This window comes from Microbacterium testaceum (assembly GCF_003075375.1).
Taxonomy (GTDB): Bacteria; Actinomycetota; Actinomycetes; order Actinomycetales; family Microbacteriaceae; genus Microbacterium; species Microbacterium testaceum_E.
The window spans coordinates 1-56,177 of sequence record NZ_QDFT01000013.1; the positions used below are offsets into that span (position 1 = coordinate 1).

The 56,177-nt window shown below is 71.9% G+C and carries 54 protein-coding genes and 3 pseudogenes; 24 read left to right on the forward strand and 33 right to left on the reverse strand.

Annotation, left to right across the window (positions count from 1 at the left end; translation table 11 throughout):
- The 6 genes and pseudogenes from DC432_RS16370 to DC432_RS07055 all read left to right on the forward strand — a co-directional run.
- Positions 1–860, forward strand: a pseudogene (locus DC432_RS16370) (hypothetical protein); the annotation flags it as partial.
- Between the two features lie 42 nt (positions 861–902).
- Positions 903–1,223: a WXG100 family type VII secretion target gene (locus tag DC432_RS07035; RefSeq protein WP_108320755.1), complete on the forward strand. Its 321-nt coding sequence runs from the start codon at positions 903–905 to the stop codon at positions 1,221–1,223.
- Positions 1,220–1,507, forward strand: a complete 288-nt coding sequence (locus DC432_RS07040) for a WXG100 family type VII secretion target (protein ID WP_165801213.1) — start codon at positions 1,220–1,222, stop codon at positions 1,505–1,507. The genes DC432_RS07035 and DC432_RS07040 overlap by 4 nt, the downstream gene beginning before the upstream one ends.
- Positions 1,508–1,599: 92 nt before the next feature.
- A complete protein-coding gene (eccD, locus tag DC432_RS07045; RefSeq protein WP_116537261.1) occupies positions 1,600–2,934 on the forward strand; it encodes a type VII secretion integral membrane protein EccD in 1,335 nt (444 codons plus the stop codon).
- Between the two features lies 1 nt (position 2,935).
- Positions 2,936–4,264 carry a type VII secretion protein EccB gene (gene eccB, locus DC432_RS07050; protein ID WP_116537262.1) on the forward strand — a complete coding sequence of 443 codons (1,329 nt, stop codon included), beginning with the start codon at positions 2,936–2,938 and terminating at the stop codon, positions 4,262–4,264.
- Positions 4,261–5,577: a S8 family serine peptidase gene (locus DC432_RS07055; RefSeq protein WP_165801214.1), complete on the forward strand. Its 1,317-nt coding sequence runs from the start codon at positions 4,261–4,263 to the stop codon at positions 5,575–5,577. Before eccB ends, DC432_RS07055 begins: the two co-directional genes overlap by 4 nt.
- A 635-nt stretch (positions 5,578–6,212) precedes the next feature.
- Here DC432_RS07055 and DC432_RS07060 read toward each other — a convergent pair.
- Positions 6,213–7,841 (reverse strand): FHA domain-containing protein, encoded by a 1,629-nt coding sequence (locus tag DC432_RS07060; RefSeq protein ID WP_116537264.1) that lies wholly within the window; start codon positions 7,839–7,841, stop codon positions 6,213–6,215.
- Positions 7,842–8,117: 276 nt separating this feature from the next.
- Here DC432_RS07060 and DC432_RS07070 point away from each other — a divergent pair.
- Positions 8,118–8,381, forward strand: a pseudogene (locus DC432_RS07070) (CGNR zinc finger domain-containing protein); the annotation flags it as partial.
- Positions 8,382–8,513: 132 nt separating this feature from the next.
- Here the strand turns inward: DC432_RS07070 and DC432_RS07075 are convergent.
- On the reverse strand, positions 8,514–9,011 hold the full coding sequence (locus tag DC432_RS07075) for a GNAT family N-acetyltransferase (protein WP_116537265.1): 498 nt from the start codon (positions 9,009–9,011) through the stop codon (positions 8,514–8,516).
- Between the two features lie 49 nt (positions 9,012–9,060).
- Between DC432_RS07075 and DC432_RS07080 the strand changes: the two genes are divergently transcribed.
- Positions 9,061–9,726 carry an HAD family hydrolase gene (locus tag DC432_RS07080; RefSeq protein ID WP_243393063.1) on the forward strand — a complete coding sequence of 222 codons (666 nt, stop codon included), beginning with the start codon at positions 9,061–9,063 and terminating at the stop codon, positions 9,724–9,726.
- A gap of 12 nt (positions 9,727–9,738) precedes the next feature.
- Here DC432_RS07080 and DC432_RS07085 read toward each other — a convergent pair whose 3' ends face one another.
- Positions 9,739–10,260: an RNA polymerase sigma factor gene (locus DC432_RS07085; RefSeq protein WP_133177900.1), complete on the reverse strand. Its 522-nt coding sequence runs from the start codon at positions 10,258–10,260 to the stop codon at positions 9,739–9,741.
- A gap of 8 nt (positions 10,261–10,268) precedes the next feature.
- Positions 10,269–10,859, reverse strand: coding sequence for a hypothetical protein (locus tag DC432_RS07090; RefSeq protein WP_133177901.1), 591 nt, complete (start codon positions 10,857–10,859; stop codon positions 10,269–10,271).
- Between the two features lie 150 nt (positions 10,860–11,009).
- Here DC432_RS07090 and DC432_RS07095 point away from each other — a divergent pair, with 150 nt between their 5' ends.
- From DC432_RS07095 to DC432_RS07105, 3 genes are all read left to right on the forward strand, one after another.
- Positions 11,010–11,366, forward strand: coding sequence for a hypothetical protein (locus DC432_RS07095; RefSeq protein ID WP_116537268.1), 357 nt, complete (start codon positions 11,010–11,012; stop codon positions 11,364–11,366).
- 106 nt (positions 11,367–11,472) lie between these two features.
- The gene (locus DC432_RS07100; protein ID WP_116537269.1) at positions 11,473–11,784 is read left to right on the forward strand and encodes a GNAT family N-acetyltransferase; all 312 of its coding nucleotides are present in this window, start codon (positions 11,473–11,475) and stop codon (positions 11,782–11,784) included.
- On the forward strand, positions 11,781–12,800 hold the full coding sequence (locus DC432_RS07105) for a pirin family protein (protein WP_116537270.1): 1,020 nt from the start codon (positions 11,781–11,783) through the stop codon (positions 12,798–12,800). Before DC432_RS07100 ends, DC432_RS07105 begins: the two co-directional genes overlap by 4 nt.
- Before the next feature lie 53 nt (positions 12,801–12,853).
- Here the strand turns inward: DC432_RS07105 and DC432_RS07110 are convergent, their stop codons facing one another.
- The 5 genes from DC432_RS07110 to DC432_RS07130 form a co-directional block, all read right to left on the reverse strand.
- Positions 12,854–16,426, reverse strand: coding sequence for a S8 family serine peptidase (locus tag DC432_RS07110; RefSeq protein WP_165801215.1), 3,573 nt, complete (start codon positions 16,424–16,426; stop codon positions 12,854–12,856).
- A 139-nt stretch (positions 16,427–16,565) separates the two neighbouring features.
- Positions 16,566–17,120, reverse strand: a complete 555-nt coding sequence (locus DC432_RS07115) for a hypothetical protein (RefSeq protein ID WP_116537272.1) — start codon at positions 17,118–17,120, stop codon at positions 16,566–16,568.
- Positions 17,117–17,464: a hypothetical protein gene (locus tag DC432_RS07120; protein ID WP_116537273.1), complete on the reverse strand. Its 348-nt coding sequence runs from the start codon at positions 17,462–17,464 to the stop codon at positions 17,117–17,119. Before DC432_RS07120 ends, DC432_RS07115 begins: the two co-directional genes overlap by 4 nt.
- Positions 17,461–19,254, reverse strand: a complete 1,794-nt coding sequence (locus DC432_RS07125; protein ID WP_116537274.1) for a TIGR03767 family metallophosphoesterase — start codon at positions 19,252–19,254, stop codon at positions 17,461–17,463. The genes DC432_RS07120 and DC432_RS07125 overlap by 4 nt, the downstream gene beginning before the upstream one ends.
- A 71-nt stretch (positions 19,255–19,325) precedes the next feature.
- Positions 19,326–20,525, reverse strand: a complete 1,200-nt coding sequence (locus tag DC432_RS07130) for a M15 family metallopeptidase (protein ID WP_165801216.1) — start codon at positions 20,523–20,525, stop codon at positions 19,326–19,328.
- Positions 20,526–20,665: 140 nt separating this feature from the next.
- Here DC432_RS07130 and DC432_RS07135 point away from each other — a divergent pair, with 140 nt between their 5' ends.
- Positions 20,666–21,781 (forward strand): Rv2578c family radical SAM protein, encoded by a 1,116-nt coding sequence (locus DC432_RS07135; RefSeq protein WP_116537276.1) that lies wholly within the window; start codon positions 20,666–20,668, stop codon positions 21,779–21,781.
- A 394-nt stretch (positions 21,782–22,175) separates the two neighbouring features.
- Here the strand turns inward: DC432_RS07135 and DC432_RS07140 are convergent, their stop codons facing one another.
- Complete coding sequence (locus tag DC432_RS07140; protein WP_116537277.1) at positions 22,176–24,302, reverse strand: DEAD/DEAH box helicase; 2,127 nt, start codon at positions 24,300–24,302, stop codon at positions 22,176–22,178.
- 534 nt (positions 24,303–24,836) lie between these two features.
- Between DC432_RS07140 and DC432_RS07145 the strand changes: the two genes are divergently transcribed.
- The 3 genes and pseudogenes from DC432_RS07145 to DC432_RS16765 all read left to right on the forward strand — a co-directional run.
- Positions 24,837–25,463: an antibiotic biosynthesis monooxygenase gene (locus DC432_RS07145; RefSeq protein ID WP_116537278.1), complete on the forward strand. Its 627-nt coding sequence runs from the start codon at positions 24,837–24,839 to the stop codon at positions 25,461–25,463.
- Positions 25,460–26,365 (forward strand): aldose 1-epimerase family protein, encoded by a 906-nt coding sequence (locus tag DC432_RS07150; protein WP_116537279.1) that lies wholly within the window; start codon positions 25,460–25,462, stop codon positions 26,363–26,365. Before DC432_RS07145 ends, DC432_RS07150 begins: the two co-directional genes overlap by 4 nt.
- 242 nt (positions 26,366–26,607) lie before the next feature.
- Positions 26,608–27,234, forward strand: a pseudogene (locus DC432_RS16765) (DUF998 domain-containing protein); the annotation flags it as partial.
- 589 nt (positions 27,235–27,823) lie between these two features.
- Here DC432_RS16765 and DC432_RS07155 read toward each other — a convergent pair.
- The 6 genes from DC432_RS07155 to DC432_RS07180 form a co-directional block, all read right to left on the reverse strand.
- Positions 27,824–30,985, reverse strand: coding sequence for an efflux RND transporter permease subunit (locus tag DC432_RS07155; protein ID WP_116537280.1), 3,162 nt, complete (start codon positions 30,983–30,985; stop codon positions 27,824–27,826).
- Between the two features lie 82 nt (positions 30,986–31,067).
- Positions 31,068–31,433 (reverse strand): fluoride efflux transporter CrcB, encoded by a 366-nt coding sequence (gene crcB, locus DC432_RS07160; RefSeq protein ID WP_116537281.1) that lies wholly within the window; start codon positions 31,431–31,433, stop codon positions 31,068–31,070.
- A gap of 31 nt (positions 31,434–31,464) precedes the next feature.
- Positions 31,465–31,689 (reverse strand): hypothetical protein, encoded by a 225-nt coding sequence (locus tag DC432_RS07165; protein WP_108319970.1) that lies wholly within the window; start codon positions 31,687–31,689, stop codon positions 31,465–31,467.
- Between the two features lie 61 nt (positions 31,690–31,750).
- Positions 31,751–32,635: an alpha/beta hydrolase fold domain-containing protein gene (locus DC432_RS07170; RefSeq protein WP_116537282.1), complete on the reverse strand. Its 885-nt coding sequence runs from the start codon at positions 32,633–32,635 to the stop codon at positions 31,751–31,753.
- Positions 32,636–32,655: 20 nt separating this feature from the next.
- Positions 32,656–33,090, reverse strand: coding sequence for a hypothetical protein (locus tag DC432_RS07175; RefSeq protein ID WP_116537283.1), 435 nt, complete (start codon positions 33,088–33,090; stop codon positions 32,656–32,658).
- Entirely contained in the window at positions 33,087–34,508 is a 1,422-nt protein-coding gene (locus DC432_RS07180; RefSeq protein ID WP_116537284.1) for a flavin monoamine oxidase family protein, read from the reverse strand. Before DC432_RS07180 ends, DC432_RS07175 begins: the two co-directional genes overlap by 4 nt.
- Positions 34,509–34,564: 56 nt before the next feature.
- Between DC432_RS07180 and DC432_RS07185 the strand changes: the two genes are divergently transcribed.
- The 3 genes from DC432_RS07185 to DC432_RS07195 all read left to right on the forward strand — a co-directional run bounded on the left by DC432_RS07185 (position 34,565) and on the right by DC432_RS07195 (position 37,687).
- A complete protein-coding gene (locus tag DC432_RS07185) occupies positions 34,565–35,200 on the forward strand; it encodes a TetR/AcrR family transcriptional regulator (RefSeq protein ID WP_116537285.1) in 636 nt (211 codons plus the stop codon).
- A 142-nt stretch (positions 35,201–35,342) separates the two neighbouring features.
- On the forward strand, positions 35,343–36,413 hold the full coding sequence (locus tag DC432_RS07190; RefSeq protein WP_116537286.1) for an alpha/beta hydrolase: 1,071 nt from the start codon (positions 35,343–35,345) through the stop codon (positions 36,411–36,413).
- Positions 36,410–37,687: an MFS transporter gene (locus DC432_RS07195; protein WP_207770774.1), complete on the forward strand. Its 1,278-nt coding sequence runs from the start codon at positions 36,410–36,412 to the stop codon at positions 37,685–37,687. The genes DC432_RS07190 and DC432_RS07195 overlap by 4 nt, the downstream gene beginning before the upstream one ends.
- Before the next feature lie 19 nt (positions 37,688–37,706).
- Here the strand turns inward: DC432_RS07195 and DC432_RS07200 are convergent, their stop codons facing one another.
- The 6 genes from DC432_RS07200 to DC432_RS07225 all read right to left on the reverse strand — a co-directional run bounded on the left by DC432_RS07200 (position 37,707) and on the right by DC432_RS07225 (position 42,471).
- Positions 37,707–39,164, reverse strand: coding sequence for an aldehyde dehydrogenase family protein (locus DC432_RS07200; RefSeq protein ID WP_116537287.1), 1,458 nt, complete (start codon positions 39,162–39,164; stop codon positions 37,707–37,709).
- A 10-nt stretch (positions 39,165–39,174) separates the two neighbouring features.
- Positions 39,175–39,828, reverse strand: a complete 654-nt coding sequence (locus DC432_RS07205) for a class II aldolase/adducin family protein (RefSeq protein WP_207770776.1) — start codon at positions 39,826–39,828, stop codon at positions 39,175–39,177.
- Complete coding sequence (locus DC432_RS07210) at positions 39,825–40,754, reverse strand: carbohydrate kinase family protein (protein WP_116537288.1); 930 nt, start codon at positions 40,752–40,754, stop codon at positions 39,825–39,827. The genes DC432_RS07205 and DC432_RS07210 overlap by 4 nt, the downstream gene beginning before the upstream one ends.
- An 83-nt stretch (positions 40,755–40,837) precedes the next feature.
- Positions 40,838–41,203 carry a fluoride efflux transporter FluC gene (locus DC432_RS07215; RefSeq protein WP_116537325.1) on the reverse strand — a complete coding sequence of 122 codons (366 nt, stop codon included), beginning with the start codon at positions 41,201–41,203 and terminating at the stop codon, positions 40,838–40,840.
- Between the two features lie 27 nt (positions 41,204–41,230).
- Complete coding sequence (locus tag DC432_RS07220) at positions 41,231–42,196, reverse strand: DNA topoisomerase IB (RefSeq protein ID WP_116537289.1); 966 nt, start codon at positions 42,194–42,196, stop codon at positions 41,231–41,233.
- 5 nt (positions 42,197–42,201) lie between these two features.
- Complete coding sequence (locus DC432_RS07225; RefSeq protein WP_116537290.1) at positions 42,202–42,471, reverse strand: DUF7218 family protein; 270 nt, start codon at positions 42,469–42,471, stop codon at positions 42,202–42,204.
- A 238-nt stretch (positions 42,472–42,709) separates the two neighbouring features.
- On the opposite strand from DC432_RS07225, the gene DC432_RS07230 reads away from it, so the two are divergent.
- Both DC432_RS07230 and DC432_RS07235 read left to right on the forward strand, forming a co-directional pair.
- On the forward strand, positions 42,710–43,555 hold the full coding sequence (locus tag DC432_RS07230) for a DUF4097 family beta strand repeat-containing protein (RefSeq protein WP_116537291.1): 846 nt from the start codon (positions 42,710–42,712) through the stop codon (positions 43,553–43,555).
- Positions 43,555–44,160, forward strand: a complete 606-nt coding sequence (locus DC432_RS07235; protein ID WP_108318305.1) for a PadR family transcriptional regulator — start codon at positions 43,555–43,557, stop codon at positions 44,158–44,160. The genes DC432_RS07230 and DC432_RS07235 overlap by 1 nt, the downstream gene beginning before the upstream one ends.
- Before the next feature lie 4 nt (positions 44,161–44,164).
- Here the strand turns inward: DC432_RS07235 and DC432_RS07240 are convergent, their stop codons facing one another.
- Positions 44,165–44,677: a universal stress protein gene (locus DC432_RS07240; protein ID WP_116537292.1), complete on the reverse strand. Its 513-nt coding sequence runs from the start codon at positions 44,675–44,677 to the stop codon at positions 44,165–44,167.
- A 159-nt stretch (positions 44,678–44,836) separates the two neighbouring features.
- Between DC432_RS07240 and DC432_RS07245 the strand changes: the two genes are divergently transcribed.
- A complete protein-coding gene (locus tag DC432_RS07245; RefSeq protein WP_116537293.1) occupies positions 44,837–45,019 on the forward strand; it encodes a DUF3073 family protein in 183 nt (60 codons plus the stop codon).
- A 177-nt stretch (positions 45,020–45,196) separates the two neighbouring features.
- Here the strand turns inward: DC432_RS07245 and DC432_RS07250 are convergent, their stop codons facing one another.
- Genes DC432_RS07250 through purM form a run of 3 tightly spaced genes read right to left on the reverse strand, consistent with a single transcriptional unit; the run spans position 45,197 to position 49,035 of the window.
- Positions 45,197–46,414 (reverse strand): MFS transporter, encoded by a 1,218-nt coding sequence (locus DC432_RS07250; protein WP_116537294.1) that lies wholly within the window; start codon positions 46,412–46,414, stop codon positions 45,197–45,199.
- Positions 46,411–47,886 (reverse strand): amidophosphoribosyltransferase, encoded by a 1,476-nt coding sequence (purF, locus tag DC432_RS07255; protein WP_116537295.1) that lies wholly within the window; start codon positions 47,884–47,886, stop codon positions 46,411–46,413. The genes DC432_RS07250 and purF overlap by 4 nt, the downstream gene beginning before the upstream one ends.
- 6 nt (positions 47,887–47,892) lie before the next feature.
- Positions 47,893–49,035: a phosphoribosylformylglycinamidine cyclo-ligase gene (gene purM, locus DC432_RS07260; RefSeq protein WP_116537296.1), complete on the reverse strand. Its 1,143-nt coding sequence runs from the start codon at positions 49,033–49,035 to the stop codon at positions 47,893–47,895.
- Positions 49,036–49,127: 92 nt separating this feature from the next.
- On the opposite strand from purM, the gene DC432_RS07265 reads away from it, so the two are divergent.
- On the forward strand, positions 49,128–49,739 hold the full coding sequence (locus tag DC432_RS07265; RefSeq protein WP_108318303.1) for a zinc-binding alcohol dehydrogenase: 612 nt from the start codon (positions 49,128–49,130) through the stop codon (positions 49,737–49,739).
- A gap of 3 nt (positions 49,740–49,742) precedes the next feature.
- Here DC432_RS07265 and DC432_RS07270 read toward each other — a convergent pair whose 3' ends face one another.
- Together DC432_RS07270 and DC432_RS07275 are read right to left on the reverse strand one after the other, a co-directional pair.
- Positions 49,743–50,078, reverse strand: coding sequence for a potassium transporter Trk (locus DC432_RS07270; RefSeq protein WP_108318304.1), 336 nt, complete (start codon positions 50,076–50,078; stop codon positions 49,743–49,745).
- A gap of 159 nt (positions 50,079–50,237) precedes the next feature.
- Positions 50,238–50,594, reverse strand: coding sequence for a sterol carrier family protein (locus DC432_RS07275; RefSeq protein ID WP_108317890.1), 357 nt, complete (start codon positions 50,592–50,594; stop codon positions 50,238–50,240).
- 204 nt (positions 50,595–50,798) lie between these two features.
- Here DC432_RS07275 and purD point away from each other — a divergent pair, with 204 nt between their 5' ends.
- Positions 50,799–52,070 (forward strand): phosphoribosylamine--glycine ligase, encoded by a 1,272-nt coding sequence (gene purD, locus DC432_RS07280; RefSeq protein WP_116537297.1) that lies wholly within the window; start codon positions 50,799–50,801, stop codon positions 52,068–52,070.
- 28 nt (positions 52,071–52,098) lie between these two features.
- Here the strand turns inward: purD and DC432_RS07285 are convergent, their stop codons facing one another.
- Positions 52,099–52,458 carry a VOC family protein gene (locus tag DC432_RS07285; protein WP_116537298.1) on the reverse strand — a complete coding sequence of 120 codons (360 nt, stop codon included), beginning with the start codon at positions 52,456–52,458 and terminating at the stop codon, positions 52,099–52,101.
- A gap of 30 nt (positions 52,459–52,488) precedes the next feature.
- Between DC432_RS07285 and DC432_RS07290 the strand changes: the two genes are divergently transcribed.
- Positions 52,489–53,085, forward strand: a complete 597-nt coding sequence (locus DC432_RS07290; RefSeq protein ID WP_116537299.1) for a class I SAM-dependent methyltransferase — start codon at positions 52,489–52,491, stop codon at positions 53,083–53,085.
- A gap of 88 nt (positions 53,086–53,173) precedes the next feature.
- Here the strand turns inward: DC432_RS07290 and DC432_RS07295 are convergent, their stop codons facing one another.
- From DC432_RS07295 to DC432_RS07310, 4 genes are all read right to left on the reverse strand, one after another.
- Positions 53,174–53,557 carry a type II toxin-antitoxin system VapC family toxin gene (locus DC432_RS07295; protein WP_116537300.1) on the reverse strand — a complete coding sequence of 128 codons (384 nt, stop codon included), beginning with the start codon at positions 53,555–53,557 and terminating at the stop codon, positions 53,174–53,176.
- Complete coding sequence (locus DC432_RS07300) at positions 53,554–53,820, reverse strand: hypothetical protein (protein ID WP_116537301.1); 267 nt, start codon at positions 53,818–53,820, stop codon at positions 53,554–53,556. The genes DC432_RS07295 and DC432_RS07300 overlap by 4 nt, the downstream gene beginning before the upstream one ends.
- A gap of 94 nt (positions 53,821–53,914) precedes the next feature.
- Positions 53,915–55,477, reverse strand: coding sequence for a DHA2 family efflux MFS transporter permease subunit (locus tag DC432_RS07305; RefSeq protein WP_116537302.1), 1,563 nt, complete (start codon positions 55,475–55,477; stop codon positions 53,915–53,917).
- Positions 55,474–56,094 carry a PadR family transcriptional regulator gene (locus DC432_RS07310; protein ID WP_116537303.1) on the reverse strand — a complete coding sequence of 207 codons (621 nt, stop codon included), beginning with the start codon at positions 56,092–56,094 and terminating at the stop codon, positions 55,474–55,476. The genes DC432_RS07305 and DC432_RS07310 overlap by 4 nt, the downstream gene beginning before the upstream one ends.
- Positions 56,095–56,177 lie beyond the last annotated feature (83 nt).

A 56,177-nucleotide genomic window follows, 5' to 3' on the forward strand; every position in this document is an offset into this window, starting at 1 on the left:
ATGGGACGCCGTGGGGCGACGGAGCGACGAGCGGTGGGACGCGTTCCGGTGCACCGACATTCGCGCAGGCCCCCACCGGTGGGTCGTCCGGGACTCAGCCGGGCGGCGGCGGATTCTCGGGCGGCAACGAGGGTCCGGGCGAGTACGGCCCCTTCCCCCTCGACGTGCCGCACGCCGACCTGGGCCCCAGACCTCCCATCGACCTCGGATCGATCCCGCCGAGCCCGACACCGGACGGCCCGCTCAACGGGTCCCCCACGCTGCCCGGTGTCATCCCGGCAACGCCGGGATCGGGCGTTGCAGCCGGCGGACCCGGAGCCGGACTCGGCTCAGGGCTGAGCGCCGGGCTGATCGCCGGTGGCGGCGGCGCGGCGGCGCTCAGCCGTCTCGCTCGCGGCGCCGGAGCCCCCGGCGGCAGCCTCTTCGGCGGCGGCACGTCGGCAGCGACCGCGTCGAGCCGCGGCGGAGGACTGCTCGGGAAGACCTCGCCGGGAGCCTCCGGCCTCGGCACGCGCGGCGTCGGCGGGCTCGCCGGCGGCGCGGCCGGCGGCGGGACCCCCGGATCCTCCACGGCGCGCGGCGCGGGTATGCGCGGGGGAACCACGGGAGCAACGGGTGGGAGCAGCCCGGCCGGCGGCGGAGTGCGCGGAGCCTCCGGCGGCGCCGGAACGGGCGGTTCGCGGGCTGCCGGCGGTGCCGGAACGCGTGGCATCGGCGGAATGGGCGGCACCGGTTCGCGCTCCGAACGGCGCGACGACATCACCCGCGGTCTCGGCGGCCCCATCGCCCCGCGCATGGAGGACGACGAGCAGGTCGGGCCCCGTTCCGAGAACGCGCAGGCCGGCGAGCGCGACGAGTGACGTCGACCGCGGCCACCCCCATCATCGACAGAAGAGGACACCATGTCTGATCGCATCCTGGTCGGCGAGGGCGCGCTCGCCCGCGGCGCCGAGGCCGTCACGGGCGCCCACGCCGACATCGCCGACAGCACCCGGCGCGTGCTCGACGAGCTCGACGAGCTCCGCGGCACCTGGTCGGGCGACGCCGCGACCGCTTACGGCGTGCTCGTGAACGAATGGACCGCCGGAGCGAACCGCCTGAACGACGTGCTGATCACCCTCAGCTCATCGCTGCGCGCCACCGCCCGCGACCAGGAGGCCGTCGAAGAATCCCACGGCGCGACCATCCAGGGCCTGGGCGCGATGCTCGGAGGCCAGCCGTGAGCGATCTGCGCGTCACTCCCGAGTCGCTCCACGCCACGGCCGCACGCCTGCGCGCAGAGAGCGCCCGCATCGACGCCGCTCTCGGCGGGCTGGATGCCGAGGTCACGCGCCTACGCGGCCAGTGGGAGGGGTCCGCCCAGGGCGCCTATGACTCCGCCCAGCGCCAGTGGTCGGCCACCCTCGAGCAGATGCGCGACGCCCTGCACCGCATCGCGAACGCCACGGACTCGATGGCCGATGACTACGTCAGCGCCGACCGCGCCTCGGCGGCCCGGTTCCGCTGACCGTCACCCACCGCCGCGGGCCCGCCCCGCGGCGACGATAGGATTTCGGGGTCCGACCGCAGGGGCTTCGGTCCGGGAAGAGGGGGCCGCGGATGGCTGACGTCATGAACGCGACGCGCGCGTTGCTGCGCCTGTCGGTGCAGAGCGAGGGGCGTCGCCTCGACATCGCCATTCCCGCGCAGGTTCCCGTCATCGAGTTCCTCCCCGGCTTCGCGCGGTCGCTCGGCGTCCTCGACGCGTCCATGACCTCCGCCGGATACGCGCTGCACCGCGCCGACGGCACGACCGTCGACCCCTCACGCGGCGCATCCGCCCAGGGCATCGTCGACGGCGAAGTGCTCACGCTCGTGCGCGGCGGACTGGTCGCCCAGCCCCGGGTGTACGACGACATCGTCGAAGCGGTCATCGACGCGACCGCGCAGCAGAACCGCCCCTGGACGACACGCGACAACGCCCGCACCGCCCTGGCCGTCAGCCTCGCGCTGCTCGGCGTCTGCGCGGTGCTCCTGCTCGCCGCCGGTCGCGCCCTGCCCTTCGGCGCGCTCGTCGCCGGGGGCGGCGCCGTCGTGCTGCTCATCGTCTCGGCCGTCGTCGCCCGCCTCGGTCAGCGCGAAGCCGGCCAGGGCCTGGGGATCGCGGCATCCGTCTTCGCCGGTGTCGCGGGTTACCTCGCCGCACCGGTGGCCCTGCCGATGTGGGGGTGGCCCATGGCCGCCGCGGGAGGCACCGCATTCGTCGTCGCGGGCATCGCGCTCGCGCTCTCCCGCGACCGCGCGGAACTGCAGCTCGCTCCGCTCGTCGCCGGTGGGGCGGTCGGCGTCGCGGGTACTCTCGCCGCCTTCTTCGACCCCGCCGCGGTCTGGACGCTGATGGTCGGCGTCGTCGCCACGCTCGGCGGAGCCCTGCCCTGGCTCGCGATCAGCACCACGCGGCTTCGCGTGGTGTCGCCGCAGAGCGACGCCGAGATGTTCGCCGACCCCGAGCCCATCGACGCCGACGACATCGCCGCCCGCGTCGCGCAGGGCAAGCGCATCCTCATCGCTCTGCGTCTGGCCCTCGCCGCCTCGGTACTGCTCGCCACCCCGCTGGTCGCCGCGCACAATGCGACCGGCGCGGTCCTGTGCGCCCTCGCCTTCGCCGGCATGATGTTCCCGTCCCGCCAGACCTTCGCCCGATCGGGTGTGCTGACCGTCATGGCCACCGGCATCCTGGGACTCGTGGTCGCGGGCGTCGCCGTCTCGCTCGCGCAGCCGGGGCTGCGCGTGGGCATCCTGATCGTGCTCGCGGTCGCCACCGTGAGCGTCGTGACCGTCACCCTGCTCGCCCCGAAGACCCGCCTGCGCCTGACCCGACTCGCCGACACGGCCGAGCTGCTCGTGCTGGCGTCGCTGCTCCCGCTGGCCGTGATCTCGTCCGGGCTGGCCTGACGTGGCCACCAAGGGGGATCTGATCGAGGCGCAGAACTTCTCGCGCCGACGCCTGCTCACCGCCTTCGTCAGCGGCGCCCCCGGCGGCAAAGAGCTGCAGCCCGCGTCTCCCCTGCGCGCCGTGATCGCCGCGATTTCGCTGTCGGTGCTCGTCGTCCTGGTCGGAGTGTTCTACGGGCTGATCCGTCCCGGGCTTCCGACCGGGTGGGAGAACGGCAAGCTCGTCCTCGTGTCCGACACGGGCGCCCGATTCGTCACCGTGGACGGCGTGCTGCACCCGGTGATCAACACCGCCAGCGCCCGCCTGCTGCTGCCGGCCAACGACTACGCCGTCATCTCGACCGATCAGGCCACCCTCGAGGGCACGCCCGTCGGCGAGACGCTCGGGATCACCGGCGCCCCCGACGAGCTGCCGCCCGCATCGGGGCTGCTCAACACCGGCTGGAGCGCGTGCGTCAGCGACGACAGCGGCATCGACGTGCGCATCTCGGCCGCGGCGGGCCCCGCACCCGCGACCGATCGGGCCGTCGTCGTGTCGGTCGACGGCATCCTGCACGTCGTGCAGGGCGACCGCAGTTTCGCGGTCTCGAGCGAAGACGCGGATGCCGTGCTGCGCGCCGCGGGCATCTCGTCGCTCTCGCCCCTCACCGTCCCCGCGGCGTGGCTCGACCTCTTCACCTCCGGTACCGCGCTCACCCCCATCACCCTGCAGAACTACGGGCAGGATGTCGCCGGCACGTCGCTGCGCGTCGGACAGGTCGTTCGCCAGGCCGGCGCCGCAGACGACGAGCGCTTCCTCGTGCAGACCGGCGGTGTGCTCGAAGCCCTCTCGCCGCTCGCGTGGCAGCTGTACCAGCTCGGCAGCGGCAGCGCCCTGGGCGGACAGGTGACCGAGGTCACCGCCGACGAGATCCGCAGTCTGCCCACCGCTGCCCAAGGACTCGGCGACGACTGGCCGCGCGTCGGTTTCGAGACCGTCGCGGCGGGCCAGCGCCCCTGCGCGGTGCTGCAACCGGGCGAGGGCCAGGCCGTCACCGCGCTGGCCACCCAGCCCAGCGCGACCGCCGTCGCCGCGGGCGTGCGCGTCGACCCCAGCCACGGTGCGCTCGTGCGCGCGGGCGGGCGCGGCGATCAGAGCGCCAGCGTGCTGACCCTGGTGGATGCCACCGGCACCGCGTTCCCCCTCCCCGGCGCGACCGACGAGACCGTCGCCCGCCTGGGGTACGGCACCGGTGACGTCGGGGCGATCGCGGACGGCTGGACCGCGCTGCTGGCCACCGGCCCCTCCCTGAGCGAGAGCGCCGCCCAGCGCACGCCGGAGGCGAAGTGACCGCTTTCTCGCGGGCCGCGGCGGTGCTCGTCGCGGTCGGCGTCGGGCTGGCGGCGACGCCGCTCCCCGCCGAGGCGGTGGGGCCGGCATCCGGGATCCGCTCCGCGACGAACGAGCAGTGCACGGCCGACACGAAAGTGACCCAGACCCCGCCCGCGCTCGAGACGCTGCAGAGCGACGCGGCGTGGGCCCTCACCCGCGGGGCGGGGGTGACCGTCGCCGTCGTCGACTCCGGGATCGCGGCGAACCCGCACCTGGACGCGGTCGTGGTGCCCGGAGTCAACCTGGTGCCCGACGGCACCGACGGCTCGGGACGCACCGACCAATACGGCCACGGCACCGTCATCGCCGGGCAGATCGCCGCCCAGACGATCGCCGGCTCCGGCGTTCAGGGACTCGCCCCGGCGGCGAAGATCCTGCCGATCCGCGTCTACGCGGGCGTGTCCGACCAGGTGCGCGAGGCCGGGTTCGGACCGAGTACCGCGCGGATGGCCGAGGGGATCCGCGCCGCCGCCGACCGCGGGGCGCAGATCATCAACGTCTCGATGAGCACAACAGAGAAGAACGGCGCCCTCGCCGACGCCGTCGCCTACGCCGCCGAGCGCGGCAGTCTCGTCGTCGCCAGCGCGGGCAACCGCGACTCCGACGCCGCCGTCGAGATCGACGAGAACGACGGGCCGCGTTACCCGGCCGGGTTCTCGGGCGCGATCGGTGTCGCCGCGACCGGCACCGAGGGCACAGTGACCCAGGCCAGCATCCACGGCACGCACGTGCGCCTGGCCGCGCCGGGTCAGCAGATCGCCTCGACCTGGCCGCTGGGCGGGGACTGCGTCGTCGCGGCGAACGAACCCGCCACCAGCTACGCGGCGGCCTACGTCTCCGCAGCGGCGGCTCTGGTGGCATCCGCTCATCCTGACGAGACTCCCGCGCAGTGGGCGTACCGGCTCGAGGCGACCGCCGTGCGCGCGCAGCCGGACGCGCGCTCGAACACCTCGGGCTGGGGCGTCGTGCAGCCCTACGATGCGATCGTGCTCGTCCCCGGGTCGGGACTGCGGGGCCCGCAGAGCCCCTTCGCGACCGGCACGCCCACCGCGACGCCGACGGCCACGCCCGGAGCCGTCGCCGTCGTGATCGGACCGGGACCGGATGCCGAAACCATCCTCACCGCGACCGGCATCGGTCTCGCGGGTCTCGTGGCGCTGGGTGGGATCGGCGTCCTCGCCGTGTACGTCAGCCGCCGGCGCGAAGAGACGTCGCCGCGACGCCAGCCGCCGCCGGGGCGCGGGCTGTACGGACGCGAAGCGGGCGAGTAGCGCGGGCGGGCGCTCGCGCGGGTCCTGTCGCACAGGCACGTAAGCGCACGGGGGGCGGTCGCGCGGGGGTAGGCGCAGGCGTAGGTGCGGGCGCGGGCGCGGGCGCGGCGAGACTGCACGTGGCTGACAACTCGGTGACATCCTGCAACCGAGTTGTCAGCGAGACGCTGTTTCGCGGCTCGCGGCGCCGACGGGCGAGCGGCACGCCGCAACCGGTGTGGCGGCGGGTGAGTGCGGGCGTGAGAGCGGGCGCAGCGCGACTGCGGCGCGGCTGCGGCGCGCAGGCGTCCCGAGACTGCACGTGGCTGACAACTCGGCGACATCCTGCAACCGACTTGTCAGCGAGATGCCGTCTCGCGGGCCGGCGGCGCGGGCCGGCGGCGCGGGCCAGCGCCGCCCGGGCCGAAAGGAGGGCGCGGGCGGGCAGCGTGGGCGCGGGCCATGGGCGAAGCGAGACTGCACGTCGCTGACAACTCGGCGACATCCTGCAACCGAGTTGTCAGGGAGACACCGTCTCGCGGGCTGGGGCGCGGGCGGACGACCGTGCGCCGCGGCGCAGGAGAGCGAGCGCGCACCGCGGCGGCGCACGGCGACGCGCACAGCGCCGCGGGTCGCGACGCGCGCAGCGCCGCGGCTCAGGACGAGGCGGCGGGCCGCAGCTCGAGGTGCGCGTCGCCGAGGCGGAACCGGCCCGGGGCGACCGCCGTCGATCCCGCGGCGATGCGTTCGGTCCGACCGTCGTCGTGGACGAGCGTGACGCCGTTGGTGGAGTCGAGGTCGGTCACCGTCCAGCCCGTGACGGTCCACTCCAGCCGCGCATGCTGCTTGGAGACCGTCCGCGTGTGGTCGGCGATCGGGACCGCCTGCACCGACTCATCGGAGGCGACGGGCTTTCGCCCGAGCAGGACCGCACGGCTCGTCAGGGGCACGCGGGTGCCGTCGGGAAGATCGAGCGTCCACTCCCCGCGGCGCCGGGAACGGGGGCGAACGGTCTGCGTCTGCTCCTCGACCGGCGCCGCGGACTCGCCCGCTCCTGCGCCGGCGGTGGTGTCTGTGGAGTCGGTGGTCTCGTCGACCCGATCGGTGGTGGGGGTGGGCGTCGCCGCCGCGGCGTCAATAGGACGCTGCGTCATCGCGGGGGTGCCGTGCGTGTCGGCGGATGCCGCCGGCTCGACGGGCGCTGACCGCTCGGCGGATGCCGCCGGCCCGACGGGCGCCGCCGGCTCGACGGGCGCGGACGGCTCGGCGGATGCTGTCGGCCCGACGGGCGCGGACGGCTCGACGGATGCTGTCGGCCCGACGGGCGCGGAGGGCTCGACGGGCGCTGCCGGTTCGACGGATGTCGCCGGCTCGACGGATGCCGTCGGCTGGGCGGGCGCCGTCTGGGGTGTCCGGCGCAGTGAGGTGGCCTCGAGGTCGGCGGAGAGTTCCGTCGCCGCGGTCCGCGGCGAGCGCCGTGTGGGGACGTCCGCGCCCTCCGGAACAGGAGGCGACGCGGCTGCCGACGCCGGAGCGGTCTGCGGCGTCCGGCGCAGCGAAGTGTTCTCGAGGTCGGCGGGGAGCTCGGCGGCGGCCGGCGATGGCGCACGGCGCACCGACGTGCTGTCGACATCGGCAGGAAGGCCCGCCGACGGCGCCCGTCCCACCGACGGCACTGCGGCGGCCGTCGCGTCCTCGGAGGGCGCATCCTCGGAGGGCGCGTCCTCAGCCGCGGGGCGGGCGGGCACGATCTCGACCGGCCCGGGAAGGACGACGGGTGCGGGCGCGACGACGGGCTCGGCGGACGCCGCACGCACCCCGGCGGCAGCCGCGACCGTGCCGGGCACAGCCGTGATCGGACCCGCGGGCGCGGGGGGCGCGGACACCTCGGAACGCCGCTGCGGTCCGGGCGCGGGGAGCTCGGCATCCGTCCCCCTCTCGGGAGCGCCCAGGACCTGCGCCCACACCGGGGGGAACAGCAGCGCGAGGGCGGTGGTGCCGGCGCCGCGCCCCACGGCCGTCCCCAGACGATGAGCGGCACGCGCCTTGAGCACGAGGGCGTAGATGTTCACGACCGGTATGACCAGCAGCACCGCACGCACGGGGTCGATGCCGCCCAGCCGGAAGATCTCGGCGTCGTTCACGAGCGGCACCCAAGCGCGCCACCGCTCGGCTCCCCGCGCATCGAACACGCGTGACAGGCCGATGGCGTACCAGACGTGCAGCGCGAGCGCGGGCACGAGCAGGGCGGCGGCGATCGCGGCGATCAGGCTCAGAACCAGCATGCGTCCTCCGTCGACGGTCCCCTCGACGCTACCGTGCGTCGCCGTTCGGCGCGGCCCCTGTGGATCGGATGCCCCCGCGTTCGAGCAGACGCGATATCGCCGAGGGCGGCAGCCACGCCGGCTCGGCCACGTCGACCCGGCGCGCGGGACACGACGTGCACCGGACGTATCGCACGCGACCCTCGCTCGTGACATGCGACGACTCCGTGATCCACGCGTGCTCGTGGACGGATGCCGCTCCGGCGGCGAGGACGAGGCGTGGGGCGGTCATGGACCCCGCGGTTGACGAAGCACGACGGCGAAGGATGGCACCTGCACTATCGCGACGGCGACGAGGAGCTCCCCCGCGTGCTCGCCGCGGTGATCTCGGTCGGCACCTCGCTGCACCTCGTCACCCGCGGCATGGACCGCCTGACCCGGTGCGCGGCGGAGCCGTGCACGCGGGTCGTGGTCGACGTCACCCGCAACGGTCGGCAGCGCTACTGCTCGGTGCGCTGCGCCAACCGCGCCGCCGTGCGGCGTCACCGGGCGCGCGGCTGAGCCCTCAGACGTCGGGCGTGTGCAGCCGCGCCAGGTACCGGTCGACGCGCAGCGGTACGCCACCGCGATCGGCAAGCGACACCAGGACGATCACCGCGGTCGTCAGGGGGATGGTCCGCGCGGCCGGTCACGTCAGAGCGGCATGCCGAAGACGTGACGCACGGTGCCGCCGCCGAGGTCATCGGCGATGCGCCGCATGCCGAGGTTCACGGCGACCCGTTGCGAGGCGATGTTGTCGGGGTGAGTGATCGCGACCAGTTCGTCACTGATGGCGTGGTCGCGGGCGAAGTCGCGGCAGGCGGCGGCGGCCTCGGTCGCCAGCCCCCGGCCCTGGTGCAGCGGGACGACGTGGTAGCCCACCTCGAGCCTGCGCACCCCGTTCACCCGCTGCCAGGTGAGTCCGCAGTCGCCGACGAACTCGCCGACGTGGGTCTCGATGATCCAGAGACCAAAGCCGTGTTCGGCGTAATTGGCCTCGTTCCAGCGGATCCAGCGGTCCGCGTCCTCGCGGCTCTTCGGCGCGGGGTAGAACGTCATCACCACGGGGTCGCCGAGAAGAGCGGCCATCGCGTCGAGGTCGTCGCCGCTCATCTCGCGGAACCGGAGTCGATCGGTGGGCGGCGGCGGCATCCGGCCAGCGTAGCGAGGGTGCGTAGCGGCGCAATCGACCGCAGCTCCCATGCTCTGGGAGTCTGAACGTATGAGGACCCACCCCTTCACCGATGTGCGCAGCATCGTCTTCGATGTCGGAGAGACGCTCGTCGATGAGACACGGATGTGGTCCGAGCTCGCGGCAGCGGCGGGCGTCACCTCGTTCACGCTCATGGCCGCTCTCGGCTCGCTCATCGAAAGGGGAGGGGACCACCGCGAAGTGTGGAGACTGCTGGGGGTGGAGAGGCCCGTTCTCGACGTACAGATCGACACGGTTGATCTGTATCCGGATGCCCTCGCCTGTCTAGCCGGCCTGCGGGATGCCGGTTTCCTCATCGGCGTGGCGGGGAATCAGCCGGAGGGGGTGGAGGTCCAGCTCCGCACGGCCGGATTCGCGCCGGACTTCATGGCGTCTTCGGCCGCCTGGGGCGTGTCCAAGCCCTCGTCTGCATTCTTCGCGCGGGTGACTCTCGCAGCGGGAGTGCCCGCATCGGCGATCCTCTACGTCGGGGACCGCCTGGACAACGACGTGCTCCCCGCCCGCGCGGCCGGCATGCGAACAGCCTTGATCCGCCGCGGGCCGTGGGCCGTCATCCAGAGCCGCTGCCCGGAGGCCGCGCTCGCGGATGTGACGGTCGACTCCCTCGATGAGCTGCAACGAGCGGTCGGGCTGTCGCGGACCGGGCTCTGCTGACGCACTTCCTCATCAATCGTCGACGGCAATAGTCCCGTAAGAGGAGAGTTCGGCAGCCAGATGTCTTTTCGCGCGCTCGTAGCGCGTTCGCGCGGTCGAGGGGTTGATTCTCAGCAGTGACGCCGCGTCCACGATGGAGAAGCCATCCCAATGGACCAGGATGATGAGCTCCCTGTTCCTCTCGGAGAGGGTGCGAAGGGCCGCACGTATCGCCTCGCGCCGCTCGGTCGCTTCCGACGCCTCTGCCGGGTCCTCGGACGCTCCGTCCTGCACCTCGCGCGCCACGCGTTCCACGGTCAGATTCGCCATCCGTCGTCGGCGGTGGTGGTGATGCAGAACGTTGCGTGCGACCCCGAAGCTCCACATCCGTGCCGCGACAGCCTCGCGCGGCAGATGCTCCCGCCGTCTCCAGATAACGACGAACGTCTCGCTGAGCAGATCGTGGTGCTCGGTGGCGGCCCGGCGGATGAAGTAGCGCAACAGGTCGGGGCCGTTCGCGTCCACGACAGTTGCGGCCCACTCCTCGGCCGTCATCCCCGTGCTCACCGAAACGGACCCGTGCACGTATCCGTGCTGCCCCACTGCGATGCGGCGCCTTGCAGCTCGGTGGGCAAGCGTCGCTCGACCACGGGCAGGATCGCCAATTTGAACGAGATCGCGTCACGAGTCTCCTGGGTATCGACAGCCCAGGTTTCTCCAGGTTGCGGTGCTCGCGGATTCTCGATCGCTTGGTCGTAGATGTCCTGCCCGACTCCGTCCCAGGACGTCTCTCGGAGTGCCTCGGCGACCCGTTCTTCGGTCGGTGACCTCTCTTCTTCCCCGATGTGCACGGCCCACGAGCAGGAAACGTTCACACCCGTCGATGTCGTATAGCGAATGGGAATCACGACGTCCGGGTCCACGCGCACGCCACCCATACCCAACCAGACGGGCACCGCGAGCGCCGCCCCCGTGGTGACCGCGACAGCAGCGAATGCCACGGGAACCAGGAAACGCCGTTCGGCGAATCGTGGGCCGTTCGGGGCCGTGGAAGAAGCACGATGCCAGGCCTCGTCAACGACGCGCGCCAGCAACCTGTCATCCAGCCGTCGCGCGGGATCGCTGGCTCCCACTTCTTCGTCGCTGGCACGCATGATCGACCCTTCGCGGCACCGGCACACCCGGCGCTCAACCCTTACATGCCGCGTCGGGCTCCATCCGTCTCAATCTCGTCGGCCCCGCTAGCGGGGACCCGAGCACGGTCGGCTCTCGTCAAGAGCTCCTCCAAGAGCTACGGTCGGAGAATGTCGACCACGCAGCCGATCGAAGAAACCGCGGCGCTGCGGCCTCGTCGCCGCCTCAGCCGCGGACTGATCCTCATCGCGGGCGTGGTTCTCATCCCGTTCGCCCTGGCGCTGATCTTCACCAGCTACCACACGGTGACCGAGGAGTCGGCAGTGCGCCAGGCTTTCGCCCTGGCCGCCGGGCAGACGATCGCCATCCTCACCGCGATCGCCGTCGTCGTGGTGACGGCCGTGGAACGGCGGTGGCGCGAACTGCCCCTCTTCGTCGTGATCGCCGTCGCCGTCATCTCGTCGGCGGTCAGCTCGCTGACGAGGACCGGCGAGCAGCTCGTCCAGCTGCTGTCCACAGTCATCTGATCGCGGCGCGGCGCGCGCAAGAGGCACCCGCGCGTCCCTGTCCACCCGTCGCGGAACATCCATGCCAGCGCATACGTTGCTGTCATCACCGACGACAGGAGACCCCATGGCCGACGACCTGACCGTGACCCGCAACGACGACGCGGGCCGATACGAGATCCACGTGGGCGACGAGCTCGGCGGGTTCCTCGAGTTCGAATCCGCGGGCGACCGCGTCGAGCTCCCCCACACCGAGATCGACCCCGCTTTCAAGGGCAAGGGCCTCGGCTCGCGTCTGGCGAGCGAGGCGCTGACCGACCTCGCGCGACGGGGCGACACCGTGATCCCCTCGTGCCCCTTCGTGGCGCACTACCTCGGCGAGCACGACGTCGAGGGCCTCTCCGTCGAGTGGCCCGAGGGCGCCGGTCAATCGTCGTGACCCGCCTCGACGTCGCGCCGCCGGCATCCGAGGGTCCCGTCGACTGCGACGGCCCGCGCGCGCTCGTGGTCGCCGCCCGCGAGGTGCCCCTCGGCGGGGTGCGCGGCATGGAGGTCCACCGGACCCTTCCCCACCGCTCGCTGCCGATGGTCGGGGCGTGGTGCTTCCTCGACCGCTTCGGACCGCAGGACACCCTAATGCGCGTCGAACCGCACCCGCACATCGGGCTGCAGACGGTGACGTGGCCGATCATCGGCGAGGTCCGGCACCGGGATGCCGTGGGCAGCGACGTCGTCGTCCGCCCCGGCGCCCTGAACCTGATGACCAGCGGCGCGGGCATCGCGCATTCCGAGTACTCGGTCGGCGAGGGGCCGATCCCTTTGGACGCCCTGCAGCTGTGGGTGGCCCTGCCCGAGGACCGGCGTCACGGCGCCCCCGCGTTCGAACGCCACGAGGATTTGCCCATCCTCGACCTCGGCGACGGGGCCGACGCGGTCGTCGTCATGGGTGACCTGGGCGGCGTGACCTCGCCGGCGACCGTGCACACCCCCATCGTCGGAGCCGAGCTGCGCCTGCCCGCCGGTGCCACCGTGCGGGTCCCGCTGCATCCCGAGTGGGAATATGCCGTGTACGGCATGACCGGCACCGCGATGGTCGAGACGGGGGTGGATGCCGTCGACGCCGACGCCGCGAGGCGCCCGACCTCAGCGCCCGAGGCGGGGCCGACGGCATCCGTCGATCACACCCGCCTGGTCTACGTGGGCAAGGGACGCGACCACCTCGAGCTGCGCAGCGACGAGGGTGCCCGGGTGTTCCTGCTGGGCGGGGAGCCGTTCGAGGCGGACATCGTGATGTGGTGGAACTTCGTCGGCCGCTCGCACGACGAGATCGTCGAGGCACGTGAGGCGTGGGAGGCGCGGAGCGAGCGGTTCGGCACCGTGGTCGATCACGGCCCCGAGCGGATCCCGGCGCCGCCCCTGCCGGGCGTCCGGCTCACCCCCCGCAAACGACGCTGAATACGAGAACGCGGCGCCCGAGCCGGAGCCCGGGCGCCGCGTCTCCCCGATGATCAGCGCTTGACGTAGATCGAGGTGGTCGTGCGCGACCCCTCGACCGTCGCGCTGCCGGCGTAGACCGCCGTGACGCGCTGCACGCCCCGGGTCTGCGGGTCGACCGTGATGGTGGCCGTACCGTTCTGCAGGGTGGCGACGTAGTCCTTGCCGCCGACGGTCACGGTGACGTCGCCCTGGGCGGCGGGACCAGCGGTGGGCTTGACCGTCACGGTGAGGACGAACGGCTCGCCGGTCGTGCCGACGCGCGGGCTCGGGGTCACCGAGATGCGCGACGAGACGACGACGGGGGCGCCGTTGCTGTCGGCCGTACCGCTGAGCCCGGTGGCCGGGTCGGTCGCGGTGACGCGGACGCTCAGGGTGGTGCCCTGGTCGGCGCGCTGCACGCGGTACGTCGCCCCGGTGGCGCCGTCGATCGGCTGACCGTCGCGCAGCCACTGGTACGCGGTCGTGACGTCGGCCGGATCCCACGTGCCGGGGGTCGCGGTGAGCGTGCGCCCGACCTTGGCCGTGCCCGACACCGTCGGCGCCTCGACCACGACCGGAGCCGCCTCGCCCGAGTCGACGGTCAGCACCGTCTGCACGTCCGAGTCGCCGTACTGCACGACGCCGAGGTAGCGCGTGTTGGCCGCGAGACCCTGCCACGACAGCTCGTACGAGGTCGCCACGCCCTGCTCGACGGGCAGCGGGTTCGGCGTCGCCGTCAGCTGCCCCTCGCCACCCGGCGTGACGTTGACCGTGGTCATGTCCCACGTGAACGGCCCGGTGAACGAGTACAGGTTCGCCTCGATCAGGTACGTGCCCGGGGTCGGGTTCGGCAGCGACACCTGCTCGTCGGCCGAGGCCGTCGCCGAGGTGAAGCGCTCGTAGTACCGCAGGTCGTCGGGGCTGACGACGCGCGACACGAACAGGTCGAGGTCGCTGCCGGTGTCGTCGGACGAGTCGAGCGTGAAGCGCGAGAGGGTCGTCCCCTCGGGAACGTCTACCGTCCACCGCACGTAGCCGTCGGCGTCGCCCGAGTCCTGGTCACCGGAGTGGCCGTCGACCGGGTTGGCGGGGTCGGTCAGCAGCGTCTGCGCGGCCAGGCCCGAGAGCGTCAGCGGCAGCTCGCCGCCCACACCCGGGAGCACCTCGACGCTCGTCGACCCGGACAGGCCCGTGCCCGACACCTCGGCCGGAGCCTCGGCCGTCGCGGGGCGCAGCGCGATGGGCGAGCGCACCTGCGTGTCGCCGCTCGTCCAGGTGAGGAAGCCGGTCGTCCACTGCTCGGCCGGGGCGGTCGTGCGCGAGAAGGTGACGGTGAAGGACTTCGACTCGCCCGCGGCGCCGAACTCGAGCGTCGACGGCTCGACCACGGCATCCACTCCGGGAACCTCGACGGATGCCGAGAAGGTCCCCGCCTGCGTCGAGGTCACCGTACGGGTGACGGTCTGGGGCTTGGCGAGCGAACCGATCGAGATCGACGCGAGGTTGAGGTCGCTGCCGTCGATGGGCTCGACGCCGAAGTCTTCGAGGCCCTTGCCCTGCAGGAAGGCAGCCCAGTCGGCGGGCTCGTTCAGGTAGAGCAGGCCCGGGTCGAAGTACTTCGTCGGGTCGACGTGACCGGCGCCCTGCGCGAAGGGATCCTGAGCGGGAGCACCCTCGACGTCGACGGTGTCGTACGCGGTGGTCATCATCGCCGACTTCACCTCGGCCGGGGTGGCCAGGGGGCGCTCGCCGAGGTACAGCGCGGCGAGACCGGCGACGTGCGGCGACGACATCGACGTGCCCGAGAGGAACTCGAACGTCGGCGTGGCACCGGGGGCGTTGGCCGCGGCCGCGAGGATCGCGACTCCGGGCGCCGACACGTCGGGCTTGAGGATGTCGCTGCCGTCGGCGAGCATCGGTCCGCGGCTCGAGAAGCCCGCGACCTGCGGCGTCGGTGTGGTCTCACCCGTGACGTTCTCGCCCACGAGGGTGGCCGTGGCATCCGCCGTGCCCCGCACGTAGGCGAGCAGGGCGTCGCGGTAGCGCGCGTCGATGTGGACGGTCGGCACGGAGTGGAAGTCGTTGTCGACCGAGGCGGGCGTGACGTTCACGAGGATCATGCCCACGCCGCCGGCATCCTTGACCGCCTGCGACTTCTCGACGCGGGCGTTCTGGCCGCGGTCGCACACGACGATCTTGCCGGCGGCCTGCGCCGGGTCGAGCGATCCGAGCAGGCACAGGGCCGCATTCGCGGGATCGGTTCCGGATGCCGCGATGTCACCCGCGTACACGACCGGTGCCGTGACCTCCTGGCCCGCGGGCACCGAGACCGAGGCGCCGGCGGCCTGGAACCCGTCGGGCAGCTTCACCGTGCCCTCGTAGGTCGGGATCGTCGAGGCGGCGACCGTGGTGTACCAGGGCGACGCGTGGTCGGCCGTCGAGGCGCCGGGGCCGGAGTTGCCGGCCGACACCGCGACGAATACGCCCGCGGCGGCGGCGTTGAAGAACGCCTGGTCCTCGATCGCGAGGGTGCTCGTGGCGGCGCCGCCGCCGATCGAGTAGTTGATGACGTCGACGCCGTCATCGACCGCGGCGTTGATCGCGCCGAGCAGGTCGCTGAGCGCGCACACGTCGTCGGTGGTCACGAGAGGGTCGGGGCCGGCCCAGCACGCCTTGTACGCCGAGACCTTCGCGGCGGGGGCGACACCCGAGATCGCGCCGAAGTCGATGCCCTCGACGTCGGCTTCGACGCCGTTGTTGCCGGCCGCGGTGCTGGCGGTGTGCGAACCATGGGCGTCACCGTCGCGGGGCGAGAGGTAGTCGGCCTCGAAGGTGAAGCCGGTGGCCGCCGCGCCCTCGCCGAAGTAGCGTGCGCCGATGAGCTTGGTGGAGTAGTCCGACAGCGACCAGCCGTTGCCCTCGGCGACGCGCGGGGAGCGGAAGTCGGTGCCGTCGCCCTTGCGGTACACGACGTCGTTGCCGTCGAGGTAGGGCTCGTCGCCGGGGGTGGTGCCCAGCTGCTCGCCCGCGAAGGCGGGGTTCTCGGGCGCGATGCCGGTGTCGACGACACCGACCACGACGCCCTCGCCGGCCGCGTCGATCCCACCGACCTTCTGCCACACGCCGTTGTCGCCCTCGAGACCGAGGAACTCGGTGGACGGGACGGCCGCGGGGTGGCGGATCTCGTCGGGAACGACCTTTTGCACGCCCTTGGTGGCGGCGAGTTTGGCGGCCTGGTTGGGGTCCATCGTGGCGCTGAAGCCGTTGACGGCGATCGTGTACGAGTAGTCCGGCCGGACGCCCGCCTCGTCGGCGACGTCCTGCTGGCGCTGCTCGAGGAAGGCCGAGTAGCGCCGCGCCTCGGGCGTGCCCGTGTCGAGGTTGGCGTCCTCGGACTTCGTGGCCTCGAGGCCCGCTTCGCCGCCGCCGTAGGTGGCGACGGGCGCCTCGTCGAGAACGACGATGTAGCGCCCGGTGGCGGATTCGATGGGTGTGGGTGGGGTCACCCCCTCGCCCACTTCGGCAGCCTGAACGGCGGTGCCGCCGGCGACGGTGAACAGTCCGGCCAGAGAAATGGCCGCGACCGAACGCAGGGTTCGACCCATGGTGCGCTCCAAACGGGGGGATGAATTGAGCGATCTGCGCGACATCGGTGGCGCGCGTTGGTCAAACATAGCTCAGGGCGAATTCATCGCAAACGCATTTCTTGAACTCGGTCTGGCGCGGAGCCGGTCCGAAGCCACGTCAGCCGCGCGTCCGCACCGCCAGCCGCGCCCACCCGCGCGCCGCCAGCGCCACGAGGGCCCCCGCGACGACCCACGTCAGGAACGCCCCGAACGCCCCCGCGACGAAGAGGCCGAGCACGAGCGCCGCGACCACCGCGACGACGATCGTCAGTGCGGTCGCGACGAGCAGCAGGGCGGCCCGGAACGGATGCCGCCGGAAGCTGCGCGGACCGTCGAGTGCACCGGCATCCGCACCACCCGCCGGCGAGGCGACGACGAACGCCACGAGCAGGCCGACCGCCCCGGCGAGAGGTGACAGCACCGTCAGGGCGCCGACGACCACGAGGGCGACGATCACCGCGGCGAGGGCGCGGACGATCCGGGGGCGCCGGGCCCCCGGCGTCCCGACCAGCACGAGCGTCGTGGCCCAGAACGCGACGAGCGCCACCGCCGACGCGGCCGCGAGCGCGACGAACTCGACCCCGATCGCGGGAGTGAGCCCGGGCAGTACCAACAGCGCCTGCACGAGGGCGTGGACGAGGACGACCCCCGCGGCGGCCGCGGTGCGCCTCACGAGGCGACTCCGGCCGCGCGGTCGATGACCTCGCTGACGCTGCCGTCGAAGACCACCTTCGACGACACGGTCACCGTGACGCGGTCGGGGTCGGACCCCGGAGAGGAGGCCGCGACGTCATCGCCCGTGCTCGTGGTTCCCGTGCAGGCGACCGAGCCGTCGTCGCCGCGTGTGCAGGTGGGGACGTCCTGCAGGGCGATGCCCTGCTCTTGCAGCACGTCGATCGTCGCGAAGCGCACCTCGGTCAGGTGGTTGCCGCCGACCGGGGCGATCGCGGCGATCTGCGAGCACCCGGCCAAGACGGCCACCGCCATCAACGGCGCGATGGACAGGACGCGCCTCACAGCCCGCGCTCCTTCTCGTAGGCGAGCAGCCGCGCCCGCTCGGTGACGTGCTGCGCCTCGAGCTGCGCGTCCGAGATGACCGACAGGTCGAAGGGCGCGGGCAGCAGCAGTTCGGTGTTGCGGTCCAGCGGCGAGCCGCGGCGCATCAGGGGCGTCTCGGCCCAGTCGTTCGCGGCGAGTTCGCGACTGCGGCTGGCGAGGTCGGCGATCGAGCCCGACGAGCCGGGCACCGCCGGCGACGAGTGGTCCAGCACCGTCGTGAACAGCGACAGCGTGCCGTCCCGGTTGTCGACGAGCTCGACGACCTGCTGCTGCTGGGGGAAGTCGATGCACGACGCGGTCGTGATCTCCCAGAACCCGCCGGTATCGGTGGTGTGGGCCAGGATCTGGTTCAGGTGGGTGTGGCCGTTGAGCCACCCCACCACCACCGGGAACTCCTGCAGCAACGCGATGAACTCCTCGGCCCCGTACAGCTTCTCGTCGGCCCCCGGTCGTGTCGCCCGGTTCTCGAGCGTGAGGCTGTTGTGGTGGCTGAAGATCAGCGCGAGCACCTGGTCGCGCTGGGCGATCTCGAGCTGCGCCCGCAACCACCGCATCTGCGACTCGGGCACCGCGCCGTCGGGACCGGCGACCGCGTTGCAGGTGTCCAACCCGAACGCGCGGACGCGGGGGCTGAGGTCGGCCTGCCACCACGTCTCGCCCGACGCGAGGTTCTGCGCGGTGAAGCCGTGGCCGATCGGCCCCGGGGTCGGCTGGGTGCGGAAGTGCTCGGCCATGAATTCGCGCTGCTCGAACAGGTAGCGTTCCCCGTTCGCCGGCACCTGCCGGAACCCGGGACTTCCGGATGCCAGCCCCAGCGCCGCGAGCGCCTGCGACAGCACGCTCGTGCTCGACGCCCACCCCTCGAGGGCGGTGGCAGCCGTGGCATCCACCGAATACGACTTTCGTCCGCCGACGGCCAGGGCGCGCAGCTGCGGGCTGATGTCGAAGGTGCCGAGCAGCAGTGTGTCGTGATTGCCGTACACCGCGTACCAGGGGGCGGGCAGGCCCACTGATTCGACCTTCGCGGCGATCGCCTGCGCGAGCAGGTCGGGCAGCCGGGGAAAGCCGTAGTCGCCGAAGGCACCGCCGCGCGGGTCGCCCGGACGATACGCCCAGGTCGCCTCGCTCCAGGCCTGCACGCCCTGCCACTCGGGGCCGCCGGTGGCGGGGTCGACGGCCAGGCCGTCCATCAGGTCGATGTACCAGCGCAACTCGAGGTGGGAGTGCATGTCGGCGCTGTCGCCCGTGACGATCGCCGCGCTCATCGGGGCTCCGGTCAGCGGGCTGTACCGCGCGTCCGAGAACGCCTGCACCATCGCCGCGGTCGCGTGCGGGCTGAGGGGGTCCTGCGGGTGGAAGGCCGAACCCCACGCCGAGTGGTCCTGCACGATCATGGGTTCGATGCGACCGGGCGACTGCGCCTCGATCACGTGCAGGTCGGAGAGGTGGCCGAGGTACAGCAGCGACCGCCGGGCCGCGGTGCGGGCGGCCGACGGTGCCCGCCGCAGCACGTCGATGCGGGGCAGGTACGGCTCGCCCGGTCCGGTCGTCAGCGCGCGGTAGCGCCCTGAGACGAGGCTCCCCTGACGGATGGTCTGCTGCAGGGTGGTGGGGATGCCGGCGGCGAGCGCTCCGGGCGCGGTGGCGGCGCGCGCGGATGCAGCCGAGAGCGTGTCGAGTCCGATCCCCGTCGCGGCGGCGGCGGCAGCGGCGACGTGGAGGAACTGACGGCGGGACAGTCCGGTCACGAGTTCTTCCGTTCGGGCGGAGGAGGGACTCGAATCTAGCGCCTCGGCGCCTCGCCCGTCGAGCGCGCCGCTCAGTAGGTCGGGGCCGCCGGAAGGCCGAAGAACTCCTCGAGGGTCGTGTAGCCGCCCTCGTGATACGCGCGCGCCAGTTCGGGGCCGATGTAGCGCTGGTGCCAGGCCTCGGGTTCGTAGCCGCTGACGCTCTCGCGCCCCTGGGCGTAGCGCGTGATGAAGCCGAACTCCCACGCGTGCTCGCGCACCCACGCGCCCTGGGTCGAGGCGGCGACGTCGTCGAGGGTGCCGCACGAACGGTCGCAGGGCACGATGTCGACGGCCAGGCCCGACTGATGCTCGCTGTAGCCGGCGCGGGCGCTCTCGCGGTCGGCCTCGGCCACACCGCCCACCGCGACGCGGCCGGCGTAGGTGGACTGCTGCGTGGAGTACGACCGGAAGGCGCTGAGGTAGCCGATCTCGCCCGCCCCCGCGTCGGATGCCGCCTTCACCATCGCCGTCAGGGCGTTCGCCGCCGCCGCGCGCAGGGCCGAGTCCTCGAGAGCGCGGACGTTCTGCGGCATGATCAGGTCGCCCGCGCGGTAGTCGAGGGGATCGAGCGGGCGCTGCTTGTTCACGACGACCCACTCGCGGTTCGGGTCGCTCAACGAGACGCACGGGGCGATTCCGGATGCCACCGCCGCACGGAACGCGCTCCCCCCGCCCGCGGCAGCGAGGGCCGCCGCGTCGTCCCCAGCCGCGAGGGCCGCGGTGAACGCGGGGTCGTCGCACGGGGTCGCGGTGGCGGCGACGGCCGACACCTCGGGCACGGGCAGCCCCGCAGCCGGGACGGCGGGGGGCCCGGCGGCGACGGCCGTCAGGGCGGCATCGTCGACGGTGGCGGATGCCGTGGCATCCGCTCCGGATCCGGCCACCGCGCCGATGACGAGAGCGGAACCGATGAGGATCGCGATCGCGGACCCGGCGGCGATCGCGAGCCGGCGACGCCGACGCGCGGGCAGGGACGCGAGGGCCGCGCCGGCGGCGCGCAGGCGTTCGAGGACGCCGGGGCGAGGGTCACCGGATGTCGGCCGCGGCGCTCGTCCGACGCCGGGCGACACGGCGATCGCGCCCGTCGCGGCTTCGCGCAGCTGTCGGCGCGTCGTGGGTTCGGCGGGTGCCGGCGGTACGACCGGCAGAGAGAGCGCCGCCGTCGCCAGACGCTCGGCCTCGGCGCGCGCGGCGCGGCGGGGCGAGAGCTCGGGATCGGGGGACGTCACTCGACCCATTCTCTCCCGCGCGCCCGCCCGGGTCGACCCCCGCCGGGTGAGTCTGCCCCCGGCGACCGGGTGAACGGCCGGTCTTCGGAGGTGAGGTCCAAGCGCTTGCGCCCGAGTAGAACATGTGTTCGACTATCGGCATGAGATGGCAGGGACAGCAGTTGGGCGTCGACGACGCGGCGGCGCTGCCCGGCCTCGAACGCATGGACGGCCTGGTGCGGTCGGTGACCACGCCCGAGTTCGCCGACATGACGTTCCACGAGGTGCTGTGCAAGAGCGCGCTGAACCGCGTGCCGGGCGCATCGGCCATGCCGTTCGACTGGACGGTGAACCCGTATCGGGGCTGCGGTCATCAATGTGTCTATTGCTTCGCCCGCAAGACCCACGAGTATCTCGATCTCGACTACGGGGCGGACTTCGACTCGCAGATCGTGGTCAAGATCAATGTCGCCGACGTGCTGCGCACCGAACTCCGACGCGGTTCATGGGCACGCGAACCCGTCATGCTCGGCACCAACACCGACCCCTACCAGCGGGCCGAGGGCCGCTACCGGCTCATGCCCGACATCATCGGCGCCCTCACCGAGAATGCGACGCCCTTCTCGATCCTCACCAAAGGGACGCTCCTTCGTCGCGATCTCCCCCTGCTGACCGAAGCGGCCCAGCACGTCAGGGTGTCGCTGGCGATGTCCATCGCGGTTTTCGACGACGCGCTGCAGCACGCCATCGAGCCGGGCACACCGAGCGCCGAGGCGCGACTCGAGACGGTGCGCGCCGCGACGGCGGCCGGATTCCGGGTGACGGTGTTCCTCATGCCGATCCTCCCCCACCTCACCGACTCCATCCCCGCGCTGGACGACGCCCTCGCGCGCATCCGCGCCGCGGGGGCCGCACGCGTCGTCTACGGGGCGCTGCACCTGCGGCCGGGGGCGAAGCAGTGGTTCCTGCAGTGGCTCGAACGCGAGCACCCGCACCTGGTGTCGTCGTACCGGGGCCTGTACCCGGGCGTTGCGTCTCAGGCGCCCAAGGCGTACCGCACGTGGCTCGGGCGGCGCATGCAACCGCTGCTGCGTATGCACAGACTCGACGGGTGGGACGAGGACGACCACCCGCGGGGCCGCCCGCAACCGGGCCTCGCCGCCCGCTCGGCGGGGCAGGTCGTCGCCCCGCGCGGCCTGGGACCCGTGCGCGGCACCGGGGGAACGGCATCCACTCGCCCGCGCGTGGCACCCGCGAGCGAGCCGACGCTCTTCTGACACCGCGCGCGCCACCGTTCATCGGCGCCATTTCGCACGACTCAACGCACGCCGCACCCGCCCCCGCCACCGCCTCGCTCGACGCGCCCTTCTCCCTCCCTCCCCCCGCGCGTCATCGGCGCCAAATGGCACCACCCAACGCGTCTCACGACACTTTGACGCCACCCAATCCCCACTCCCCCGCCACCGTCGCCTCGCTCGACGCGCCCTTCTCCCTCCCTCCCTCCCGCGCTTCATCGGCGCCAAATGGCACCACCCAACGCGTCTCACGACACTTTGACGCCATTGAAGATCGCGCCCGGGGGGGGCGACGGGCAACCAGCGGAAGCATCGTAGGGAAGCACGCGAAAGCCCCCGGCCGCGGTGACGCGGACGGGGGCTTTCTCGGGTGGGATTACGCCGTGACGTTCGAGAGCTGTCGACCCGACAGCTCCTCGAGCACGTCGTCGCCCAGCTGGGTCTCTTCGAACGGTGCCTCGATCTCGGCGCGATCGAGCAGCTCGGTCATGCGACGGCGACGCTGACGCGTGATGAGCGTGACGACGGTGCCGCTACGACCCGCGCGACCGGTACGGCCCGAGCGGTGCAGGTACGTCTTGTACTCGTCGGGAGCGTCGGCCTGGATGACCAGGTCGATGTCATCGACGTGGATGCCGCGGGCGGCGACGTCGGTGGCCACGAGCACGTTGACGCGACCCGAGGTGAGCTTCTCGAGGTTGCGCGTGCGCTTCTGCTGGTTGAGGTCGCCGTGCAGGGCGACCGCGGCGATCCCGGCGTCGTCGAACTGCTCGGCGAGCATCTCGGCGTACGCGCGGGTGCGGGCGAAGACGAGGGTCTTGCCCTCGCGGTCGACGAGCGAGTCGAGGATCTGCGCCTTGTCGCGGTGCTCGATGACGAGTACGCGGTGCTCGATGGTGCTCGAGTCCTGGTCTTCACCGGCGACCTCGTACACGGCCGGCTCCACGAGGAACTCGTCGACCAGGGCGGCGACCTCGCGGTCGAGCGTGGCCGAGAACAGCAGCTTCTGGCTGCCCTTCGCGGTCGCGCGCAGGATCCGCTGCACGGGCTCGAGGAAGCCGAGTTCGCACATGTGGTCGGCCTCGTCCAGCACGGCCACCTGCACCTGCGAGAGGTCGAGCTTGCCCTGGTTGAGCAGGTCCTCGATGCGACCGGGGGTGCCGATGATGATGTCGACGCCCTTCTTCAGCGCACCGACCTGACGCGCCTGGGGCACGCCGCCGTAGATCTGGGTGGTGAACAGTCCGACGCTGCGCGCGATGACCTGCACCGTGCGGTCGATCTGCAGAGCGAGCTCGCGGGTGGGGGCGAGGATCAGCGCCTTGGGGGCGCGACCGAACTCACGTCGCTGACCGGCTTGCGCGCGCAGGATGCTCTCGACGAGCGGAGCGCCGAAGGCGATGGTCTTGCCCGAACCCGTGCGACCACGGGCGAGGACGTCGCGGCCCTCGAGGATCGGGGCGACGGTGGCCGCCTGGATCGGGAAGGGCTTCTCGGCCCCCAGGCCGGCGAGCGCGCGGACGATGTTGTCGCCCAGACCCAGCTCCGCGAATCCGGCGCCGGTCACGGTCGCCGCGTCCACGGCCTCTGCCTGCAGGCGCTCGTGCACGACGTCGACGCGCTGCTCGTGCTCGGCGGAGCGCTGCGGCGTGGCGTTCCAGTCGCTGCGGCTGGGGGCGTCGGAACGGCGGGGACGGTCATCGAACGAGCGCGCCGGGCGGTCGCTGCGGTCGAACGAACGCGCCGGACGATCGTTGCGGTCGAACGAGCGAGCCGGACGGTCGCCGGACTCGCGACGGGGGCGCTCGTCGCGGTCGAATGAACGCGCGGGACGCTCGGTGCGGCCGAACGAACGAGCCGGACGGTCGTCGCGGTCGAACGAACGAGCCGGACGGTCATTCCGATCGAACGAACGCGCCGGACGATCGTTCCGGTCGAACGAACGAGCCGGACGGTCGTCGCGATCGAACGACCGCGCGGGGCGATCGTTACGGTCGAACGAGCGAGCCGGACGGTCGTCGCGATCGAACGACCGCGCGGGGCGATCGTTACGGTCGAACGACCGCGCGGGGCGATCGTTACGGTCGAACGAGCGAGCCGGACGATCGCTACGGTCGAACGAACGAGCCGGACGGTCGTTCCGATCGAACGAACGAGCCGAACGCTCACCGGCGTCGCGACGCGGACGCTCGTCACGGTCGAACGAACGCGCGGGACGGTCGTTCCGATCGAACGAACGCGCGGGGCGATCGTCGCGTGCCGACGAGCGGATGGTGCGGGCCTCGTCGCGACCGGCGCGCTCCGAGGAGCTCCACCGGCGCTTGTCGGGCGCGCCCTCGGCCTCGGGACGGTAGCCGCGGTGGCCGGGGCTCTTGCTCCCGGGCTTGGTGCCGCCCTCGGCACCGGGACGGCGCTTGCGGTCCTGGAACGAGGTCTGGGCGCCGTAGCGGGGCTCGAAGTTCTTGGCGGCGCGGCCGCCGGCGGGCTTCTTGTTCTTGGGCATGGGGGACTTCCTGGGTTCTGTTCGCGCGAAACAGCGACACCGCTCGTAGCGGTGAGAAACCCGGACATCCGTCGGCCGGGGGCCATTTCAGTGATGGTCGAGGCCGCGATCGCGTCCTGTCCATCGGCCCCTTGGACTCACAAACCCATCCGCGCATCACGCGCGGTGTCCAGAGCCGACCGCACCACGTTACCGGTCGCGCCTGAGAACGGCATCCACGTTCCCGCCCCCGTGCACCGAGAACAGGAGAAAGGCACCACAACAGGCCGATCCGGCGACGATCGCCCTGTTTTCGCGGCATCCCCTGTCCTCGACACAACCACACTCGGCCCGCCCCCGCTCCGTACAGCGTCGCAACGCACCTTGTGCCGACACCGCCCGCCACGAGAACAGGGCGATGACACCAGAACAGGCCGATCCGTCGTCGAACGCCCTGTTGCCGTGACATCCCCTGGTCTCGTGGCGGGCGGGTCGCGCCCGGTGAGGCAGCACCGCACCGCACCGCCCACGCCGGGCCTCGACGAAAATGGACGTATGGCAGACACCGACGCCCACCCCATCACGGTGGCGATCGAGCGGCGCATCGACCCGACGCGCACCGCCGAAGCGACCTCCTGGATGCAGGCCGGCACCGACCTCGCGACCGCTTTCCCCGGCTTCCTCGGCTCGGGGTGGGTGCGCGCGGGCGAAGACAGCGACCTCTGGTACATGCTGTACCGCTTCCGCGACATCACCACGCTCGAGGAGTGGGAGAGCTCCTCGCAACGCCGCTGGTGGTTGGACTCCGGACGCCCCTTCGCCCGCGAGGAGCGCAGCGAGCGCCGCACCGGCATCGAGGGATGGTTCGACGCCCCGCTCGGTTCCGTCCTCGATACGGCGACGGATGCCGGGACCCAGCCCATCCAGCAGCCCGTGCCGCCCGCACCCCCGCGGTGGAAGCAGGCGGTCACCATCTGGGTCGGCTTCTTCCCCACGAACCTGCTCGCGTCGTGGCTGCTGGGCTTCGTGCCGGGCTTCGCCGAGGTGCCGCTCGTGCTGCGGGTCCTGGCGACGACCCTCATGCTCACCCCGGTCATGACCTACGCGGTCCTGCCGTGGGTCACCCGCCTGCTGCGGCCCTGGCTGCAGCGTCCGCCCCGCGCTCGAAAGGCCTCGTCATGACCGCTGATCCCACCGGCATCCGCTTCCACCTGCGCACCGCGCACTCCTCGGCCGAGATCACCCAGGTGGGCGCGGCGCTGCGCGCCCTGACCGTCGGAGGCGTCGACCTGGTTCCGCGCTACCCCGACGACCTGCCCACGCCCGCGGCGTCGGGGGTCGTTCTGGTTCCGTGGCCGAACCGCATCCGCGACGGCAGGTACTCCTTCGACGGCGAGGACCTGCAGCTCGCGATCAGCGAGCCGAAGTTCGGCAATGCCAGCCACGGCCTGCTGCGGTTCGGCACCTATGAGCCGGTGGAGCAGTCCGACGAGCGGCTCGTCCTCGCCGCCGACGTGGTGCCGCAGACCGGGTACCCGTTCCACCTGCGTACGCGGGTGACGTTCGTGCTCGAGCACGACGGCCTCCACGTGACGCACGAGATCCGCAACGTCGGCGCCCGGACGGCACCGGTCGCCCTGGGTGTGCACCCCTACCTCCAGATCGGCGGGGTCGACACCGCCGACCTCGTCGTCCGCTCCACCGGCACGACGACCCTGGTGCTCGACGAGCGCAACATCCCCGTCGACGAGGTCCCGGTGGGACCCGGAACCGACCTGCGCGCGGGGCTGCGGCTGGGCGACGCCGCACTCGACAATGGGTACCGGGGAATGGAGCGGGATGCCGCGGGGCGCGCAGTGCACACGCTCACCGCCCCCGACGGACGCCGCGTGGAGCTGTGGCAGGACGAGGGGTTCCGCTGGGCGCAGGTGTTCACCACCGACCGCTACCCGGGTCACCCTCTCGCGGTGGCGGTCGAACCGATGACGGCGCCGGCGAACGCGTTCGCGTCGGAAATCGACCTGGACACGGTCGAATCCGGTGCCGAAATGCGGCGGGAATGGGGTGTCCGTTTCGTGGCGTGAAACGGCCCTTGTCCCCCAAATGGGGGACACGCGATTGCGCATATGATCTGGGAAAATCCCAGACAAGCCCTTTCCTATGAAGGCGGCGCGAACGATACCATGTGGCTCGACGGTTTCCGTCAAGGCCGGGGGCGGCAAAGGACCAAGGTTTCCCCCGGTTTCTACCCGAACGAGCCGACGGGGGCCGAGGGTCCCGCGATGAGGGGGGATCCCCGTTCCGTCTGAAGGAAAGATCCCCCATCATGAGCAGCGCGCTCCGCTCCGCCGTCCCCGCTTCCTTTCCGGCGCCGACCTTCACCGGCGCGACCCGTCGCCTGCGGGCGCTTCCCTCTCTGCACGTGGGCGCCGCTGCGCTGATCGTGCTCGTGGGCGGGCTGCTGCTCGCGATCGCCACGACGAGCGACCCGCTCTGGTGGCAGCTGCACTTCAGCCAGCTGGGGATCTTCGGCGACCTTTCGAGCGCATTCTTCAACAGCACGCTCAAGGTCAGCGGAATGATCGTCGTCGTCTTCGCCTTCTGCGTGCGCCGTGACGTCGCGCGACTCGGCCGCGGTCCCGTCCGCCGGGGCGCCGCGACCGTCGCCTGCATCTGCCTGAATGTGGTCGGTGTGAACCTTGCGCTCGTCGGGTGCATTCCACTGAACACCGACAAAGACCTTCACGACCGCGTCGCCGGATCCATGGTCCTCGGATTCCTCGCGTTGCTGATCAGCGCCCCGATCATGTTCAACCGCCTCGGCAAGCGCATGGCGATCAGCACAGGCATCGCAACCGTCTGGCTGGTCGTCTCGATCGCCCTCTTCGTGACGGCGACGATCAACCTGGCGCTGTTCGAGACCATCTCGTGCACCGCGATGTTCGCGTGGTCGGGCATGTTCACCCACGTGCTGGCCTCGGCGGCGGCGAAGGCCACCGTCCGCGCCGAGGGCGCTGCCGTCCGTCACCTCGCACCGCGGGGCATCGGTCGTATGGTGTCGTCGCGCGGCGCGCGCACCACCACGCGCGCCACCGCCCCGCGTTCCACCGCCCCGCGCCCCACGGCCGCGCGTCCCACCGCCTCGCGCCTCACCGCTCCGCGCCCCGCCGCCTCGCGCCTCACCGCTCCGCGCCCCGGCGCCGCGCGTCCCACCGCCCCGCGCCTCACCGCCGCGCGTCCCACCGCTCCGACCTTCCCCGCCGGCCCGCTCGTCGCACGAGCCGGTGATGCCTCTCGTCCGCTGCTCGCCCCGTCGCACCCCGTCGCGCGTCTCGCGGGCCTCGGCGCACGCTCGCACACCACCGCCGCCCCCACCCGCGGTGATACGGCATGGGCGCAGGGACCGGCATCCGCAATCTGCTGCGCGGACGCGCGACCGGTCGACCGCGCCGATTCGTCGCACGCCGCAGGGCGCACGCTCGCCCTCGCCTCGTCGATGCGGTCGACCAGGCCGACCCGCCCCGGCGGGCGGGCGCGCCCGGTCAGTGCTTCTCGCGCAGCTCGCGTCGGCTCAGCGGGTGACCGTCTTCGGCGATTGTCTCGGCCGGTTCGGCCGTCTTCGACGCGCGTCGCTCCCGGCGCCGCTCGCTCGCTCCTTCGATGAGGTTGTAGAGCGTCGGCAGCACCAGCAGCGTCAGGAACGTCGACGACACGAGACCGCCGATCACGACCACCGCGAGCGGTTGCGAGATGAAACCGCCGTGCCCGGTGATGCCCAGCGCCATCGGCACGAGGGCGAAGATGGCGGCGAGCGCGGTCATCAGGATGGGGCGCAGGCGTCGCGCCCCGCCCACGATCGTCGCGTCGTGCACGCTCAGTCCGCGCGCCCGGTACTGGTTGACCAGGTCGATGAGCACGATCGCGTTGGTCACGACGATGCCGACGAGCATCAGCGCGCCGATCATGCCCGCCACGCCCAGCGGCACCCCGGTGACGAACAGCATCAGGATCGCACCGGTGGCCGCGAACGGCACCGACACGAGCAGCTCGAGCGGCTGGCGCAGCGACTTGAAGGTCGCCACCATCACGACGTAGACGATCAGGATGGCCGCGAGCAGGGCCAGCCCGAGCTGACCGAAGGCGTCCTGCTGGTCGGTGACGACGCCGCCGACCTTCGCGGTGGCGCCCTCGGGGAGCTGCACATCGGCCAGCGCCGCGTTCACTGACGCCGAGGAGCTGCCCAGGTCGTCCGAGGTGGGGGTGACGGTGATGGATGCCGTGCGCAGCCCGCGCGAGGTGGTGATCGACGGCGGGGTCTGGCTCTGCTCGACCGTCGCGATCTCGTCCAGGCGGACGGTCCCGGCGGCGCTGGGGATCTCGAGCGCGCGCAGGTCGTCGATGGTCGCCGGCGGGTTGGCCGAGGCGAGGTAGACCGTGACGCCGCGTCCGTCGATCTCGACCGTGCCGGCCTGGCGCGGCTGCTGGGCGGCTGTGACGAGGGCGCCCACGGCGCGTTCGGACAGCCCGCGCTCGGCGGCCGCGTCGCGGTCGACCCGCACCGAGACGAACGGCAGCGAGGCCGAGAGGCTGCTCGTGACCTGGCCGATGCCCTCTCGTCCGTCCAGGCCCGCCACGACCGCGTCGCTGGCCTGTTGCAGCGCCTGGCCGTCGGCGGCGGTGACGTCGACCGTGATGTCGGTGGAGCCGAAGCCGCCGCCGGAGGAGGCCACCTCGATCTCTCCGGCATCGGTGAGCTTCTCGAGCTCGGTGCGCACGCGCTCCCGCAACTCGACCTGGTCGGCACCCGACTCGGAGGTGATCGAGTACGTGATGCCCGTCCCGCCGCCCGAGAAGGCGTCGCGCAGCGCCGAGCCGCTCGAGCCGATCGAGGTCTGGACGGTCTGCACACCCGCGGTGTCCAGTAGCACGGCCTCGACCTTCTGGGCGGCCGCGTCCTCGGCATCCAGGCTCGGGGCCGAACCGATCTTCTGCGTCACGGTGAAGGTGTTCTGACCGGAATCGCCGAGGAAGTCGGTCTTGAGCAACGGCACCGCGGCGAGCGTGCCGCCGAGCACGAGGACGGCGAGGCCCAGGGTCACCCACGAGTGCCGGAGTGTCCAGCTGAGCACCGGCACGTACGCCTTCTGCAGGCGCGTGGGGGGCGCGTCGGCGGCTTCGGGGTCGACCGGCTCGCCGTCGGCGTCGCGCACGACGGTCCCGGGCTTGAGGAACCACGACGCGAGCACCGGCACGATGGTCAGCGAGACCAGGAGCGAGGCGGCCATGGCGATCGTGACGGTGAGAGAGAACGGGCGGAACAGCTCGCCGGTCACGTCGCCGACGAACGCGATCGGCAGGAACACCGCCACCGAGGTGATCGTGGATGCCGTGATGGCGGCCGCGACCTCGCGCACGGCCCGGATGATGGTGGGGATCTTGTCGGCGTCGCCCACGTAGTGGCGTTTGATGTTCTCGATCACGACGATGGAGTCGTCCACGACGCGGCCGATGGCGATGGTGAGCGCGCCCAGGGTGAGGATGTTCAGCGAGTAGCCGAAGGCCTGCAGGCCGACGAAGGTGATGAGCACGCTCGTGGGGATCGAGATGGCCGTGACCAGCGTCGAGCGCACCGAGAGCAGGAAGACGAGGATCACGACGACCGCGAAGACGAGGCCCAGCAGACCTTCTTGAGCGAGGGCCTCGATGGACTGCGTGACGAACGGCGCCTGATCGAACACGACGGTGAAGGTCGCACCCTGACCGAGCTGGGACTCCAGACCGGGCAGGGCGGCGAGGACCCCGCGCGAGACGTCGACGGTGTTGGCCGCCGGGAGCTTGGTGACGGCGATCGTGAGGGCGGGCTGGCCGTCGACGCGTGAGAGCGTCGTGACGGGGTCGGTCTGCAGCTGCACCGTCGCGACGTCGGCGATCGTGGTGGCGCCCGCGCGCTGCTGCGCCGCGTCGGTCGGCACGAGCGGGAGGGCCGAGATCTCGTCGACGCTGGTGAGCTTCTCGCCGGTCTGCACGGTGAGGGTCTGATCGCCCTCGGTGAGCGAGCCGCCCGGGAACAGCACGCCGTTGGCGTCGAGCGCGTCGGTGATCGCCTGCTGGCTGAAGCCGCGCTCGGCCAGCTTGCCGGTGTCGGGGGTGATCGTCACGCGCTGGCCGGTGCCGCCGACGATCTGCGCGCCGTTGACGCCGTCGACGTCCTCGAGGTCGGGGATGACGCTGTTCTGCAGCACCGACTGCGTGGCCTGCGCGTCGCTGAAGCCGGTGACGGCGAGCTGGATGACGGGGAAGTCGTCGATGCTGGCCGACGCGACCGTGGTGTCGGCGGACTCGGGCAGCTGGTCGTCGATGCGCGCGATGGCCGCGAGGATCTTCTGCTGCGCGGCGGCGAGATCGGTGCCGTAGGTGAACGACGCCGACACGATCGAGGAGTTCGTCGTACTGGTCGCCGTCGTCGACTCAAGGCCCTCGACGCCGCGGATCGCGTTCTCGATCGGGGTCGACACGTCGGCCTCGACGACCTCGGGCGACGCCCCCGGGTAGGTCGTCACGACGGCGAGCTGCGGGAACTCGATCGAGGGGATGAGCTCCTGCTTGAGGCTGGTCAGCGCGAGACCGCCGAAGATCGCCGCGACGATCGTCACGAGGGCGATCAGGGCGCGGTTCTTCAGGCTCAGGACGGCCAAATACGACACGAAGGACCCTCCGGGGTGACTTTTCGATACAAGGGTGTATCGAATCCTCAGTATCCCACGGGCCTCGCCCGCACGGCCGGGCTCAGAGCAGGGAGCCCACCGAGAGCCCGATCGCCGCCGCGATCACCGAGCCGACGAACGACGCGACCGCGTACGCGACCGAGGTCCGCGTGCGGCCCTCTTCGGCGAGCAGAGCGGTCGTCACCGCGACCGCACTGAAGGTCGTGTAGCCGCCCAGCAGACCGGTGCCGATGATCCACCGCCACGCCTCGTCCGCCGCGAGCGGAGTGACGAGCCCCAGAGCGAGCGCGCCGGTGAGATTGACCACGAGGATCCCCCACGGGAACCGCTCCCCCGTCCGCCGCCGCACGGCCACGTCGACGAGGTAGCGCACCGCCGCCCCGACGCCACCGGCGATCACCACGGCGAGGAAGACGAGGGGGTTCACGCCGCCAATCTACGCCCGCCCCGCCCCCGGCTCAGGCTTCGAGAGCCTCGACGCGGCGACGCAGCTCTCCGGCCTTCTCGGCGCCGATCTGAGCCTCGGCGAGCTTGAGCGCCGCACTGGCCGTGAGCGTGCGAGCCACGAGGTAGGTCGGGCTCGCCTTGAGGTCGGGGATCACGTCGAGGATGATGCCCGCGGCATCCGGGTCCGTCATGAGCGTTCCGAGCTTGATCTTGGCGAGGTCGTATCGAGCAGTCATGGAGTCCTCCGTCGTGGGTGCGTCGTCGTCACCCTGCGCAGATTGTTGCACATATGTACAGCTATGTCACCGTGCCTCGAGGGTCCCGCGAGAGCGCTCCGACGAGGTCGAACGCAGCCCGCGCCTCGGGCGTCCAGAACGCCCCGACGTAGACGTGGAACCCCGCCGCCGCGGTGACCAGGCGCGCGGGCGCCCCCTCCGCCGCGGCTCGCGCCACGAACGCGACGGCGTCGTCGAAGAAGATGTCGCACCCGCCCTGGAACACGAGGGTGGGCGGCAGCGTCGCGAGCGGCATGCGAGCGGGATTCAGCGCCGCATCGTTCAGGCCGCGCGCGCCGACCCACGCCCTCGCGCCGGCACGAAGGCCGGGCACCCGCAGCGACGGGTCGCGTCGCACGCGCCGGCCGATCGCGGGGTCGTCCAGGGCGAGATCCAACCACGGGGACAGGAGCACCAGCGCGTCGGGACGACGCCGCGCCCGCAGCGCGAGACCCACCGCGACGGTTCCCCCCGCCGAGTCGCCCGCCACGAGCAGTCGGGACACCCCTCGGCGCGCGGCCAGCCGTTCGTACTGCGCGTCGACGGCGGCGAGGGTCTCGTCGGCACCGTGCTCGGGGGCCAGCGGATAGCAGACGACCGTGACGGCCGCCCCGGTCGCGCGGGCGAGGCGCTCGATGATCCACCAGTGCTCGGGGACGAGGGGATTCACCAGGCCTCCCCCGGGCAGGTACAGCAGTTCGAGCCCCGGCGTCCGCCGAGCGGGCTCGTAGCGGAAGACGGGCCGCCCGCCCTCGTGCGTCACCGTCACCCGGCCGCGGCGACGCAGACGCGCGGGAGGGGTGGCCGCACGGCGATCGGGGTCGAGGGTGGCGAGATAGTCCTCGCGCCCGAGCGCGCGGCGGATCGGGCGGGCGTTGAGCCACATCGCCGCCGTCGTGAGCCTCATCGAAAGCGACACCGGCGCTCTCAGCTTCCGGATGCCATGTCGCCCAGCGCGTTCGTGGTGACCAGCCGCACGACGGCGGGAAGGCCGGCCGCGATCTTGCGCCCCACGAGCAGGCCGAAGACCGCCGACAGCGGACCCGCGATCTCGACCCCGTGCGTGACCGAGAGGCCGTTCGCGGTCTTCACCATACGGTGCGGGAAAGAAAGGGTCGCGCCGGGAAGACCGATGCGGAAGTCCATCGCCACCCCGGGCTGCAGGTCGGTGAAGGTGAACCGCTGGGCCGGGGCACCGTGATTGACCACGCGCCCCCTCTCGCCGACGCGCGGCGGTGTCGAGAAGACCGCCTCGCGCAGGTCGGGATCGTCGATCACCCAGTCCTCGGGCGTGGTCCACCTCTTCCACACCGCGTCAGCTGTCGCGGTCGTGAGGTGCGTGTAGCTACGGCGCCAGGTCATCGGGCGACTCCCGTCTGTTCGTCATCGGTCGTGGGGACGGCGAGCAGGGCTTGCGCCTGCAGCGCGGCGCGCTCCCCGGCGCGCACGGCGCCATCCATGAAGCCGGTCCACCGCTTCGCGGTCTCGGTGCCGGCCCAGAGCACGCGGCCCACCGGCTCCGCCAGCGCCGAGGCGTAGGGGACGACCGCCCCCGGCCCGGGCACGGCGGTCGGCCCGCCCGCGACCCAGGGCTCGGCCCCCCAGCGCTGATCGATGTAGCCGGTGGCGTCCAGAGCCTTCGGTCCGTACAGGTCGGCGAACGACGACAGCACGCGGGCGCGGCGTTCCGCTGGGGGCAGGTCGTCCCACTCGCGGGCGTACACCCCGCCCACGAAGCCCAGCAGCACGCCGGGCGCATCCAATCCCGCGGGGCCGGCGTCGAAGGTGATGAAGACCGGACCGGTGTCGGACAGGCCCTGGCCGGAGAGGTCGCGATCCCGCCAGAACGGGCGGTCGTAGACCGCGTAGGCCTTGGACAGCACTCCGGCCGGCCAGCGCTGCGCCATCTGGGTGTGCGCGGGAGGCAGGGCGGGGGCGAAGGCGATCCGGCCGCGCAGAGATGGCGGCACGGCGACGACGACCGCGCGCGCACTGACGCTCTCGTGGTCGGTGGTGACGCGCACCCGGTCGGCCGTCGCGTCGATCCGACGCACCGGCGCCCGCAGGCGCAGCGCCTCGCCCAGCCCGGCGGCGAGTCGGCGCGCGATCTCGTACGATCCCTCGACGAAGTGCTCCTCTTGGGCGCCCCCGGCGGTGTCGAGCATGGACGACAGCCCGCCCGCCTGATGGATGTAGTGCAGCGCGTGCAGGAACGAGATCTCGTCGGGCTCGCACCCCCAGGTGGTGCGCCCCGCGATGGCGATGAGGTCGCGGGCGGCGGATGACGCGTGCGACCGGCGCAGCCACGATCCGAGGCTCTCGGCATCCCACTGCGCGGCCTGGCCGGCGGCGGCGGGTCGACCGCACGGAACGGTACGCGCCAGCCGGTCGAGCGTGAGCTGGATGCGGGCGACGTCGACGATGCTCGCACCCACCGGCGGCACCGTGCCGCGATACCGCCGATGCTGACCACGCCACCGGATGACGTTCTGACCGGCGGTGTAAGTGGCGAAACGCGTCACCCCCACCTCGTCGGCGAGGGCGAGCACACGGTCCTGGCCGGGCCCGACGAACGTGCCGCCGAGGTCGACGTGGACCCCCGCCACCTCGGCGGAGGACACGCGTCCGCCGACGCGGTCGTCGGCCTCGAACACGGCGACGCGCGCCCCGAACTGACGAAGGCGGTGGGCGGCGGTGAGACCCGAGAGGCCGGCGCCGACGACGACCACGTCGACGTCGGGGGCGGACGACTCGGCCACGGTCGAGGGGGAGGCGGTCATAGGCTTGCTCCGTTTCTGGTGCGACAGCGGCCGGCGGAGCCGGCGAGGAGGACAGCGTGAGCGAGACGTCGACCCGATCGATGCGGGCGCGCGGCCGCGCGCGGAGGGAACTGCTGCTGGATGCGACGATCGCGATCATCGCCGAGGGCGGCATCGCCGCCGTCACCCATCGGTCGGTGGCCGCCGCGGCCGGTGTTCCGCACTCGTCGACGACCTACTTCTTCGACTCCCTCGACGACATGATCGGAGAAGCGGTCGCGCACGCGATGGCGGCCGAGATGGAGCGCCTCGAGCAGTTCCGTGCGGTTCTCGAGACCAGCGGCAACCGCCCCGGGGCGGCGATCGACGAGTTCGTCGAGATCGTGCGGACGCAGTCGCAGGAGCACACGGTCGCGCAGTTCGAGATCTACCTGTTCGCCTCGCGGCATCCGGCCCTGCGGGTGCACGTGGAACGCATCCTCGACGAGACCCGGTCTCTCGCCGCGGCCGTGCTGCGCACCAACGGCGTGACCGACCCCCGCGCCGCGGCCGCGGTGGTCGCGTTGATCGACGGTTTCGCCCTGCATCGCATCGCCCGTTCCGAAGAGGTCCAGTTCCAGTCGCTGGCGCACGCCCTGCGCGCCGCGATGGTGGGGTTCGTGACGCTCGCCGCGACGTCGTCGCTGGGCGAGACGGACGCGTCCCCCGCCTAAGTGGGACAAACGTACTGTTTTCTGCGGCTCATTTCGACCGGACCTCGTCATTTCACAATTTCGTCACAGAAACTGGTACGTCTGTGCAATAAAGTGAGCCCACAGTCGATCCCGCCGTAGTGATCGACAGAAGGGTTCCGCGATGATCCGTCCCCGCCTCCACGACCATGCGCTCCGGTGGGGGGCACGCGCCCTCGGCTCGACGCCATCCGTCGTCCTGCGCGCCGTCAATGGCCGCCCGGTCGTCGTCGACGGATGCACGCTGCACCCCGCGGTGCAGGCCTCGCTGCGCGTCATGAACGACGCACCGGGCGCGCGATTCGAGCTGCTCCCGGTCGAGGCCGCCCGCGAGCACATCGAGCGCGAGGCGTGGACCTTCGCCAGCACCCTGCGCCTCGCGCAGCGCGACGACATCGTCATCCCCACGCGCTCCGGGTCCGTCCCCGGGCGCGTGTACCGCGCTCGCACCGACGGCGCGGCATCCGGGACCGTCGTCTACTTCCACGGGGGCGGATGGGTGCTCGGATCCGTCGACAGCGCGGATGCCACCTGCCGCACGCTCGCCGACAGCTCGGGCCTGACCGTGGTGTCGGTGGGATATCGCCTGGCCCCCGAGGACCCGTTCCCCGCGGGCCTCGAGGACGGCGTCGACGCGTTCCGCTGGGTACGCGACAACGCCGCGCGCTTCGGTTCCCGCGCGTCGACCGTGGGCGTCGGCGGCGAGAGCGCCGGCGGCAACATGGCGGCGGTCGTGTCGGCCGTGACGCGCGCGGACGCCGAGGGCTCGCCCGCGTTCCAGATCCTGTTCTGCCCGGTCACCGATCTGTCGCGCAAGCACCGGTCGTACGAGCTCTTCGCCGACGGCTTCTTCCTCACCGAGGCGCAGATGGACTGGTACGCCGCGCACTACCTCGGCGACTCCGGCCGACGCGACGATCCGCTCGTGTCCCCCCTTCTCGCCGACGACGTGTCGGGACTCGCCCCCGCCTACGTCGCCGTGTCGGGCTTCGACGTGCTGCGCGACGAGGGGGTGGCGTACGCGCGCAAGCTCGAGGCGGCCGGCGTGCCCACGACCCTCGTGACCCACGCCGACCAGATCCACGGGTTCTTCAACGCGTGCGGCGCCCTCCGCGACGCGCGCACGGCGGTGGCGGATGCCGGTCGCTGGGCCCTCGCCACCCTCGCCGCCGCACCGGCGGGCGACGCGCGGTGATCGCCGACACCCCGCTCGGGTCGTCGGCTGCCTACGCCGAGCCCACGCGCCCCGTCCGGGCCGGGTGGATCGCCGCCTTCGCCGGGGTCTGGCTGGGCTTGTGGATGGCCCAGCTCGTGCCCGTCCAGGTGCTCCTTCCCCTGCAGATCGCCGCCCAGCACGCGAGCGACGACTGGCTCGTCTCGCTCGTCACCTACGGGCTGGTCAGCGCGGTCGCCGGGACGTTCGTCGTCATCGCCTACCCGATCGTGGGCGCCCTGAGCGATCGCACCCGCTCCCGCTTCGGCCGACGACGCCCGTGGATCCTCGGCGGGGTCGTCCTCGCCTCGACCGGGCTGGCCCTGCTCGGCGTGCAGACCGCGACCCTCGGCACCGTCGCGATGTGGACGGCCGTCATGATCGGCTTCTGCATGGCATCCGCCGCCCTGACCGCGGTGATGGCCGACACGGTGCCCGCGGGGCAGCGCGGCCTGGTGTCGGGATGGATCTCCGCGCCCAACGCCCTCGGCATCCTGCTGGGGATCGTGCTGGTGACCGCGGTGTTCACCACCACGCCCTCGGGATACCTCGCTCTCGCGGTGTGCGCACTCGTGCTGGCGGTGCCGTTCCTGCTGGTCCTGCGCGATGCCCCCCTGACGGACACCGAGGCCGCCCTGCTCGCACCGCTGACCCCGCGCACGATCCTCACGTCGATCTGGGTCGACCCTCGTCGTCACCCCGATTTCGCGTGGACGGTCGCGAGCCGCGTCCTCATCAACCTCGGCAACGCCATCGCGACGACGATGCTGCTGTACTTCTTCACCTTCGCGCTGGGAGTGGCCGACCCGACCGGCTTCCTCGTCTTCACGACGGTGATCTACATGGCGGTGACGATCGTGGCATCCGTCGCCCTCGGAAAACTCAGCGACGTCGTCGGTCGCCGCCGGGTGTTCGTCTTCGCGTCGGGCTCGGCGCAGGCGATCGCCGCGCTGCTGCTCGCGATCGCCCCGTCGGAGTCGGCCGCGGTGGTCGGAGCCGTGCTGCTCGGTCTGGGACAGGGCTGCTTCTTCGCCGTCGATCAGGCGCTGGCCACGCAGGTGCTGCCCTCGGCCGAGACGCGGGGCAAGGACGTGGGGATCATGAACATCGCCCTCGCCGGTCCCCAGGCCTTCGGTCCGCTGCTGGGCGCGGGCGCGGTGGTGCTGTTCGGCGGGTTCCCCGGGCTCTTCCTCGCCAGCGGCCTCGCGGGACTGCTCGGATCGGTCGTGATCATGCGCGTGCGCTCGGTGCGGTGATCGTCGCCGCGGCGCGCGCTCAGCGGTAGAGCAGCCGGATCAGGCGATCGACCAGGCGGTCGGTGGCGGCCGACCGCCGCATCGTCGTGAGCGTGAGCAGTCGGAAGCGCTGACGCGTGAGCGCCTGGGGATACGTGAACTCGCGCAGTCCGTCGGCGCCGTGGATGCGGCCGAAACCCGAGTCCCCCACCCCGCCGAAGGGGAGCGCGGGAACGGCGGCGAAGGCGATCACGGCGTTGATCGCGATCATCCCGCCGCGCAGCCGCAGCGCGAGATCGCGGCCGCGCCGCTTCGAGAAGACCGCACCCGACAGGCCGTAGCGCACGGCGTTGGCCTTCTCGACGGCCTCGTCCATGGATGCCACGCGATTGACCACGAGCGTGGGACCGAAGGTCTCGTCGCGCACGGCGGAGGACCGCTCGTCGACGTCCGTGAGCAGCACGGGCTGCAGCGTGGACCCGTCCGCGGGCACCGGGCCGACCCGGAGGACCGCGCCCCGCGCGAGCGCGTCGGCGACGTGCGAGCGGACCACGTCGGCCTGTCGCGGCATGGTGAGGGGACCGAGCCGAGCCGCCTCGTCGGCTCCGGCCCGCAATTCCGCCGTGCGTTCGGCCACCGCCGCGACGAAGCGGTCGTAGATCGCCGTGTGCGCGTAGACGCGCTCGATGCCGATGCAGGTCTGACCCGCGTTCGAGTAGGCCCCCCAGACCGCTGCCTCGGCAGCCGCGTCGAGATCGGCGTCCTCGTCGACGAGCAGGGCGTCCTTGCCGCCGGCCTCGATGACGACGGGGGTGAGGGTCTCGGCGCAGGCGGCCATGACGGCCTTGCCCGTCGCCGTCGATCCGGTGAAGGCGATCTTGCCGACACCGGCGCGGCAGAGGGCGGCCCCGGTCTCGCCGAAGCCGGTCACCACCGAGAACGCGTCGGCCGGCCCGCCCGCGCGCACGAAGGCGCGCTGCAGCCACACGCCGACGCCGGGGGTGTACTCGCTCGGTTTGAACACCACGGCGTTGCCCGCGGCGAGCGCGTAGGCCAGCGACCCCATGGGGGTGAAGACGGGGTAGTTCCACGGCCCGATCACCCCGACGACGCCGTAGGGCACGTAGCCCAGGCTCGAGGCCTGGTTGAGCATGAGCACGCCCGAGGCGACGCGCCGCCGCCGCAGCGTCCGCCGGGCGTGCGCCGCCGACCACGACAGATGGTCGAGGGCGAGCAGGATCTCGAGCCGTGCGTCGCCGCGTGGCTTGCCCGTCTCGGCCCGGACCGTGTCGATGAGGCCGTCGAGGTCGGCGACGATCGCGCGCCGCCAGGCGTGCAGCACGCGCTTCCTTCCCGAGAAGCCCAGGCCCCGCCAGACCGGGGCGGCCGCGCGGGCGCGGGCGACCGCGGCGGCGACCTCGTCGGCACCGTGCACCGGGTGCGTGCCGACGACTCGACCGTCGAGGGGACTGACCGAGGCGAACGTCGTGGTCGTCATGGCATCCATCTCACACCCCGTGCGTGCGGCCGTACCCCGTCGCGACCGCGGTGGCGATCACGGACGCCTGCTGCGATGCGCTGAGCTCGGCGGGTTTTCCGGCCCCGCGAGCCCGCAGGTAGATGTCGCAGGCCCACTCGAGCACGGTCGTGTTGGAGATCGCCTCGGCGAGATCGCGACCGGTCGTCACCGCGCCGTGATGAGCGAGGATGACGGCGTTCGCCCCGGCCAGCGCGCGTCCGGCGTCGGCGGCGAGCTCGGCGGAGCCGAACACCGAGAACGGCACGACGTCGATCTCGCCGCCGAGCGCAAGCTGCTGGTAGTGCACGCACGGCAGCCGGTCCGAGACGAGCGAGAGGGCGACCGCGGCGGGGGCGTGCGTGTGCACGACCGCCCCCACGGCCTCGTCGGCGTACGCCGCCCGATGCAGCTCGAGCTCGGAGCTGGGGGCGAGGTCGCCCGCGACGATCCGGCCGTCATCGCCGACGATCACGACGTCGTCGACGGCGGCCTCGGCGAACACGACCCCGGTCGCGGTGATGGCGATGCCGCCCGCGACGCGGACGCTCACGTTGCCGGCCGTTCCCTTGACCAGGCCCTGCGCGGCGAGCGCACGGCACGCGCGCGCGATGTCGGCGCGCGGGTCGTCGTCGGGCCGCGTCACGGGGCCACCGTGCCGAGCAGCGCGTCGATGGAGGCGGCGTCGTACCGGCCGTGGGCGGTGCCGACGCCGGACACGACCTGCGCGGCGACGGCGGAACCGAAGCGGGCCGCGGCGATCGCGTCCTCGCCGCGCAGCCGGGCGAAGACGAACCCCGCGGAGAAGGCGTCGCCGCCTCCGCTGGTGTCGACGGGTTCGGCCGGGACGATCGGAACGCGTTCGACCGCGCCGTCCTCGACGACGACGATGTCGCGCCCCCCGTCGGTCACGGCGACGATCCTCGCGCCCGCCGCGTGCAGCGCGCGGGCGGCCGCGGGCAGGTCCGTCTCTCCGGTCCAGCCCAGGGCCTGCTCGGCGTTGGGCAGGACGTAGTCGGCGTGCGGAAGCAGCGGCTCGATGAGCCCGTAGAAGGCCGGGTCGCCGCCGATGAGGAAGTCGAGAGAGGTCGTCGCGCCGTGGCGATGGGCGTGCTCGAGGATCTCGACGACGTTCTCCGGTCCGAGCAGCTCGGGCGCGCCGACGTGGACGTGCTCGGCGGCGGCGAGCGCCTGCCACGGCACGGTGTCCGCGGCGAGCGCGTTCGCGCCCACGACGTGCAGGGCCGGACGCGAGCCGTCGGAGCGGATGGGCAGGACGGATGCCGAGGTCGGCAGATCGCCGGCGACCAGGTGCGTGACGTCGACGCCGGCGTCGCGCAGCAGGCCGGTCAGTACCCGTCCGGCGACGTCGTCGCCCACGGCCCCACTGGTCGTGACGCGGGCTCCCAGCTTGCTCAGCACCAGGGCGGTGCCCCCGGCGGGGCCGGCGGCGGACAGGACGATCTCGTCGACCAGGAGCGAGCCCTGTCCCTCGGGGATCGCGTCGACGGGGTGCACGATCGTGTCGAGCACGTGGGCTCCGAGCGTGACGATCTCAGGGGCGGCGTTCATCGTCGAACCTCCGGGTCGGGCGACGCGAGAAGTCGCGTCACGAAGTGGCACATTTGTACCACTTTCTGCACCGCGCGACAACGTCAGGCCCGCGCGCGCCCCCCGCGACCGATCAGCACGCCACCCCACGCCGCCGCCGTCCCCACGACCACGGTCGCCGCACCCCACCACAGCAGGCCCAGGTCGGCCGACTCCACGGCGAGCGCACTGTAGGTGGTGAACCCGCCCAGCACGCCCGTACCCATGAACAGCTGCACGCGCTGCGCGCGCGAGGACTCCGGCATCCGGGCCCGCCATCCGAACAGGATGCCGATCGCGAACGCACCCACCACGTTGATGAGCGGCACCAGGGCGGGCCCGAGGTCTGCACCGAACGCCAGGGTCAGGCCGGCCCGCGCGGCCGTGCCGATCGCCCCTCCCACCGCCACCAGGACGACGTCACGCCACATGCTCACCCGCGCCACCTTACGCCCGGGTCACTCCCCCAGGATCAGGCGCCTGATCGCGGCATCCTTCGATCCTCCGACGTCCATCGTGCGCCCCTTGCGGTAGAGCGCGAAGACGCGGGGATCGATATAGCTCGCGCGAGCGACGGCCGGGGTGTTGCCCAGGGCCTCGGCCGCACAGCGGACGGCGGCCAGCTCGGCCTTCTTGCGTTCGTTCTTGCCCCCCACCGCGCCCGCCTTCGCGAGGGACTCGGCCGCGAGGATGGTGCCGCGCAGCGTCCGGAAATCCTTCGCGCTGAACGGCCCGCCGGTGAGCGAGCGCACGTAGGCGTTGACGTCGCCGGGGGTCAACGGCACGCGCCGACGTCCGCGCTTGTAGCTCAGCAGCGCGGCGCGCGAGCGTCCGAGTGCGAGTTCGTCGACGAGGGATGCCACTTCCGCATCGCGGAGCGACAGCTCGGCCCGCTTGCCGCTCTTCGCCGGAAACGACAGACGGACCAGGTCGCCCTCGACGACGGCGTCCCTGCGCTGCAGGGTCGTCAGTCCTCGGCTGCCGTTCGTGACGAAATACCGCGCGTTGCCCACGCGGGGCGCGACGAGGTCCAGAAAGCGGAACGACACCGCCAGCACCCGCTCGCGGTCGATCTCGGATCGTCGCAGCGACTGCGTCACGCGCGCGCGGGCCCGCGGGAGCGACTCGGCGAGCTGCAGGGCCCGGGCGAACTTGCCCTTGTCCTGTCGTTTCGACCAGTCGGCGTGGTACGTGTACTGGCGGCGTCCCGCCTCGTCGGTGCCCACCGCCTGGATGTGCGCGTTGGCATCCTTCGCGATCCAGACCTCGCGCCAGGCCGGGGGGATCACCAGACCACGGGCGCGCTCGGCCTCGCTCTCGGGAACGGCGGCGCCGGTGTGGTCGACGAAGCGGAACCCCGACCCCGACCGCACCCGGCGGTAGCCCGGGTCCTCGTAGGGCCGCACCCGGATGAGCCGCGCCATCGGGGTCAGTGGGAGCGGAGCATGTCGATGAGCTCCGCCTTCTTCTTGTTCGAGTAGCCGGTGAGGCCGAGTTCCTTCGCGCGCTTCTTGAGCTCGTCGACGGTGCGGTCCTCGTAGTCCTCGGCGTGGCCGCCCTTCTCGCCGACTTTGTCGCGGCCCTGCGCCGCCGCCGCGTTCGAGATGCGCGCCGCCTTCTCTTTCGAGTCGCCCTCGGCGCGGAGCTTCTCGTAGAGCTCGGGATCCTTCAGGCTGTTCGAGCCACGTCCGTCGGGCATGGTCGGCTCCTTCCGTCGATGCCTCGACCGTAGAACCGGCGTCTTCCGCGCGTCCGGAGGGTTGACATCCTCTCCCACCCCGCTGCGGCGCGCCTGCTCCCCCGCACCGTTGCCGCCGTTCGACGGCCCGGCGACGAGAACAAGCGCGAGGGCGTCGGCGGCAGGGGGGTTGACGCGAACGCGATATATCGCGACACTGGTGAACAACGCGATATATCGCGAGTAAGGAGTGGAAGACATGGAGAAATGGATCGTCCACCCGGGCGAGACGCGCGTCATCGACGTCGACGCGCTGCGAGAGCTCAAGATCGGCCTGGTCGGCGGCCAGGTCGACGTCATCGCGCACGACGAGCCCGACGCCCGCATCGAGGTGCACGGCGTCACGGTCAAAGACCTGCGCATCGAGATGGTCGACGGCCGCCTCGAGATCGATCACCCGCAGCTGCGGTGGGACAACTTCCTCGAGGTGTTCCGCAACTTCGGCGCCGGTGGCCCCAAGGCCGAGATCAGCGTCGCCGTCCCGCGCACCGTCGCCCTGACGCTGGGCGTCGTCAGCGCGAGCGCCCTCGTCTCGGGGTTGCGCACCGACGTACGCCTGAACACCGTCTCGGGCGACATCATGGTCGACGGTCTGGTCGGCGACGTCGACCTCAACGCCGTCTCGGGCGACGTGCAGGTGCGCGAGCTCGACGGCGCCCTCAGCGCGAACAGCGTCTCGGGCGACGTCGCGGCGACCGGGCGGATCACGAAGGCCTCGATCGACACGGTCTCGGGCGCGATGCTCGTCGACTCGACGGGACCCACGCAGTCGATCTCGCTCAACTCCGTCAGCGGCACGGCGACCGTACGGCTCGACCGCTCGCTCGCGGCGAACTACGTCTCGCGCTCGGTCAGCGGTCGCGTGCAGATCGACGGCCAGGTGCGCTCCGGAAAGGGACCCACCACCTACACGGGCTCGACCGGCGCCCTCGCCGGGCAGTTCGTCGACGTGCGCGCCAACACGGTCTCGGGCGAGATCACGGTGCTGCGCCGCGGCATCTCGGGCCTGCGCCCCGAAGAGCTCGCCGGAGAGGAGGAGTGGTGATGAGCCCCGTCTTCTCGCACGGCGACCTGCGCCTGTACATCCTGAGCCTGCTCGACGAGGCTCCGCGCCACGGGTACGACCTGATGCAGGCGCTGACCGAACGCACCGGCGGCACCTACTCGCCGTCGGCGGGCACGATCTATCCCCGCCTCGCCAAGCTCGAAGAAGAGGGCCTGGTCACCAAGACCGTCGACGGTCGCAAGACCGTTTACGAGATCACGGATGCCGGTCGCACCGAGGTCGCGGCACGCTCCGGCGATCTGCAGGGTATCCAGGCGGGTCTGGCCGACAGCGTCCGACTGATCGCCGACGAGGTGCGCGGCAGCGTCCGCGACGCGATGCGGAGCCTGCGCGCCGACCTGGCCGCGGCTTCGCGCGAGGAGCGGGAGCAGGCGCAGCCCTCGCTCGTCGACGACGCCCGGTCGCGCAGCCGCGAGCAGCTGTCGCGCGCGGACGCCGCCCTCACCGAGTTCCGCGGTCGCGTGCGCTCGGAGCTGCGCGCGCACGTCGCGCGCGGCGGCGAGCTGCGCGAGGCCGGCGTCGACGAGATCGAGGCGGCGCTGCGTCAGGCGTCCGACGCGGTCGCGCGCGCGATGCGCGTGTGAGGCTTCACTCCCAGGGGAGCTGATCGTCGGCGCCGACCGGGTCGTCCTGCGGGACGACGAGCACCGGTCGGCGCTGGCGGTGGCTCAGACGCGCGGCGACCGACCCGGTCAGGAACTCGCGCACCGATTCGCCGATCCCGCGTTTACGCGTGCCGACGACCAGCAGCGACGCGCCGGTCTCGTCGGCCAGACGGATGAGGGCGAGTGCGGGGTCGCCGATCTCCTGCCGCGCACTCCACGTCACGTCGTGCCCGGCGAGGACCTTCTCGGCGGCGGCGCGGACGTCGTCGAGGGCCGCCTTGGCGGCTGCCCCCGCAATGTCCGCCGTCGTGGAGTGCACGTACCCGTCGGGGTCCTCGAACGCCACGAAACGCGTCGTGTCGACGTGAACGACCAGCAGCTCGGCGCGCGCGAGGGCCGCGTAGCGGGCCGCCTCGCGCACCACCCGCGACGACTGTCCGGGCACGACGCCCGCGATCACGGGCCCGGAGGCGGCGGGGCGGGGCAGATCGGTCATGATGGTCCTCTCACGGGGGCGGCGCCGGGCGCCGACCGCTCGACGGCTCGGCCGGAATGCGCCGTGATATCCTGGCTGCTACTCTTACCGGCTCGGTCCGGAACCGCAATACGCAGGGTCCTCGTGTGGCCCTCGACGTCGATCGTGAGGGGGTCTCGCATGGGGCGTGGCCGTCAGAAGGCGAAGAACACCAAGATCGCCCGTGAGCTGAAGTACGACACCTATTCGGTGAACTACTCGGCTCTCGAGCGCGAACTGGGTGCACCCGCAGCGGGAGAAGACGCGTACGTCGACAAGTGGGCCGACCAGTACAGCGACGAGTACGAAGACGAGAAGGCCTGACGCCTTCTTCTTGCACTCCTCGCCGCTGATGCGGCTCGGTGCGTTCGTCGTACCCGCGGGAACACCCGATGAAGGGCGCTGACATTCCGTCGGCGCCCTTCGTCCGTGTCGGCGGGCGTGTCGTCGGCTGTACGCGGAGGCACCTCGCGACGTCACGTCGGGCCGGCGGATGCCGCGTCACCAGACGCGTCCGGTGCGCCTCTCCCACGCGTCCTCGATGCTCTCGCGCCGCGCCATCACCACCGCGGCCGGTGCCGCGGCGCAGACGACGCACCCGAGGATGATCAACCCGAGGGTCCACCCCCCGGTGATCTCGTGCGTCAACCCGAGCGTCAACGGCATGAGCGACGCGAGCCCGTACCCCGCGCTCTGCACCAGACCGCTCAGCGCCACGGTCGTCTCGTGCGAGCGCGTCCGCAGACCGAACAGCGTCAACGCGAGGGGGAAGAGCAGGGGCGGGATGCCGATCAGCACGACCCACAGCACGGTCGCCGCCGCGGGGGCGAAGAGCAGACCGCCCACGCCCCCCAGTCCCGTGACGACGGCGACGACGTAGAACGGTGTCGTGCGTCCGATGCGCCCGATGAGGATCGGAACGATCAGCGACACCGGCAGACCCATGAACGAGAACAGCGCGAGCAGTCCGCCGGCCTCGGCGGCATCCACTCCCGCGATGTCGATGAGCAGCGGCGGCATCCACGCGAACATCGCGTACGCCACCGACGAGTTGACTCCGAACGTCACCACCAGCGCCCACGTCTGCGGCACGCGCACGATGCGCGACAGCACAGACGTCCGGGGCTCTTCGACGGTGTCGACCCGCGAGGCGCGGGCACGGAGGCTGAGGACGAGCCACGGCACCACCGCGGCGACGGCAACGCCCGCCCAGGTCGCGAACGACCCGCGCCACCCGATCGCGTCCGCGAGGGGGACTGCGACCAACGGCGGGACGAAGGTCGCGACCGCCATCGTCGTGGAGTAGACCGTCGTCATCAGGCCGATCCGGCCGGGGAAGTACTTCTTCACCACGGTCGGCAGCAGCACGTTCGCCACCCCCACCGCGGCGAAGATCCCCGCCGTCGCCGCCAGCAGCGAGCCGGCGTCGACCGCCGCGGCGCGCAGCGCGAGCATCGCCGCACCCAGGGTCGCCGCGATCAGCACGGTGCGCTCCAGGCCCAGCCGCCGCTCGATCGCCGGCGTGACCATGCCCGACAGCGCGAAGGCGACCGGGGGCGCCATGCCGATCAGCCCGACGACCGCGGCGGGCACGGCGAAGTCGCGCTCGATGACCGTCAGCAGGGGCGACAGCGATGCCACGGCAAGACGCAGCGTCAGCGCGAGCAGGACGATGGCCGCCGCGGCGAGCGCGACCCGACCCGCTCCCGCGCGGGTCAAGACTCCTGGCTGCCCTCGACCCAGGCGAGGTACTCGTCCGACACGGTGCCCGTCACGTAGCGACCGTCGAAGCAGCTCATGTCGAGGTCGACCAGGTCGGTGCCCTCCATGATGGCGGCCTTCAGATCCTCGACCTCCTGGTACACGAGGTAGTCGCAGCCGAGCTCCTCGGCGATCTCGGGGATCGTCCGTCCGTGGGCGACGAGTTCGTGTCGCGAGGGCATGTTGATGCCGTACACGTGGGGGTAGCGCACCGGCGGCGCGGCCGAGGCGAACGTGACGCTCTTGGCTCCGGCATCCCGGGCCATCTGGATGATCTCGCGGCTCGTGGTGCCGCGGACGATCGAGTCGTCGACGAGCAGCACGTTCTTGCCCTGGAACTCGGTCGACATCGCGTTGAGCTTCTGGCGCACGCTCTTCTTGCGCACCGCCTGCCCGGGCATGATGAAGGTACGGCCGACGTAGCGGTTCTTGTAGAAGCCCTCGCGGTACTCGATGCCGAGCTTGCGGGCGACCTGCATCGCGGCGGGGCGCGCCGAGTCCGGGATCGGCATGACCACGTCGATGGCGCCGGCGGGGGTGTACTTGGCCACCGTGTCGGCCAGGCGCTCACCCATGCGCAGGCGCGTCTCGTAGACGGACACGCCGTTCATGACGGAGTCGGGGCGCGCGAGGTAGACGTACTCGAACGAGCAGGGGGCGAGCATCGTCTTCTCGGCGCACTGCTGGGCGTGAAGCGTGCCGTCGAGCGCGATGAACACGGCCTCACCGGGTTCGACGTCGCGCACGACCTCGAAGCCGCCGTTCTCGAGCACGAGCGACTCGGACGCGACGATGTACTCGTCGCGCGGCTCGCCGCCGGGCACCTGGGCGGCGGCGCGCTTGCCCAAGATGAGGGGACGGATGCCGAAGGGGTCGCGGAACGCGAGCAGTCCGTAGCCCGCGATCAACGCGATCGAGGCGTAGGAGCCCTCGACGCGCTCGTGCACGCGCGCGACGGCGCGGAACACCTGCGCGGGATCGAGGTCGGGGCCCGTGATCTCGGACTGCAGCTCGGAGCCCAGGATGTTCACGAGCAGCTCGGTGTCGCTGCTGGTGTTGAGGTGACGGCGGTCCTTCGAGAACAGCTCGCTCGTCAGCTCGCGCGTGTTCGTGAGGTTGCCGTTGTGCACGAGCACGATGCCGTACGGCGCGTTGACGTAGAAGGGCTGCGCCTCTTCTTCGTTGGATGCCGTGCCCTTGGTCGCGTAGCGCACGTGGCCGAGGCCGATGTCGCCGAGCAGCGCCCGCATGTCGCGCGTGCGGAACGCCTCGCGCACCTGACCGCGGGCCTTGTGGATGTGGAACACCCCGCTGGACTCGGCGGTCGCCATGCCCGTGGAATCCTGTCCCCGGTGCTGGAGGAGCAGGAGCGCGTCGTAGATCTCCTGGTTGACCGGGCCCTGCCCGGCCATGCCGACGATGCCGCACATGGGGTGTTAGTTCGCTCCGTTCGCCGGGTGACCGGCATCCGCGTAGGTTCCGACCAGGCGCACGGCGCCCCCGTCGACGCCCTTGGCGCCCTGCTCGTACTCGCCCTCGGGGCGAGCGCCGTCGCGGACGACGCCGACCTGCCAGGTGGCGATCCCGTCGGCCGTCAGCGCGGCGGTCACCGCGTCGGCCACCTCGGGTGCGACGACCGCGAGGAAGCCGATGCCCAGGTTCCAGGTGCCTTCGGTGGCGGTCAGGTCGAGGTCGCCCATGTCGGCCAGCACGCGGAACACCGGCGAGGGGCTCCACGTCGAACGGTCGACGTCGACCCACGTCTGCTGCGGCAGCACGCGCGCGAGGTTGGCGGCGATGCCGCCGCCGGTCACGTGACTGAGCGAATGGATGCCACCGCCCACCGCGCCGTCGTCGAGCAGACGCAGCAGCGGCGAGGTGTACAGGCGCGTGGGCTCGAGAAGAGCCTCGCCCCAGGTGCCGCCGAGGTCGGCGGAGGCGGCGCCGTAGGCGATGCCCGCGCCGGTGATGATGTGGCGCACGAGCGAGTAGCCGTTGGAGTGCAGGCCGCTCGACGCGAGAGCCAGCACGACGTCGCCGCTGCGGACCCGGTCGGCACCGAGCACGCGGTCGGCCTCGACCACACCGGTCGCCGCTCCGGCGACGTCGTAGTCGTCGATGCCGAGCAGGCCGGGGTGCTCGGCGGTCTCGCCGCCCACCAGCGCGGTGCCCGTGAGCGCGCAGCCGCGCGCGATGCCCGCGACGATGTCGGCGATGCGCTGCGGCACCACCTTGCCGCACGCGATGTAGTCGGTCATGAAGAGCGGGCGCGCGCCGACCACGACGATGTCGTCGACGACCATGCCGACGAGGTCTTCGCCGATGGTGTCGTGCTTGTCGATCGCCTGCGCGATGGCGACCTTGGTGCCGACGCCGTCGGTGCTGGTCGCGAGCAGCGGCTTGGCGTAGTCGCGCAGGGCCGAGGCATCGAACAGACCGGCGAAGCCGCCCACACCACCGAGCACCTCGGGCCCGTGCGTGCGGCGCACGGCCGACTTCATCAGTTCGACGGCGAGGTCTCCGGCAGCGGTGTCGACGCCGGCAGCGGAATAGGGGTTCTCGTGGGGAGCGGAAGCCACCGGAACAGACTACCCGGGGCGGACACGCGCGGGTATCGGCCGGCGGCGCAAGGCCCGCCCCGCACCCCGTCGCGCCTCCCTACACTTGCTGCATGACGGGCGGTCAGCCGGAGTGGGTGATCCGCGAGGACGCGGCGCAACCGGTGCTCGTCGCGCTGTATCTGCGGCAGGTCCTCGGCATCCGCTCCCCCGAAGAACTGCCGTCGCTCCGCCGGGTCCCGACGCCGCTGACGACCTATGGATCGGATGCCGAACACGCGCGCCTGGAGCGGGAATGGCGCGAGTACTGGGCGATGACGGTCGAGCCCCAGGCGCACCCCTCGCCCGTGCCGCTCGAGCTGCTCGACGGCTTCGACACGCTCGTGGCCCTTCCCGTCGACGGAGCCGATGCCCTGCGCAGAGCCGCCCGACCCCACGGCGACGACGCGCTCGACTTCGCCCGTTTGGCGCACGACCGTTACGCGCGGGAATCGGCCGCGCGGCCGGGGGTGTCGTACCGCGCCTACGCGAGCGCGATCGCCGCCCACGAGCGCGCGGTGGGACGACGCGCGCACTCGTTCGAACTGAACGTGCAGGTGCTGCCGCTGGCGCAACGCGGAGTGTGGTGGATCGGTTCGCTGACCGTCGCGGTCACGGACGGCCTGCGCGGGGATGTCGCGGCCTTCGACGCCGCGATCCACCCGATCATCGCCGAATTGGCGTGAGGCTCAGACCTCGTACTGCTCGTGGTCGACCGTGACCAGACGCGTCCGGGAGTTCAGCACGCGCTCGAACACGAGCGCGGCGACCGCGGCGACCGAGATACCGATCACGACGCAGATGAGCGCGGTGAAGCCGAACACCTGCAGCTGCGAGTAGGCGACCTGCGTGTAGGGGCTGACGTTGGCACCGTCGATCGCGACGGTGAGGATCAGAGCGGCGAGGATGCCGAGGAAGGCACCCGCCAGCATGAAGACGCCGTACTTGGGTGCGCGGCGCACCGTGACGGTCTCGATCTCGTCGCGGATGTACACCGGACGCTCGGGGACGGGCTGGTCGGACATACGCATATTGTCCCACCGTCGGCCGCGGAGTGGGCCGGGTTCTTCGGCGTCGAGCGACGCCGGACGAAACCGCAGTCTCTCGTCGAGACCGCGCGCCCCGGGCGGACATCGCGTGCGGTTTCGGTCGACGGCTACGGTCTCGCCGACAAGAGGGGCGGGTCAGGGGCGCAGGGGCAGGAGCGCGCTCAGATCGGCGCGCACCCCGGATGCCACGATGCGGCCCGAGGTGACGGCATCCGCCCACACCTCCTCACCCGTGGCGACGGCGATCCACGTCGCGGCGTCGGTCTCGACCACGTTGGGCGGGGTGCCGCGCGTGTGACGGGGCCCCTCGATCACCTGCACGGCACCGAAAGGGGGCACGCGCATCTCGACCGAGTTGCCCGGGGCCTTCTCGGCGAGCAGCTGCAGCAGGTAGCGCACGGCCGTGGCCAGAGCCGGGCGGGGGGCGTCACCCGCGGCGACGGCGGCGAGGGCGGCGCGACCGTCTCCGGTCTCGATGCGGCGAGGGGGCATGGCATCCACGCTACTGGCGGCGGGGACGGGCCGGGGCGCGTGCAGATCCTCCGCGATGCGCACAACTTCAGCTCGCCGGCGCCCGGTTCGACGGAGGATGCGCACGTCGCGGAGGTTACGCACGCGCATCCCGGCGCCGAAGGCGTGCCCGCAGCCGATACCGCGTCGCCCGAGCCCGGGCGCGCCGCTCGATAGGCTGACCGCGTGAGAATCCTGGTCCTCGGTTCGGGCGCGCGCGAGCACGCCATCATCCTCGCGCTGCGCTCCGAAGAGGCGTCGCACGCGATCTTCGCCGCCCCCGGCAACGCGGGGATCGCGCGCGAGGCGCACCTCGTCGACCTCGATCCGCTCGACCCGGTCGCCGTGCTGACCTTCGCCAAGGACGAGGCGATCGACCTCGTCGTGGTCGGCCCCGAGGCGCCGCTGGTCGCCGGCGTGGCCGATCCGCTGCGGGCGCACGGCATCCCGGTGTTCGGTCCCGGCAAGGCCGCGGCCCAGCTCGAGGGCTCGAAGACGTACGCGAAGCGGATCATGGATGCGGCGGGCGTCCCCACCGGGCGTTCCGTGCGCGCTCACGACGCGGCCACGGTCGCCGCAGCGCTCGACGAGTTCGGTGCGCCCTACGTCGTCAAGGCCGACGGTCTGGCCGCGGGCAAGGGCGTGATCGTCACGAGCGATCGCGACGCCGCCCTGGCACACGCCGACACCTACCTGCCCACCGGTGCGGTGCTCATCGAGGAGTTCCTGTCGGGACCCGAGGTGTCGCTGTTCTTCCTCAGCGACGGCGACCACGTCGCCCCCCTGAGCCCCGCCCAGGACTTCAAGCGCCTGCGCGACGGCGACGAGGGCCCCAACACCGGCGGGATGGGCGCGTACTCGCCGCTGCCGTGGCTGAGCGAGCGCTTCGGCGATGAAGAGACGTTCGTCGACCTCGTCACGCGCGAGATCGCCGAGCCCGTGATCCGGCAGATGGATGCCGAGGGCACGCCCTTCATCGGGCTGCTCTACGCGGGACTCATCCTGACCGAGCAGGGCGTGAAGGTCATCGAGTTCAACGCGCGCTTCGGCGACCCCGAGACCCAGGTCGTGCTGCCGCGCCTCATCGACCCGCTGTCGACGCTGCTGCTGGCCGCGGCGTCGGGCACGCTCGAGGATCAGCCGCGACCCGCCTTCGCCGAGGCCACCGCGGTCACCGTGGTGCTCGCGAGCCAGGGCTACCCCGAGGCCCCGCTCACCGGGCGCGTGCTCACCGGCATCGACGAGGCCGAAGAAGTCGACGGTGTGCACGTCGCCCATGCCGCGACGGCGCTGCGCGACGGCGATCTGGTCGCGACCGGGGGCCGCGTGCTCAGCGTCGTCGCCACCGGCACGACCTTCGCCGAAGCGCGCGAGGCGGCCTACGCCGGCCTCGAGCGCATCGGCCTCGAGGGCGGTCAGTACCGCACCGACATCGCGTCGAAGGTCGCACAGGTCTGAGGCGCGAGGGGCCTCCGACTCCGGGGACTCACGCCCTGACGAGGAGGATCTGAAAGCCGTCCGGGTCGAGGAACGCCGACGCGTTCGCTTGCCAATAAGGGTTCGCCGGGACGGTCTCGCGCCCTGCGAGCCGAGCCGCGATCCGCTCGAGTTCGGCCTCGTCGTCCAGGTAGAGGACCAACAGCGATTCCGGGTCCGGTGCCGGGGCGGTCTGACCCCCTCCCGTCGTGAATTCGAGATGCGCGCCGGTTCCGGGCAGATCGAAGAACACTCCGTCGTACCCCGCGTGATTCTGGAAGTCCCCTCGCAGGGGCAGCCCGAGATCGTCCCGGTAGAACCTCACCAGCTCGGGAAGGCGGTCCGTGTGACGCGCGAAGCGGATCTTCATGACTCCATTCTGAGCGCGTACGCTCGGCCGATGACCTCGACGACCGCCGCGTACGAGGCGCGGGCGCAGGAGTACATCGACGCCCTCGGCACGATGGATGCCGTGCACCCCGTCGACCGGGCGATCGTCGACGCGTGGGCGGACGAGGTGAGCGGCCCCGTGCTCGACGCCGGGTGCGGGCCCGGCCAGTGGACGGCGCATCTCGCCGGTCGCGGGCTCGACGTCCGCGGGATCGACCTGGCGCCGCGATTCGTGGAGCACGCGCGCGCGACGCACCCCGGCATCCGCTTCGAGGTGGCGAGCATCGACGAGCTGCCCGACGCGGACGCCTTATTCGGCGGAGTGCTGGCGTGGTTCTCGACCATTCATCACTCCCCCGACCGGATCGGCGTGGCCCTCCGCGGGTGTGCGCGTGCCCTGCGCCCCGGCGGCGAGCTGCTGCTCGGCTTCTTCGTCGGCGCAGCCCCCGAGCCCTTCGACCACGCCGTCACTCGCGCGTGGCGATGGCCCGTCGCCGAGCTGACGCGAGAGCTGGATGCCGCCGGCTTCGACGTGCTCGAAGCGCAGACGCGTGAGACGCGCGGCGCGCGCCCGGTGGGATCGCTTCGTTGCGAGCGGCGGGTATGACAGCCGTGCCCGCGATCGCGCGGGCATCCCCCGCCGGTGCGCGCGCGGACTGCGCCGCGGGTCGATCGAGGTCGGAGCAGCCCCGGAATCAGATATGCGAGAGAAGACGACCGGCACCGGCTGCGGCGGTCGCGAGCTGACGGTCGAAGGTCGCGAGGGGAACGTCGGCTCGCTCGGCGGTCGCGAGGACGCAGGTGTCCGGCATCTTCAATCCCCACCGCGCACGCAGGCGCGCGAGCACGAGGGGCTCGTCGGGACCGAGGATGGTGACGTCGACGCCGACGCCGCGCAGGTCGTGCCAGACCCGTTCGGCCACGCCCCGCTTGGCGGGACCGACCAGGACCTCGGCGGCCGTCAGCGGGTGGACGAGGTAACCGGACGGGTTCTGCTCCATGAGATTCACGGCGGCAGCATGGTGCGCGTCAGACGCGTCCAGGAAGCCGATCAGCACCCCGGCGTCGAGGACGATCACTCACTCCACCCGTCGCGGACCTCATCGAGATAACCCGGTCCGTAGAGCTCGGTGTGCGCGCCGGCGAGCTGCCGGAGACGGGCGACACGGCGCTCGGCAGCAGACTGCTCGCCCGCCTCGATCGTCTTGACCCCCGCGTCCAGGAGCTTCAGCAGGAGCACGCTGTCGCGATCCTCTTCCGGCCAGTGCGCCCGCGCGACCTCGAGGGCGTGACGCACCTGCGGGGTGTGCGTGATGTTCGTCCGGGGGTGGCTGGTCGGCATGCCGTGAGTGTACCACCGCGTTATCGGTGTAACACTTGTGCTCACTCGAGACGAATGCCGCCACCCCTTGGGGTGACGGCATCCGTGATCCTGCTTACTCCCCCGCGGCGGCGGGAGCGGCCTGCGCGGTCTGCTGCGCCGGGCCCTCGTCGCGGGGCGCGCCGTGCGGACGGATCATCGAGGGGCGCTTCATGAACAGCACCACGATGAGTCCGACACCGATCACGACGATCGGCAGAAGCAGCGACTGCCCCATGGCCTGCGAGAACCCGCCGACCACCTGCGGCGGCAGCGCTCCCGAACCGAAGCTGGCACCGGCATCCGCAGCCCCCGGCAGGTTCGCCTCGAGACGCGCCTGCATGAACGCGGCGATGGATGCCGAACCGATGACCGATCCGACGGTGCGGGTCGTGTTGTAGATGCCCGCTCCGGCACCCGCCTGGCGCGGCGGCAGGTTGCGCGTGGCGGTGGTGGCGAGAGGGCCCCACATGCCCGCGTTTCCGACACCCATGAGGGCCGAGGGGATGAGGAACATCCAGATCGGGGCGTCGTTCAGGATGAGCGCCACGTAGATGCCCAGCGATCCGCCGACCAGCAGCAGTCCCGGGACGAGGAGGAACCGCGGGTCGGTGCGGTCGAGCAGTTTGCCCGCGAAGGGAGCGAGGACGCCCGAGAGGATCGCCAGCGGGACCAGCAGCAGCGCCGACTCGGTGGGCGTGAGGCCGCGGGCGAGCTGCAGGTAGAACATCTGCGGCAGGGCCATGCTCGTCACGGTGAAGCCGACGGCCGCGATCGCGAAGTTCGCGACCGAGAAGTTGCGGTCCGTGAACAGGGCGAGAGGCACCAGGGGCTCGCCCGTGCTGCGTCCCTGCGTCCAGATGAAGACGCCCATCACGACGACGCCGGCGATCACCATCGCCCAGATCCACGCGGCCCACGAGAAGTGCTCGCCCTCTTGCAGACCGAAGACGATGAGGAACAGACCCACCGCGCTGAGGACGACGCCGAGGATGTCGAACTTGTGCGCCGTGCGCGGCAGCTGCGGCACCAGGATGACCGCGGCGACGAAGCCGATGACACCGACGGGGATGTTGATGAAGAAGATCCACTCCCACCCGAGGCCGTCCACGAGCAGGCCGCCCGCGAGAGGGCCGACGAGGGTGGCGACACCGGCCGTGGCACCCCAGAGGCCCATGGCGGCACCGCGGTTCTGCGGCGGGAAGGTGCGGGTGATGACGGCCATCGTCTGCGGGGTCATGAGCGCCGCGCCCAGGCCCTGGACGGCGCGGGCGGCGATGAGCACCTCGAGGCTGGGCGCGAGACCGCACGCGAGAGACGCGATGGTGAACACCGCCAGGCCCGTGAGGTAGATGTTCTTGGGGCCGAAGCGGTCGCCGAGGCGACCGGTGATCAGCAGCGGCACGGCGTAGGTGAGCAGGTAGGCGCTGGTGACCCATACGACGTTGTCGAGGTTGTTCGTGTTCGGGTCGAGCGCGGCCTTGATCGCGGGGTTCGCCACCGAGACGATCGTGGTGTCGACCAGGATCATGAAGAACCCGATGACCAGCGCCCACAGGGCGGGCCACGGACTCTTGGCGGGGGTCTTGAAGGACCCCGTCGACGGGGATGCCGCGGACGCGGCGCGGGAATCGGTCATGGTGTGGTCTCCTTCGAGACGCTGTTCTTCGTGAGATGTTCGGGGATCTCGTCGGGACCCCAGGCGAGGGAGCCGTCGACGAGGCGTGCGCGCAGGGCGTCCTGCCACGCGAGTTCGGCGTCGAGAAGTGCGGCTTGGCGCTGCACCTCGACCATGAACTGATCGGGGACGCCGCGGTGGGCGGCCCCGTCCAGACCGGTGCGGTGCTCGTGCGCCGAGGCGACGAGCAGGGCACGGCGTCGGTCGAGCAGGGCGACCACTTCGTCGCGCTCGAGGTTGTGCGCCTCGGCGAGCGCGACGCGGAAGTCCGCCGCCCGCTCGATCTGCGGCAGTTCGGTGCGCACCCACTCCTCGACCGCCTGGCGGCCGGCGTCGAGCAGGGTGTAGGTGGTGCGTTCGGGGCGGTTGCCGTGGCGGTCGACGCCGACCTCGGCGAGAAGTCCGTCGCGTTCGAGGCGCGCGACGGTGTGGTAGATCGTGCCCTTCTGCAGGGGTACGAGGCGGTCGTCCTTGCGCTCGCGCAGCAGGCGCACGAGCTCGTAGGTGTGCATGTCGCCCTCGCGCAGGGTCGCGAGGATCATGACGGCGACCGGGGTGAGACGGCTGTGTTCCGGCATCCACCCCTCCTTCATGGTCCATGTCGAATAGTCCATGTGGACTATACGCGTTTGTGCGGCGCGGCGCGAACCCGTCGAACGGA

Bases quoted from the DNA above. Each gene is read 5' to 3' on its own strand.
- DC432_RS07080 (WP_243393063.1), top strand. From the start codon at position 9,061: ATGCTCTGGGAGTCTGAACGTATGAGGACCCACCCCTTCACCGATGTG.
- DC432_RS07300 (WP_116537301.1), bottom strand. From the start codon at position 53,820: ATGCCGACCAGCCACCCCCGGACGAACATCACGCACACCCCGCAGGTG.
- DC432_RS07090 (WP_133177901.1), bottom strand. From the start codon at position 10,859: ATGCGTGCCAGCGACGAAGAAGTGGGAGCCAGCGATCCCGCGCGACGG.
- DC432_RS07245 (WP_116537293.1), top strand. From the start codon at position 44,837: ATGGGGCGTGGCCGTCAGAAGGCGAAGAACACCAAGATCGCCCGTGAG.
- DC432_RS07190 (WP_116537286.1), top strand. From the start codon at position 35,343: ATGATCCGTCCCCGCCTCCACGACCATGCGCTCCGGTGGGGGGCACGC.
- DC432_RS07110 (WP_165801215.1), bottom strand. From the start codon at position 16,426: ATGGGTCGAACCCTGCGTTCGGTCGCGGCCATTTCTCTGGCCGGACTG.
- DC432_RS07265 (WP_108318303.1), top strand. From the start codon at position 49,128: ATGACGGGCGGTCAGCCGGAGTGGGTGATCCGCGAGGACGCGGCGCAA.
- DC432_RS07215 (WP_116537325.1), bottom strand. From the start codon at position 41,203: ATGTGGCGTGACGTCGTCCTGGTGGCGGTGGGAGGGGCGATCGGCACG.
- DC432_RS07035 (WP_108320755.1), top strand. From the start codon at position 903: ATGTCTGATCGCATCCTGGTCGGCGAGGGCGCGCTCGCCCGCGGCGCC.
- DC432_RS07100 (WP_116537269.1), top strand. From the start codon at position 11,473: ATGGCCGACGACCTGACCGTGACCCGCAACGACGACGCGGGCCGATAC.
- DC432_RS07085 (WP_133177900.1), bottom strand. From the start codon at position 10,260: ATGACGGCCGAGGAGTGGGCCGCAACTGTCGTGGACGCGAACGGCCCC.
- DC432_RS07235 (WP_108318305.1), top strand. From the start codon at position 43,555: ATGAGCCCCGTCTTCTCGCACGGCGACCTGCGCCTGTACATCCTGAGC.
- eccD (WP_116537261.1), top strand. From the start codon at position 1,600: ATGGCTGACGTCATGAACGCGACGCGCGCGTTGCTGCGCCTGTCGGTG.
- DC432_RS07140 (WP_116537277.1), bottom strand. From the start codon at position 24,302: ATGCCCAAGAACAAGAAGCCCGCCGGCGGCCGCGCCGCCAAGAACTTC.
- DC432_RS07275 (WP_108317890.1), bottom strand. From the start codon at position 50,594: ATGCCCCCTCGCCGCATCGAGACCGGAGACGGTCGCGCCGCCCTCGCC.
- DC432_RS07285 (WP_116537298.1), bottom strand. From the start codon at position 52,458: ATGAAGATCCGCTTCGCGCGTCACACGGACCGCCTTCCCGAGCTGGTG.
- DC432_RS07135 (WP_116537276.1), top strand. From the start codon at position 20,666: ATGAGATGGCAGGGACAGCAGTTGGGCGTCGACGACGCGGCGGCGCTG.
- DC432_RS07270 (WP_108318304.1), bottom strand. From the start codon at position 50,078: ATGTCCGACCAGCCCGTCCCCGAGCGTCCGGTGTACATCCGCGACGAG.
- DC432_RS07290 (WP_116537299.1), top strand. From the start codon at position 52,489: ATGACCTCGACGACCGCCGCGTACGAGGCGCGGGCGCAGGAGTACATC.
- DC432_RS07200 (WP_116537287.1), bottom strand. From the start codon at position 39,164: ATGACGACCACGACGTTCGCCTCGGTCAGTCCCCTCGACGGTCGAGTC.
- DC432_RS07170 (WP_116537282.1), bottom strand. From the start codon at position 32,635: ATGAGGCTCACGACGGCGGCGATGTGGCTCAACGCCCGCCCGATCCGC.
- DC432_RS07230 (WP_116537291.1), top strand. From the start codon at position 42,710: ATGGAGAAATGGATCGTCCACCCGGGCGAGACGCGCGTCATCGACGTC.
- DC432_RS07060 (WP_116537264.1), bottom strand. From the start codon at position 7,841: ATGCTGGTTCTGAGCCTGATCGCCGCGATCGCCGCCGCCCTGCTCGTG.
- DC432_RS07075 (WP_116537265.1), bottom strand. From the start codon at position 9,011: ATGCCGCCGCCGCCCACCGATCGACTCCGGTTCCGCGAGATGAGCGGC.
- DC432_RS07180 (WP_116537284.1), bottom strand. From the start codon at position 34,508: ATGACCGCCTCCCCCTCGACCGTGGCCGAGTCGTCCGCCCCCGACGTC.
- DC432_RS07210 (WP_116537288.1), bottom strand. From the start codon at position 40,754: ATGAACGCCGCCCCTGAGATCGTCACGCTCGGAGCCCACGTGCTCGAC.
- DC432_RS07165 (WP_108319970.1), bottom strand. From the start codon at position 31,689: ATGACTGCTCGATACGACCTCGCCAAGATCAAGCTCGGAACGCTCATG.
- DC432_RS07150 (WP_116537279.1), top strand. From the start codon at position 25,460: ATGACCGCTGATCCCACCGGCATCCGCTTCCACCTGCGCACCGCGCAC.
- purF (WP_116537295.1), bottom strand. From the start codon at position 47,886: ATGTGCGGCATCGTCGGCATGGCCGGGCAGGGCCCGGTCAACCAGGAG.
- DC432_RS07095 (WP_116537268.1), top strand. From the start codon at position 11,010: ATGTCGACCACGCAGCCGATCGAAGAAACCGCGGCGCTGCGGCCTCGT.
- DC432_RS07220 (WP_116537289.1), bottom strand. From the start codon at position 42,196: ATGGCGCGGCTCATCCGGGTGCGGCCCTACGAGGACCCGGGCTACCGC.
- DC432_RS07310 (WP_116537303.1), bottom strand. From the start codon at position 56,094: ATGCCGGAACACAGCCGTCTCACCCCGGTCGCCGTCATGATCCTCGCG.
- DC432_RS07145 (WP_116537278.1), top strand. From the start codon at position 24,837: ATGGCAGACACCGACGCCCACCCCATCACGGTGGCGATCGAGCGGCGC.
- DC432_RS07240 (WP_116537292.1), bottom strand. From the start codon at position 44,677: ATGACCGATCTGCCCCGCCCCGCCGCCTCCGGGCCCGTGATCGCGGGC.
- DC432_RS07175 (WP_116537283.1), bottom strand. From the start codon at position 33,090: ATGACCTGGCGCCGTAGCTACACGCACCTCACGACCGCGACAGCTGAC.
- DC432_RS07305 (WP_116537302.1), bottom strand. From the start codon at position 55,477: ATGACCGATTCCCGCGCCGCGTCCGCGGCATCCCCGTCGACGGGGTCC.
- DC432_RS07225 (WP_116537290.1), bottom strand. From the start codon at position 42,471: ATGCCCGACGGACGTGGCTCGAACAGCCTGAAGGATCCCGAGCTCTAC.